48 protein-coding genes and 1 pseudogene (1 of these 49 only partly in view) are annotated in these 57,671 nt (G+C 41.6%); 27 read left to right on the forward strand and 22 right to left on the reverse strand.

Annotation, left to right across the window (positions count from 1 at the left end; translation table 11 throughout):
* Window positions 1-24: 24 nt before the first annotated feature.
* Window positions 25-1,125 carry a type IV pilus twitching motility protein PilT gene (locus NWP17_RS01235; RefSeq protein ID WP_280653097.1) on the reverse strand — a complete coding sequence of 367 codons (1,101 nt, stop codon included), beginning with the start codon at window positions 1,123-1,125 and terminating at the stop codon, window positions 25-27.
* Between the two features lie 58 nt (window positions 1,126-1,183).
* On the reverse strand, window positions 1,184-3,199 hold the full coding sequence (locus NWP17_RS01240; protein WP_280653098.1) for a GspE/PulE family protein: 2,016 nt from the start codon (window positions 3,197-3,199) through the stop codon (window positions 1,184-1,186).
* Window positions 3,200-3,592: 393 nt separating this feature from the next.
* On the opposite strand from NWP17_RS01240, the gene grpE reads away from it, so the two are divergent.
* The 6 genes from grpE to NWP17_RS01270 all read left to right on the forward strand — a co-directional run bounded on the left by grpE (window position 3,593) and on the right by NWP17_RS01270 (window position 11,569).
* The gene (gene grpE / locus NWP17_RS01245) at window positions 3,593-4,333 is read left to right on the forward strand and encodes a nucleotide exchange factor GrpE (protein ID WP_280653099.1); all 741 of its coding nucleotides are present in this window, start codon (window positions 3,593-3,595) and stop codon (window positions 4,331-4,333) included.
* Between the two features lie 225 nt (window positions 4,334-4,558).
* Window positions 4,559-6,490 carry a molecular chaperone DnaK gene (gene dnaK / locus NWP17_RS01250; protein WP_280653100.1) on the forward strand — a complete coding sequence of 644 codons (1,932 nt, stop codon included), beginning with the start codon at window positions 4,559-4,561 and terminating at the stop codon, window positions 6,488-6,490.
* Window positions 6,491-7,282: 792 nt separating this feature from the next.
* A complete protein-coding gene (gene dnaJ, locus NWP17_RS01255) occupies window positions 7,283-8,416 on the forward strand; it encodes a molecular chaperone DnaJ (protein ID WP_280653101.1) in 1,134 nt (377 codons plus the stop codon).
* A complete protein-coding gene (locus NWP17_RS01260; protein ID WP_280653102.1) occupies window positions 8,413-8,670 on the forward strand; it encodes a sulfurtransferase TusA family protein in 258 nt (85 codons plus the stop codon). The genes dnaJ and NWP17_RS01260 overlap by 4 nt, the downstream gene beginning before the upstream one ends.
* The gene (gene rsgA / locus NWP17_RS01265; RefSeq protein ID WP_280653103.1) at window positions 8,667-9,779 is read left to right on the forward strand and encodes a small ribosomal subunit biogenesis GTPase RsgA; all 1,113 of its coding nucleotides are present in this window, start codon (window positions 8,667-8,669) and stop codon (window positions 9,777-9,779) included. Before NWP17_RS01260 ends, rsgA begins: the two co-directional genes overlap by 4 nt.
* Window positions 9,780-9,979: 200 nt before the next feature.
* Window positions 9,980-11,569: a glycoside hydrolase family 57 protein gene (locus NWP17_RS01270; RefSeq protein ID WP_280653104.1), complete on the forward strand. Its 1,590-nt coding sequence runs from the start codon at window positions 9,980-9,982 to the stop codon at window positions 11,567-11,569.
* Window positions 11,570-11,674: 105 nt separating this feature from the next.
* Here NWP17_RS01270 and NWP17_RS01275 read toward each other — a convergent pair whose 3' ends face one another.
* Both NWP17_RS01275 and NWP17_RS01280 read right to left on the reverse strand, forming a co-directional pair.
* Window positions 11,675-12,109 carry a DUF3531 family protein gene (locus NWP17_RS01275; protein ID WP_280653105.1) on the reverse strand — a complete coding sequence of 145 codons (435 nt, stop codon included), beginning with the start codon at window positions 12,107-12,109 and terminating at the stop codon, window positions 11,675-11,677.
* Window positions 12,110-12,239: 130 nt separating this feature from the next.
* On the reverse strand, window positions 12,240-13,154 hold the full coding sequence (locus tag NWP17_RS01280; protein ID WP_280653106.1) for a Sll0314/Alr1548 family TPR repeat-containing protein: 915 nt from the start codon (window positions 13,152-13,154) through the stop codon (window positions 12,240-12,242).
* Window positions 13,155-13,280: 126 nt separating this feature from the next.
* On the opposite strand from NWP17_RS01280, the gene NWP17_RS01285 reads away from it, so the two are divergent.
* The 7 genes from NWP17_RS01285 to NWP17_RS01315 all read left to right on the forward strand — a co-directional run bounded on the left by NWP17_RS01285 (window position 13,281) and on the right by NWP17_RS01315 (window position 22,097).
* The gene (locus tag NWP17_RS01285) at window positions 13,281-13,955 is read left to right on the forward strand and encodes an ABC transporter ATP-binding protein (protein WP_280653107.1); all 675 of its coding nucleotides are present in this window, start codon (window positions 13,281-13,283) and stop codon (window positions 13,953-13,955) included.
* Between the two features lie 235 nt (window positions 13,956-14,190).
* Entirely contained in the window at window positions 14,191-14,907 is a 717-nt protein-coding gene (gene rsmG / locus NWP17_RS01290; RefSeq protein WP_280653108.1) for a 16S rRNA (guanine(527)-N(7))-methyltransferase RsmG, read from the forward strand.
* Window positions 14,908-15,080: 173 nt separating this feature from the next.
* Window positions 15,081-15,614: a DUF29 family protein gene (locus NWP17_RS01295; RefSeq protein ID WP_280653109.1), complete on the forward strand. Its 534-nt coding sequence runs from the start codon at window positions 15,081-15,083 to the stop codon at window positions 15,612-15,614.
* Between the two features lie 12 nt (window positions 15,615-15,626).
* Window positions 15,627-15,782, forward strand: a complete 156-nt coding sequence (locus NWP17_RS01300) for a hypothetical protein (RefSeq protein ID WP_280653185.1) — start codon at window positions 15,627-15,629, stop codon at window positions 15,780-15,782.
* Between the two features lie 181 nt (window positions 15,783-15,963).
* Complete coding sequence (locus NWP17_RS01305) at window positions 15,964-18,927, forward strand: type I restriction endonuclease subunit R (protein WP_280653110.1); 2,964 nt, start codon at window positions 15,964-15,966, stop codon at window positions 18,925-18,927.
* Between the two features lie 36 nt (window positions 18,928-18,963).
* Window positions 18,964-19,152, forward strand: coding sequence for a hypothetical protein (locus tag NWP17_RS01310; protein WP_280653111.1), 189 nt, complete (start codon window positions 18,964-18,966; stop codon window positions 19,150-19,152).
* Entirely contained in the window at window positions 19,149-22,097 is a 2,949-nt protein-coding gene (locus NWP17_RS01315; protein WP_280653112.1) for a type I restriction-modification system subunit M, read from the forward strand. The genes NWP17_RS01310 and NWP17_RS01315 overlap by 4 nt, the downstream gene beginning before the upstream one ends.
* Window positions 22,098-22,284: 187 nt before the next feature.
* On the opposite strand, the gene NWP17_RS01320 is transcribed toward NWP17_RS01315, so the two are convergent.
* The gene (locus NWP17_RS01320) at window positions 22,285-23,706 is read right to left on the reverse strand and encodes an NADP-dependent isocitrate dehydrogenase (RefSeq protein ID WP_280653113.1); all 1,422 of its coding nucleotides are present in this window, start codon (window positions 23,704-23,706) and stop codon (window positions 22,285-22,287) included.
* 234 nt (window positions 23,707-23,940) lie between these two features.
* On the opposite strand from NWP17_RS01320, the gene NWP17_RS01325 reads away from it, so the two are divergent.
* Both NWP17_RS01325 and NWP17_RS01330 read left to right on the forward strand, forming a co-directional pair.
* On the forward strand, window positions 23,941-24,669 hold the full coding sequence (locus NWP17_RS01325) for a GUN4 domain-containing protein (protein ID WP_280653114.1): 729 nt from the start codon (window positions 23,941-23,943) through the stop codon (window positions 24,667-24,669).
* Window positions 24,670-24,731: 62 nt separating this feature from the next.
* On the forward strand, window positions 24,732-25,832 hold the full coding sequence (locus NWP17_RS01330; RefSeq protein ID WP_280653115.1) for an ABC transporter ATP-binding protein: 1,101 nt from the start codon (window positions 24,732-24,734) through the stop codon (window positions 25,830-25,832).
* Between the two features lie 22 nt (window positions 25,833-25,854).
* Here the strand turns inward: NWP17_RS01330 and NWP17_RS01335 are convergent, their stop codons facing one another.
* Entirely contained in the window at window positions 25,855-26,787 is a 933-nt protein-coding gene (locus NWP17_RS01335; RefSeq protein ID WP_280653116.1) for a hypothetical protein, read from the reverse strand.
* A 76-nt stretch (window positions 26,788-26,863) separates the two neighbouring features.
* Window positions 26,864-27,898, reverse strand: a complete 1,035-nt coding sequence (mtnA, locus tag NWP17_RS01340; RefSeq protein WP_280653117.1) for an S-methyl-5-thioribose-1-phosphate isomerase — start codon at window positions 27,896-27,898, stop codon at window positions 26,864-26,866.
* 198 nt (window positions 27,899-28,096) lie between these two features.
* Between mtnA and NWP17_RS01345 the strand changes: the two genes are divergently transcribed.
* Window positions 28,097-28,489: a hypothetical protein gene (locus tag NWP17_RS01345; RefSeq protein WP_280653118.1), complete on the forward strand. Its 393-nt coding sequence runs from the start codon at window positions 28,097-28,099 to the stop codon at window positions 28,487-28,489.
* A gap of 116 nt (window positions 28,490-28,605) precedes the next feature.
* On the opposite strand, the gene dxs is transcribed toward NWP17_RS01345, so the two are convergent.
* Window positions 28,606-30,513, reverse strand: coding sequence for a 1-deoxy-D-xylulose-5-phosphate synthase (gene dxs / locus NWP17_RS01350; protein WP_280653119.1), 1,908 nt, complete (start codon window positions 30,511-30,513; stop codon window positions 28,606-28,608).
* 81 nt (window positions 30,514-30,594) lie between these two features.
* Entirely contained in the window at window positions 30,595-31,317 is a 723-nt protein-coding gene (locus tag NWP17_RS01355) for an S-layer homology domain-containing protein (RefSeq protein ID WP_425332632.1), read from the reverse strand.
* Between the two features lie 359 nt (window positions 31,318-31,676).
* Between NWP17_RS01355 and rpiA the strand changes: the two genes are divergently transcribed.
* The 8 genes and pseudogenes from rpiA (at window position 31,677) to NWP17_RS01395 (ending at window position 44,530) form a co-directional block, all read left to right on the forward strand.
* Window positions 31,677-32,387 (forward strand): ribose-5-phosphate isomerase RpiA, encoded by a 711-nt coding sequence (rpiA, locus tag NWP17_RS01360; protein ID WP_280653121.1) that lies wholly within the window; start codon window positions 31,677-31,679, stop codon window positions 32,385-32,387.
* Between the two features lie 74 nt (window positions 32,388-32,461).
* Window positions 32,462-34,870, forward strand: a complete 2,409-nt coding sequence (locus NWP17_RS01365; RefSeq protein WP_280653122.1) for a GH116 family glycosyl hydrolase — start codon at window positions 32,462-32,464, stop codon at window positions 34,868-34,870.
* Window positions 34,871-35,844: 974 nt separating this feature from the next.
* Window positions 35,845-36,114 (forward strand): annotated as a pseudogene (locus NWP17_RS01370) (HetP family heterocyst commitment protein); the annotation flags it as partial.
* A gap of 1,541 nt (window positions 36,115-37,655) precedes the next feature.
* A complete protein-coding gene (locus NWP17_RS01375; RefSeq protein WP_280653123.1) occupies window positions 37,656-37,850 on the forward strand; it encodes a hypothetical protein in 195 nt (64 codons plus the stop codon).
* A 275-nt stretch (window positions 37,851-38,125) separates the two neighbouring features.
* Window positions 38,126-38,725 carry a helix-turn-helix domain-containing protein gene (locus NWP17_RS01380; protein WP_280653124.1) on the forward strand — a complete coding sequence of 200 codons (600 nt, stop codon included), beginning with the start codon at window positions 38,126-38,128 and terminating at the stop codon, window positions 38,723-38,725.
* Between the two features lie 21 nt (window positions 38,726-38,746).
* The gene (locus NWP17_RS01385) at window positions 38,747-41,794 is read left to right on the forward strand and encodes a peptidase domain-containing ABC transporter (RefSeq protein ID WP_280653125.1); all 3,048 of its coding nucleotides are present in this window, start codon (window positions 38,747-38,749) and stop codon (window positions 41,792-41,794) included.
* Window positions 41,795-41,930: 136 nt separating this feature from the next.
* The gene (locus tag NWP17_RS01390) at window positions 41,931-43,478 is read left to right on the forward strand and encodes a beta-barrel domain-containing protein (RefSeq protein ID WP_280653126.1); all 1,548 of its coding nucleotides are present in this window, start codon (window positions 41,931-41,933) and stop codon (window positions 43,476-43,478) included.
* Between the two features lie 269 nt (window positions 43,479-43,747).
* Window positions 43,748-44,530, forward strand: coding sequence for a peptidylprolyl isomerase (locus tag NWP17_RS01395; RefSeq protein WP_280653127.1), 783 nt, complete (start codon window positions 43,748-43,750; stop codon window positions 44,528-44,530).
* Window positions 44,531-44,754: 224 nt separating this feature from the next.
* Here NWP17_RS01395 and NWP17_RS01400 read toward each other — a convergent pair whose 3' ends face one another.
* The 11 genes from NWP17_RS01400 to NWP17_RS01450 form a co-directional block, all read right to left on the reverse strand.
* Complete coding sequence (locus tag NWP17_RS01400; RefSeq protein WP_280653128.1) at window positions 44,755-45,840, reverse strand: T3SS effector HopA1 family protein; 1,086 nt, start codon at window positions 45,838-45,840, stop codon at window positions 44,755-44,757.
* A gap of 106 nt (window positions 45,841-45,946) precedes the next feature.
* A complete protein-coding gene (locus NWP17_RS01405) occupies window positions 45,947-47,140 on the reverse strand; it encodes a phosphotransferase (RefSeq protein ID WP_280653129.1) in 1,194 nt (397 codons plus the stop codon).
* Between the two features lie 111 nt (window positions 47,141-47,251).
* The gene (locus NWP17_RS01410) at window positions 47,252-47,533 is read right to left on the reverse strand and encodes a hypothetical protein (RefSeq protein WP_280653130.1); all 282 of its coding nucleotides are present in this window, start codon (window positions 47,531-47,533) and stop codon (window positions 47,252-47,254) included.
* Window positions 47,534-47,659: 126 nt separating this feature from the next.
* Window positions 47,660-47,896: a hypothetical protein gene (locus tag NWP17_RS01415; RefSeq protein WP_280653131.1), complete on the reverse strand. Its 237-nt coding sequence runs from the start codon at window positions 47,894-47,896 to the stop codon at window positions 47,660-47,662.
* Window positions 47,897-48,018: 122 nt separating this feature from the next.
* Window positions 48,019-48,258 (reverse strand): hypothetical protein, encoded by a 240-nt coding sequence (locus tag NWP17_RS01420; RefSeq protein WP_280653132.1) that lies wholly within the window; start codon window positions 48,256-48,258, stop codon window positions 48,019-48,021.
* A gap of 136 nt (window positions 48,259-48,394) precedes the next feature.
* Window positions 48,395-48,634: a hypothetical protein gene (locus NWP17_RS01425; protein WP_280653133.1), complete on the reverse strand. Its 240-nt coding sequence runs from the start codon at window positions 48,632-48,634 to the stop codon at window positions 48,395-48,397.
* A gap of 121 nt (window positions 48,635-48,755) precedes the next feature.
* Complete coding sequence (locus NWP17_RS01430; RefSeq protein WP_280653134.1) at window positions 48,756-49,010, reverse strand: hypothetical protein; 255 nt, start codon at window positions 49,008-49,010, stop codon at window positions 48,756-48,758.
* Window positions 49,011-49,156: 146 nt separating this feature from the next.
* On the reverse strand, window positions 49,157-49,390 hold the full coding sequence (locus NWP17_RS01435) for a hypothetical protein (RefSeq protein WP_280653135.1): 234 nt from the start codon (window positions 49,388-49,390) through the stop codon (window positions 49,157-49,159).
* 342 nt (window positions 49,391-49,732) lie between these two features.
* Complete coding sequence (locus NWP17_RS01440; protein ID WP_280653136.1) at window positions 49,733-49,993, reverse strand: hypothetical protein; 261 nt, start codon at window positions 49,991-49,993, stop codon at window positions 49,733-49,735.
* 282 nt (window positions 49,994-50,275) lie between these two features.
* Window positions 50,276-51,781 (reverse strand): M16 family metallopeptidase, encoded by a 1,506-nt coding sequence (locus NWP17_RS01445; RefSeq protein ID WP_280653137.1) that lies wholly within the window; start codon window positions 51,779-51,781, stop codon window positions 50,276-50,278.
* 40 nt (window positions 51,782-51,821) lie between these two features.
* The gene (locus NWP17_RS01450; protein WP_280653138.1) at window positions 51,822-53,444 is read right to left on the reverse strand and encodes a M16 family metallopeptidase; all 1,623 of its coding nucleotides are present in this window, start codon (window positions 53,442-53,444) and stop codon (window positions 51,822-51,824) included.
* Between the two features lie 152 nt (window positions 53,445-53,596).
* On the opposite strand from NWP17_RS01450, the gene NWP17_RS01455 reads away from it, so the two are divergent.
* Window positions 53,597-54,211: a TetR/AcrR family transcriptional regulator gene (locus NWP17_RS01455; protein WP_280653139.1), complete on the forward strand. Its 615-nt coding sequence runs from the start codon at window positions 53,597-53,599 to the stop codon at window positions 54,209-54,211.
* Window positions 54,212-54,215: 4 nt separating this feature from the next.
* Here the strand turns inward: NWP17_RS01455 and NWP17_RS01460 are convergent, their stop codons facing one another.
* Window positions 54,216-54,665 carry a DUF4332 domain-containing protein gene (locus NWP17_RS01460; RefSeq protein WP_280653140.1) on the reverse strand — a complete coding sequence of 150 codons (450 nt, stop codon included), beginning with the start codon at window positions 54,663-54,665 and terminating at the stop codon, window positions 54,216-54,218.
* A 98-nt stretch (window positions 54,666-54,763) separates the two neighbouring features.
* On the opposite strand from NWP17_RS01460, the gene NWP17_RS01465 reads away from it, so the two are divergent.
* A complete protein-coding gene (locus NWP17_RS01465) occupies window positions 54,764-55,222 on the forward strand; it encodes a DUF29 domain-containing protein (protein ID WP_280653141.1) in 459 nt (152 codons plus the stop codon).
* Here NWP17_RS01465 and NWP17_RS01470 read toward each other — a convergent pair.
* Window positions 55,219-56,025: a PhzF family phenazine biosynthesis protein gene (locus NWP17_RS01470; RefSeq protein WP_280653142.1), complete on the reverse strand. Its 807-nt coding sequence runs from the start codon at window positions 56,023-56,025 to the stop codon at window positions 55,219-55,221. The genes NWP17_RS01465 and NWP17_RS01470 overlap by 4 nt on opposite strands.
* A 321-nt stretch (window positions 56,026-56,346) precedes the next feature.
* On the opposite strand from NWP17_RS01470, the gene ffh reads away from it, so the two are divergent.
* Window positions 56,347-57,671, forward strand: the 5' portion of a protein-coding gene (ffh, locus tag NWP17_RS01475; protein ID WP_280653143.1) for a signal recognition particle protein. The gene runs 139 nt beyond the window's last position; 1,325 of the gene's 1,464 nt are visible here — the first part of the coding sequence; the start codon lies at window positions 56,347-56,349; its stop codon lies off the right edge, out of view.

The following is a 57,671-nucleotide window of genomic DNA, read 5'->3' on the forward strand; positions in this document are numbered from 1 at the left end:
ATTAGATTATTACCAAGGAAAAATTTAACGTGCTTTTACAGCACCAGGTGTAGTACCAGCAACAAGACGTTGAACTTCATCTGGCTTAGAAGTTTTAGACATTGCCGCTTCAAAAGAAATAGTTCCAGCCTTGTATAAATCAGCTAAAACTTTTTCCAAAGTTTGCATCCCCAACTTACCGCCAGTTTGGATAGCTGAGTAGATTTGTGATGTTTTACCTTCTCGAATTAAGTTAGAAATAGCAGGAGTAACGATGAGAATTTCTTGAGCCATTACCCGACCAAATTCACCCGGCTTAGGGTTTTTCTTGGCTACTAAAGTTTGGCTAAATACTGCTACTAAAGAGTTAGATAACTGCACCCGTACTTGAGTTTGTTTCTCATGGGGAAATACATCAATAATCCGGTCAACCGTCTGGGCTGCTGAACTAGTGTGCAAAGTTCCAAACACCAAGTGTCCTGTTTCCGCTGCCGAAATTGCCAAAGAAATAGTTTCTAAATCACGCATTTCCCCCACCAGAATAATATCTGGGTCTTCCCGTAGGGCTGCTTTTAAAGCATTAGAAAAACTCTTAGTGTCTTCATTTAGTTGTCGTTGGTGGATTAAGCTTTTAACTGGTTGATAAACAAATTCAATGGGATCTTCCACTGTAAGAATATGCTCGGCTTTCGTGCGGTTAATTAAGTCAATCATTGCCGCTAGGGTGGTTGTTTTTCCCGAACCTGTGGGACCAGTCACCAAAATTAATCCCCTGGGCTTTTCTGACATTTCCCGCACTACATCAGGTAAACCTAATTTTTCAAAGTTAGGAATTTTTGAACTCAAAGCCCGTAAACAAGCAGCATAAGCACCACGTTCTTTATAAACATTCACCCGGAAACGAGCTAAACCCTTGACACCATAAGAACAATCTAATTCCCAAGTTTGTTCTAAGGTTTTTCGCTGGGTGTTATTGAGCATACTAAAAATTAACCTTTGACATTGATCTGCTGTCAATGGTTCGTCACCTATGGGGGTAAGTTTGCCGCTAATACGAAAGTAAGGAGGCAAACCAGCAGATAAGTGCATATCTGAACCACCCATTTCAATCATTTGTTCCATCAAGTCTTCAATCATCAGTTCCATAGTTTTTTGACCTCTCTTTTTAATTCAAAATCCCTAATTAAAATACTAAATTGTCTGACTAATCCTGAAAACGAGGAGTCATACAATATGGACAATCCAGCCATTCTGGCTGTAATTGAGCGCGACAAGTACGACAAGTAAGACCGCTTTTGCGTTTGGCTTTTAATTCTGCTTCTAAGCCGGTATCAGTAAAAGTCACCCGTTCTACTTCTTCTAGGGTGCTGATACCTTGGCGCACCAAGTTCAAACTATAAGCTAACAAGGTTTTCATCCCTTCTTCAACAGCCACTTCTTTAATGCGTTCTGTTGGTGCTTCTTCGTTGATCAGTGTTTGCAGGGTTTCAGTAATTCGCATCACTTCATAAACACCACAACGTCCTTTGTAGCCAGAGCCATTACAAGTTGAACAAATTGGCTGACTTTTGGCTGTTGCTGTGTTAATTTCCTCTAATGTTAACGTGTTGGCTTTGTAAAAAGTTACGCTCACATCTTGGGAAGCTGAGAGGCCATAGCGGGCCAGTTCTTGAGTGGTGGGGGTGTAAGGAATACGACACTCAGAACATACACGCCTCATTAAACGTTGAGCTAAAACACCAATGAGGGAACTAGAAACCATGAAAGGCTCTATCCCCATTTCTCCCAGACGAGCGATCGCACCGGGGGCATCGTTAGTGTGTAAAGTAGTTAATACCAAGTGACCAGTTAAGGCAGCTTCTATGGCAGTTTTGGCTGTTTCTTTATCTCGTGTTTCACCTACTAACAATACATCCGGGTCTTGCCGCAAAAACGCCCGTAAAGCGGTGGCAAAATCTAACCCTTTTTCCCGAATTACTTGTACTTGAGTAATGCCTGGCAAGCTGTACTCAATGGGGTCTTCTACTGTACTAATATTAATGCCCGGTGAGTTTTTTTCTGCTAATGCTGAATATAGAGAGGTAGTTTTACCAGAACCAGTGGGGCCCGTCACCAGAATCAATCCAAAAGGACGACTTACCATTTCTTGGACGATTTGTAAAGTTTCGGGATCGGTAATTAACTTATTTAATCCCAACTGGGTGGCAGAATTATCCAAAATTCGTAGTACTATTTTTTCTCCGTAGCGACTAGGCAAAGTATTCACCCGGAAATCCACCTTACGCCCCTCGAATATGCGCCGGATGCGACCATCCTGGGGTAAACGTCGTTCGGCAATATCTAGATTAGAGATAATCTTAAATCGGGCTGTCACTGCGGGAATAATTTTTTTGGGGAGCGAGTCGAAAGCTTCACGTAGTACCCCATCTTTGCGGAAACGAATGCGTAGGTTTTCCTCCTGTGGTTCAACATGAATATCAGAAACCCCCTCATGCAAGGCTTTGGCCATGATGCGGTTAACCAGGTTAATCACGGGGGCATCTTCCGCATCCTTCATTGCTGCCCCTAGGTCAGTATCTTTCTCCTCCGGACTACTGTCCAGGTCGAGATTATTGAGATTTTCTAAATCTTGATTAATATCTGTAGATTTTGCTTGTTCCAGGTGCTTTTGCCGTAAAGCTAAATCATCCAGATATTTATTAATTAGCTGCTGGTAATCTTCCTCAGTAATTACCATACGCTGTAATGCCAAACCTTGGGAGCGCAAAATGCGGTTGAGTTCATCAGAAGCTTCTAAATTGCTGGGATCCACCATGGCTACCAACACAGAGGGTGGTTGTTGGTCGTTTTTTTTCAACAGTGGTAGCAGGCGATGGCGACGACACATTTCTGTGGGGATCAAGGTTTCAATCAGTTCAACCACACTGTTGTTACCCGTGTCGTTGACCTCCGGATCAACGAACTCAACACCGTAGAGTATTTTCAGTTCAAACAGCTGTTGTTTTTTGTATTGTCTGAGCAGATCAGGCGATAGTTTTTGTCCGGTAATTGACTCCAATACTTCTGTTAGGGGTCGGCGAGACTTGCGACTGTCAATGAGTGCCTGCCTCATCTGTTCCGTGTTGACATACCCAGATTGTATGAGTTTATTGCCGAAAGGCGAAAATTCCGTTCTGGTGGTGAGAGCGGTACTACGCCGTTGTGGTGACGAGTAGGTCATAGGTGAGTAAATTTGAGTAGGGAAAAACTCTAACTATATTATTCCCTGCCTGATGCCATAATTCTCATTTACACTGAGTAAATTTAGGTTAAAATTCTTGCTTATTTCTTTCCATTCCTTTTTCTCAGGCAGTTCCCTACTTTTTCTGTCGGTTTTCCGCGCTAGTGATCAGTAGCTAAGACTATTAATATGATGTGTGTGATGTAAAATGACAACCCTGCCACAAGACTTATTTTCTCCTTTACCATCCCCTGGGTGTCTAAGCTAAGATGTTCACAATTTGTCACAATAAAAAACGGTGACATCACTTCTATGAAAATGTCGGCAAAAAATCAGCCTCAGTTGTCAGCTGTGGTGAAAAGTGCCATAAAAACAATCTGCGACAAATAGACGATGATCGACGAAAATAAACAAGTAAACAATATAAGCCAATTGGGTGAACCAACAGAGGTAAATCAAGCAATGAAGAGTGACTCCCCAGCCCAAATCAACTCCAACGAATCCGGCAGCGAGGTTACTGAACAAGTAACCGACGCAACTGAAGTATCTGTTGATACTGTAATTACAAAAGATGGTGTAGCTGCAACGGAAAAAACTGAAGTAGAAACGGCTGTTTTGGCAGACTTAAATCAACAAATTGAGTCCCTCAAAGGGCAACTAGAAGAACGCAGCACTCAGTACATGAGAATTGCGGCAGATTTTGAGAATTACCGTAAACGCACCAGCAAAGAAAAAGAAGACCTGGAATTGCAAGTGAAGCGCAATACAATTTTGGAGTTGCTACCCGTAGTCGATAATTTTGAGCGTGCCAGATCCCACCTCAAACCACAAACCGACGGCGAGATGACAATTCACAAAAGTTATCAAGGGGTTTATAAACAACTGGTGGACTGCCTGAAAAGAATAGGTGTATCACCCATGCGTCCAGAAGGTCAACAATTCGATCCCAACCTTCATGAAGCAGTTATGCGGGAACCTACGGATGAACATTCGGAAGGAACAGTGTTAGAAGAGTTAGTACGTGGATATTATATAGGCGATCGCGTGCTGCGCCATTCTATGGTCAAAGTGGCTGCTCCCAAGGAAGACACACCACCAGCACAGGAAGATCAGTCGGGTGCCGCTGACAGTTAAATTGTAGTTCCTCCAAGTATAGGCATCGCAATCTCAGGATAGGGCTGCTAACAGTTGGCGAGACTTTGGCAGCCCCCCCCCTGGAGATGGCAGCTGACCCTCAACCCGAGTCACCATAGCAAAGTTTTGAGTTAGACTTCAAGCATTCAGCCTTGTCCTCACTTATGGATCACCGCTCGACACAAAATAATTCGCGTAGAATAAATCAGTAAAAATGCTGGAAGTATGGGAAAAGTTATTGGCATTGACTTAGGCACTACTAATAGTTGCGTCGCAGTGTTGGAAGGCGGTAAACCTGTTGTCATTTCCAACACTGAAGGAGGACGTACTACACCCAGTGTTGTGGGATTTGGCAAAGGAGACGTTCGCTTAGTCGGTGAGATGGCAAAACGCCAAGCCATAACTAATGCCGAAAACACAATCTATAGTATCAAGCGATTTATCGGTCGTCGCTGGGAAGAAACGGAAACAGAACGCAATGGCGTACCTTATACCTGTATCAAAGGACGAGACGACACGGTTGATGTCCAAATTCGCGGACACAACTACACACCCCAAGAAATATCCGCCATGGTTCTGCAAAAACTCAAGCAGGATGCAGAAACTTATTTGGGTGAAAAGGTAAATCAAGCAGTAATTACCGTACCAGCATATTTCACAGATGCCCAAAGACAAGCAACTAAAGATGCTGGTACTATTGCCGGGCTAGAAGTTCTCCGTATTATCAACGAGCCAACTGCTGCGGCTTTAGCTTTTGGGTTAGATAAACAAGACCAAGAGCAGTTGATTTTAGTATTTGACCTAGGAGGAGGAACCTTTGATGTTTCCATTCTCCAACTTGGGGGTGGAGTGTTTGAAGTTAAAGCAACATCTGGTAACAACCAGTTGGGGGGGGATGATTTTGATAAATCTATTATTAACTGGATGATTGAAAGTTTCCAGCAACAAGAGAACATTGACCTTGCTGCGGATAAAATGGCACTACAACGTTTACGGGAAGCAGCAGAAAAAGCCAAAATAGAACTTTCTCACATGGCTAGTACCTGTATTAACTTGCCATTTATCACGGCAGATGACACAGGTCCAAAACATCTGGAAATGGAACTGAATCGCGCTCAATTTGAGGAAATGGTAGGGTTTTTAATTGAAGCCACCATTGAGCCGATGATTCAAGCTCTTAAAGATGCAGATATCCAAGCACAGGATATAGACCGGATTATTTTGGTAGGTGGTTCTACCCGTATTCCCGGAGTGCAAAATGCCCTGGTGAAATTTTTTCATGGTAAAGTTCCTGACCGCTCCATCAACCCTGATGAAGCAGTAGCACTTGGAGCGGCAATTCAAGCCGGGATACTAGGTGGCGAAGTGGATAATCTTCTGTTATTGGATGTCACCCCCTTATCTTTGGGAATTGAAACTTTAGGAGAAGTGTTTACCAAAATTATTGAACGCAACACCACCATTCCCACCAGTAAATCCCAAATTTTTTCCACTGCAGTTGATGGACAAACCTCCGTGGAAGTTCATGTCCTCCAGGGGGAAAGGGCTATGGCCAAAGATAACAAGAGTTTGGGTAAATTTCTCCTGACAGGTATTCCACCATCCCCCCGTGGTATTCCACAAATAGAAGTATCTTTTGAAATCAACGTTAACGGTATCCTTAAAGTGGCTGCCCAAGACAAAGGTACTGGTCGAGAGCAGAGTATTCGCATTACTAATACAGGCGGTTTAAACGCCAACGAAGTAGAACGGATGCGGCAAGACGCGGAACTATTTGCCGAAGAAGATAGAAAACGCAAACAACTGGTTGATCTGAAAAACCAGGCAGATAATTTATTGTTCACATACAAAGCAACTCTCAAGGATAATGGTAACTTGATTGGTGAGGAAATCAAGTCTCTAGCTCAGGAAAAAGTGATTAAACTCCGATCTATAATGGCTAATCCCACCATTTCTAACACAGAGTTTCAACAGTGTATAGAAGATTTCCAACAAACCTTATTTGCTATTGGTGCTGATGTATACAATCGATCTGATGACCAGGAAAATAGTGGGCAAGTTGAACAAGTTACAGGTAATGAAACACCAACACCACAATTCAACTTAAATTTTGATGATGACAATACACCAGAGGGCGATTATCAACCCATAGATTAGTGGTTTCGCATCGCGATTGGCTTCGCCAGTGCCGTAGGTAATCGCAGAATCAACAACTGCTTGGTGCAATTCTAAATTCTACATTCTTTTGTTTATGTAGATAAAATTCAGTCGGTTTCTAACCGACTTTAGCTTTCAGGCGGGGAATTCATTCCCCGACAAGCAAGATGCTTGTGTTACAGGGTAGCACCGGCTTCTAGCCGGTATTGGTGACAAGCAAGATGCTTGTGTTACACGCGCGATTGGCTTCGCCAGTGCCGTAGGTAATCCCAGAACGAAACCTAAAAATTCGACAAGCTCCAATATCAAAAACCGAGCCAGTCCAGAATCTAAAATCTAAGAGCCAAAATCTCCAATCCAATGGGGGGTTTTCCGCACCTAATTGTGCGGGTAGATCCTATAGTTGAGGATTAAAGGTTTACCCCCATTAGTAGCACAATTATAAAGGGAACTGTTGATTTACTCTACTTTGGCGGCTTCTGTTCTGTGCCATGAGCACAGTAACTATTGGCTGAAATTTGCTGGTGATTTTTGTGAAAAGTAAAGAGTAAAATTAGTATATTAATAAAAATTAACCTTTTCTCTCTGCCCAGTTTCCGGCAAGCCGCCTTGAGAAAAACACTCTTACCAGTTCCAGAAGTCACGCTTAGGGCGCTTTCGCCTTGAGACGAATTACATCAGACTACTGTTATTAGTAGCCACGAGTCGAAAATATGACTTAGGGTAGGGTAGCAAGTGTTTGTGGCGTTGATTGCCTTCTGCTCTCTTCTTTCTAACTTTTACCTTTGCTATATGGCCCGCGACTATTATGAAATTCTGGGTGTCTCTCGTGACGCCGACAAGGAAGAAATTAAACAAGCTTATCGCCGTTTAGCCCGGAAGTATCACCCAGATGTGAACAAAGAACCGGGGGCGGAAGAACGATTTAAGGAAATTAACCGCGCCTATGAAGTGCTTTCTGAGCCAGAGATTCGAGAACGTTACAACCGTTTTGGCGAGGCTGGTGTGTCAGGTACTGCCGGCGCTGGCTTCCAAGACATGGGCGATATGGGCGGCTTTGCCGATATCTTTGAAAGTATTTTCAGTGGGTTCTCTGGTGGTGGTGTGGGTACTCAAGCCCAACGACGGCGCAGCGGACCGGTACGCGGGGATGATTTAAGGCTAGACCTAAAGTTAGATTTTCGCGAAGCTGTATTTGGCGGCGAAAAGGAAATTCGCATTTCCCATTTAGAGGTGTGTGATACTTGTGGTGGTTCCGGTGCTAAACCCGGTACTCGCCCCCGCACTTGTTCAACTTGTAGCGGTTCGGGTCAAGTACGTCGGGTAACTAGAACGCCTTTTGGCAGCTTTACTCAAGTTTCCACTTGTCCCACCTGTAACGGTACGGGAACGGTGATTGAAGATAAATGTGATGCTTGTAATGGTAAGGGAACAAATCAAGTACCCAAAAAATTAAAAATTACCATTCCCGCAGGGGTGGATAATGGTACAAGGTTGCGAATTTCCACTGAAGGTGATGCCGGTCAACGCGGCGGTCCGGCTGGGGATTTGTATGTCTATTTGTTTGTTGATCAAGATGAACATTTCCAACGGGATGGAATTAACGTTCTTTCGGAAATTAAAGTTAGCTATCTGCAAGCAATTCTAGGTTGTCGTTTGCAAGTGGAAACGGTGGACGGTCCTGTGGAATTGATTATTCCGGCTGGAACTCAGCCCAATACTGTCATGAAATTAGAAAATCGGGGTGTCCCTCGCTTGGGAAATCCCGTCAGTCGGGGAGATCATTTGCTGACTGTATTAATTGATATTCCTACTAAAGTCACTCCCGATGAAAGGGAATTGCTGGAAAAACTGGCTAAAATTAAGGGAGACCGTACTGGTAAAGGTGGTCTAGAAGGATTTCTGGGAAGTTTATTTAAGTCATGAACTCTTCTCACCTATCAACTCCCGATGCTCAACTTGACCTGCGGGGTACTCCTTGCCCCATTAATTTTGTACGGACAAAATTATGTTTAGAAAAAATGCCCCCCGGAAGTTTACTGGAAGTATGGCTAGATTCGGGAGAACCTATTGAGCAAGTGCCTGATAGCTTGACAATGGCAGGTTATCAGGTTGAGCAAATTACGGATCGCATGGACTATTTTTCTTTGTTGGTGCGCCGTCCCACTACTGCCTCATGACAACCGTTGAAACTATGTCTACTGATGGACAGTTACTCGGTACGGTGTTGGCCGTGCAGGCAAATTTCTATCGCGTACAACTGCATATAGAAAACAAAACTACCAAGGTGGAAACTGAAAAAACAGATTCCCACCCCCAAGCTACCGCACCCATCATGCTTTGCACCCGCAGGACGCGGTTAAAAAAAATCGGGCAACAGGTGATGGTGGGGGATAGGGTGGTGGTTTCTGAGCCTGACTGGTCCGGTGGTAGGGGGGCAATTTCTCATGTCCTCCCCCGGGAAAGTGAATTAGACCGCCCAGCGATCGCTAATGTTGACCAAATTTTACTGGCTTTTGCTGTTACAGACCCGCCTTTGGAACCTTATCAATTAAGTCGGTTTTTAGTCAAGGCTGAATCTAGTTATGTAGATGTGCTGTTATGCTTAAATAAGTGTGATTTGATTTCACCAGAGGAAGAAGAAGAAATTGCCCAGCGCTTGAGGGGTTGGGGCTATGATCCGGTATTTGTTAGCGTGTACAATGGCACTAATATTGACGGATTACTTAAGTATCTGAGTGATAAAATTACAGTGATTGCCGGACCTTCTGGTGTGGGAAAATCTAGCTTGATTAATGTGCTAATTCCCACAGTTAACCTGCGAGTGGGGGAAGTTTCCGGTAAGTTAGCCCGTGGCCGTCATACCACCCGGCACACAGAATTATTTAAATTGCCTGGGGGTGGTTTGCTGGCAGATACTCCCGGATTTAATCAACCTGATTTAGATTGTACTCCAGAAGAGTTAATATATTACTTTCCAGAGGCTAGAGAGCGGTTAGCTAAGTCCAGTTGTCGATTTAGTGACTGTCTGCATCGAGATGAGCCTGATTGTGTGGTGCGGGGAGACTGGGAAAGGTATGAACATTATTTACAATTTCTGCATGAAGCGATCGCCCGTCAACTTCAGCTGCATCAACAAGCCGACCCAGAGTCAACCCTGAAAATGAAAAGCAAAGGACAGGGTAAGCAGCAGTATGAACCAAAGTTAGAAAGTAAAAAATATCGTCGTGTCTCCCGCAAAACCCAGTTACAAGAGTTAGAACATTTATATCAAGACTCAGAAGATTAAAACCGGGATTAACATCTCCCCTACAAGGGCTATAATATCGTTTCCAGTAGCTTAACAAAACTTCATAATCAATAGAGCAGCAAACTTATTAGCTAAATTGAAACAGAAAACTACTGTCATCAACCCCATAAAGTCTTAAAATATTGTTAATTTCGCCAAACCCTCGTTCCTCAATTCACAAGTATTACCCCTAAATAACTATGGCTATAGGCTACGTCGCCCTTGTACTTCATGCACATCTGCCCTTTGTTCGTCACCCAGAAAGTGACTATGTGTTGGAAGAAGAATGGCTTTATGAAGCCATCACGGAAACATATATTCCCTTATTGAAGGTATTTGAGGGCTTAAAGCGAGATGGTATCGACTTCAAAATCACTATGAGTATGACACCCCCTCTGGTGTCTATGCTTCGTGACCCCCTGCTACAAGAACGCTATGACGCGCACTTAGCTAAATTAGAAGAACTCACAGAACTGGAAGTCGAGCATAATGCTAATCATGGGCATATTCGTTATTTAGCGGAACATTACGCCACTGAATTTAACGAAGCGCGTCAAGTATGGGAAAAGTACAACGGTGACTTGGTGACAGCATTTAAGCAGTTCCAAGACAGTAATAATTTAGAAATTATCACCTGTGGTGCTACCCACGGCTATCTACCACTAATGAAAATGTACCCCCAAGCTGTGTGGGCGCAGATTCAGGTGGCTTGCGAACATTATCAGCAAACTTTTGGACAAGCACCCAGGGGAATTTGGCTGCCGGAATGCGCTTATTATGAAGGTGTTGAGCGGATGCTGGCTGATGCTGGTTTACGCTATTTCCTCACCGATGGACATGGGATTTTATACGCCCGTCCTCGTCCCCGTTTTGGTACTTATGCGCCGATTTTTACAGAAACTGGTGTGGCTGCTTTTGGTCGAGACCATGAGTCTTCCCAACAAGTATGGTCTTCGGAAGTGGGCTATCCCGGTGCGGCAGAATATCGGGAATTTTACAAAGATTTGGGCTGGGAGGCTGAATATGAGTACATTAAGCCCTATATTATGCCCAATGGACAGCGCAAAAACACGGGCATTAAGTATCACAAAATCACTGGACGTGGTTTAGGTCTCTCGGACAAAGCCCTTTATGATCCTTATTGGGCTAAGGAAAAGGCCGCAGAACACGCTGGTAATTTTATGTATAACCGTGAACGTCAAAGCGAACACTTACACGGTATTATGGGTCGTCCGCCTATTATTGTTTCCCCTTATGATGCGGAGTTGTTTGGTCACTGGTGGTATGAAGGCCCATGGTTTATTGATTATTTGTTCCGTAAGTCATGGTATGACCAAGGAACTTATCAAATGACTCATTTGGCTGATTATTTGCGGTCAGAACCCAGTCAGCAAGTTTGTCGCCCTTCTCAGTCTAGTTGGGGTTATAAAGGTTTCCATGAGTATTGGTTGAATGAAACCAATGCTTGGATTTACCCACATTTACATAAAGCCACCGAACGGATGATTGAAATATCCCGCATGGAAGCTGAGGATGAATTGCAGGAAAAAGCACTCAACCAAGCAGCGCGGGAACTTTTACTAGCACAATCTTCCGACTGGGCCTTTATTATGCGGACAGGAACCATGGTTCCCTATGCGGTGAGAAGAACGCGATCGCACCTCATGCGGTTTAATAAGCTTTATGAAGAAGTGAAATTAGGTAAAGTTGATAGCGGTTGGCTGGAAAAAGTGGAATTAATGGATAATATCTTCCCACGCATCAATTATCGGGTTTACCGTCCTTGGTAGTGTTTCCAAAGTACCCTGGTAGAGACGCTCCATGGAACGTCTCTACTTAGTGGTTGTTTAGTGGTTGTTGACATCTCCCCTGGTTGAAACACAGGGGATTGGGGATTAATTTTCTGGATCAGCATCCTCCACAGGCCAATCTTCATTTTCCCCACCAATGTATAATTCATCAATGGTGACAAATTCCTCATTTAACTGTTGGAGAGCATTAATTAAAATATCAAGAGCGATCGCATCAGCAGTTCCCATGTCAAACCAACAACGCGCCCACTGTCCCTCATACTCAAACTCACCCATATTGTGCATCAGTGCCATGAAACTCTTATCATACCCATGGGAGTCATAATTCATATAACTAATATCCAGTCCGGTTTCTTGGACTTGGAGATTTTCGGCATTAAATGCGCCCAACTTACCCAGATAAAACCAAGAATTAAAAACCTCTTCTACATATTGCCTTTCTTGTCCAGAAGGAATTGTACTAAACTTAAGCCAAATCCACAGGTCAAAAGTGTCAACTTCACGGAACTGAATGTGCATTGCCCAGAATATCTCAATTACTCATTATAAGAATTAGCATAAGGCGGGTCATTAGTCATGAGTGAAAATAGAGGTAACAATCCAAAATCCAAAATCTAAAATCTAGAATCCAAAATCTAGAATCCAAAATCTAAAATCTAAAATTCACAGTGTTGTTGCGCTCCCGTTGTATTTGTCTCACCAAACTGGCGGGAAGTTGGGACTTTTTACTTAAGGCTTTGTCGAAATTATCCAGGGCTGCTTGCATGATGGAGGGACTTTTGGCTTCTTGTCCCTGTTCTCTCAAAATTTGAGCTTTGAGATAATATAACTCTGGGTGTTCAGATGTGATTTTTAATGCACTATTCACATATACCAAAGCCTGACTATACTGTTTTAAGTCCCGATAGGCAAGGGCTATACCTCTATCTGCTAAGTATTGGGGCGCAGCATTGGTTTTTAACCTAGCAATGGCATCATCAGGATCAGCAAACGGTAAATTAACTGCTAACATTAAATCCATGTAGCCTTTGAGCAAGTTTAACTCTGGATCTTGGGGGGCGATGGCCTCTGCTCGATCCAAATATTGATACACTTGGCGGAGACGATTTAATGCTTGAGGCGCACCTTTAAAAGTACCTTCACGGACGAGAATAGTTGCTCCCGTCAAAAAATGACCCACAGCAGTGTATATATTACCACGTAGTTCATCTGTAGCAAGTAGTTTTTGTCCGGCTTCGAGAGTTTTTTGGCTACAAGTATTAAGTGTAGCCCAGTCTTTATTGGCGTAAGCCAAAGATGCCTTCATGGCGTAAGCTAAAGGTTCATCTGGTTCGGATGACATGGCTTTTTGTAAGTAATTTTCCGCCGCTAGATAATCACCTTGTTGAAAAACCGCCTGAAAAGCTGCTTCCGTATTCTCGCCAATATTCCGAGGTTCTGTAGTGCGGAAAGGATCACCCGCAAAAGTGGGACTAACCCACAAGTTGAGTGCCATAGCAACTGTAACTGTTAAACTAATCTGAGTCAATCCTGTAAATTTTCCACCAAACAACCGTTTATCCATAGTCACCCTTTACAAATTAGTCCAAGTACTGTACACAGCTTGACTGGGTTGGGTTTGCCAAGTTCCCTCATGTGATTTTGTGGTTAATCTTATAGTAATCGGCTCAATTTTTAGTGATCCTCACCAATGCTATATCTTAGAAATCTCACATATCATCCCACAGCCTGCCCCTCAGCGATTCTCAAATCAATTAATCTAGAATTAGCGCCCCAGCAGCTGGGTATGATTATTGGGCCGAGTGGTTCTGGTAAAAGTACTCTACTAGAAATTTTATCCGGACTAGCAGAACCAACTTCTGGTTCAGTGTTTTGGCGAAACCAAGAACTTATCCCCGAACAGTTACAACAATTAGCAGGGTTAGTATTTCAGTTTCCAGAAAGGCACTTTTGCGGAGGGACGATTTTAGAAGAATTGCGTTTAGGACATCCTGAGCTAGGGTCAGAGCGTGTTAGCAAAGCATTAACAGAAGTGGGCTTAGAGCATTTACCCTTGTCCGCTGCACCCCACGCCTTGAGTGGTGGTCAGCAGCGACGTTTGGCCTTGGCGGTACAATTAATTCGTCAACCTAATGTATTGTTATTAGATGAACCCACAGCAGGGTTAGATTGGTCAATGCGTCAGCAACTGGTAAATTTATTGGCGAAACTCAAACAAGATTGGACTTTGTTGATAGTAACTCATGATGCCGGGGATATGCTGGCGATCGCAGACCAATGTTGGACACTCAACCACGGTACACTACAATCAATAGACCCAGCCACACTAAAAGCCAAAGCCGCAACAGCCATCACTAATGAGTAATGAATCTTGACACCTCCTCACGTTGCTATGCAACGTTTAGGAAGCCTAGGGGTTATCAAGCTCCCACTATGTTTTGATAGACCATTTTCTTAAGAGTAGCGAGCATCTTGCTCGCACTACAACATTATTATTGCCAATGGCTGTTACCTGTTGTTTCTTTGACGATTTTAGATTTTAGATTTTAGATTTTAGATTTTAGATTTTAGATTGTTCCCTATTCCCTCTATTTTGATCAATGACTAATTCATGGCAACAAACCCTCAATTGGCAGCCCAACCAACAACAGCAGCAACAATTCCAACATTTGTATGAATTGATTTTACAAGGTAATCAACAGTTAAATTTAACTCGTATCACCGACCCCCAAGAATTTTGGGAAAAACATCTCTGGGATTCACTGCGAGGCATATTACCACAAAAACAATTTATTTCCTCCCTCTCAGGAACTGCTTCTGTAATTGATATTGGCACCGGTGCGGGTTTTCCCGGTGTACCCGTAGCCATAGCCCTACCTAATTGTACAATTACTCTGGTGGATTCCACCAGAAAAAAAATTGCTTTTATAGAGCAACTTTTAACCAAAATTACCTTAACTAACGCCAAAACCGTAATTGCTAGAGCAGAAGAAATAGGACATCATCCCCAGCACCGCCAAACCTACGATGTAGCTTTAATTCGCGCCGTTGGTCACCCCTCTGTCTGCGCTGAATACACTTTACCATTACTCAAACAAGGTGGTTTAGCCGTCGTTTATCGTGGTAACTGGACAGCAGAAGAAACCAAATCTTTGCAAAACGCAGTTAAGCAATTAGGCGGAGTAATTGAATTAATTGATCAATTTACAACTCCTTTAACTAACAGCATTCGTCACTGTTTGTATTTGCGAAAAATCACCAACACCCCCGATAAATTTCCCCGTGCTGCGGGTGTACCCACCCAAAAGCCATTATAAATCAGTACTTGACTGCTATATAATATAATAGTTGTAGTGAGTAGGATATAAATAAAAATGTGATAAAAAACTTTTTATATTCCTGAATTATTGCATTTAGCAGCACAACAGCTTACTCATATCCTGTTATGGTTTTCACAACATCATCCTAATTTGTCGATTCAGAAAAGAAAATGACCCAAGAACTAACAGACCTCAGAAACAGTATTATACAAGGACGTTACGCAGATGCTCTGGCTATTGTTGATGAGTTAGAAGGGATGAGTAAACAAGCCATTCTGCGTAATATCCAATCTTATGTCAACATTTTACTGATTCATCTCATTAAAAATCAAATAGAACAACGATTAACCGCTTCGTGGGTCAGTTCTATCCGTAATTCAATCCGAGAAGTGAAAAAGTTGAATATTAAAGCCCATAAAAAATCCTATTACATCAACCAAGATGAATGGGAGAATTTGATCCAAGAAGAAGTTATGGAAGATGCGATCGCTGATGCTAGTTTAGAAGTGATGAATGGTAAGTACAGTCAATTTCAACTGGGTGAAATCATAGATAGAAATAAGTTAATAGACAATGCTTTACAGTTTTTAGCCCTGACTTATACTTATTCAGCCAAAGAATTACCTGCAATTGTCACCGAAAAGTTAGGTCAGTTACCCGGTGGTGAAGACTGGAAAGCAGGGACAGGAAATCAAAGAGGGTAGAGGTTAAAGAAAATGACCCAGGAACTAACAGACCTCAGAAACAGTATTATACAAGGACGTTACGCAGATGCTCTGGCTATTGTTGATGAGTTAGAAGGGATGAGTAAAAAAGTCATTGGAATAGCCAACACGGGTAATCAATGGTTTCAAGGGTTCGCACAAAATTGATCATGATGTAAATTTTTTGTAACAAATTCAACTTTATCGCCTGTGTTTACAATATATTAAAAAAGTATATTGAGTAAGTATATAGTAAGTATATAGTAAGTATATAAATAGGGTTTCAGTCTGATAAAAGATTCCCGCTTATTTATCCCATTTTGTAAAACATTGCCGAAAACGGAAGTTAATGACTGAACAAATAATCGAACAAGCTCTGATCGAAAAACTTAGCAATCTTAAATACATTTATCGCCAGGACATCCGCGATCGCACCACACTAGAAAAGAACTTCCGCCAAAAGTTTGAGACCCTCAACCGAGTGCATCTGACCGATAAGGAATTTACCCGACTATTGGATCAGATCATCACCCCTGATGTTTTTACCGCCGCCCGACACCTACGCGATCACAACAGCTTTGAGCGGGACGATGGTACACCTCTGTTTTATACCCTCGTTAATATCAAAGATTGGTGTAAAAACACTTTTGAGGTGATCAATCAACTTCGTATCAATACTGCTAATAGCTATCACCGCTATGATGTCATGCTGCTGATCAACGGTTTACCAGTGGTACAAATCGAGCTAAAAACTCTGACCATTAGTCCGCGCCGCGCCATACAGCAGATCGTTGATTACAAAAACGATCCAGGCAATGGCTACACCAAAACCTTGCTGTGCTTCCTACAACTGTTCATTGTCAGCAACCGCAGCGACACTTGGTACTTTGCCAACAATAACAGCCACCATTTCAGTTTTGATGCTGAAGAGCGCTTTTTGCCTATCTATCAGTTTGCTGGGGAAGACAATAAAAAAATTACCCATCTGGATAGCTTCGCTGAGAAGTTTCTGGCTAAATGTACACTAGGGGAGATGATTAGCCGCTATATGGTGCTGGTGGCTAGTGAGCGAAAGCTAATGATGATGCGTCCCTATCAGATTTATGCTGTTAAGTCTATTGTAGAGTGTATTCACCAGAATGGCGGCAATGGCTACATTTGGCATACTACAGGTAGTGGCAAAACCCTCACTTCCTTTAAAGCATCAACACTGCTCAAAGATAATCCAGATATTGAGAAATGCCTGTTTGTGGTTGATCGGAAGGATCTAGATCGGCAAACACGGGAAGAATTTAACAGGTTTCAACAAGGGTGCGTCGAAGAAAATACCAACACCGAAGCCCTAGTGGAGCGTCTGTTATCTGATGACTATGCTGACAAGGTGATTGTTGCTACTATTCAGAAACTTAGTTTAGCACTGGATGACAAAAGCAAAAATGGCAAAAATCGCAACTATAAGCAACGACTAGAGCCACTTCGCCAGAAACGTATTGTTTTTATTTTTGATGAATGTCATCGATCGCAATTTGGCGAAAACCACAGAGCAATAAAAGAATTTTTCCCAAAATCTCAACTATTTGGCTTTACAGGTACGCCCATCTTTCCAGAAAATGCCACCTATCAGCAGATTGAAGGTGAACAAGCCTCCTATAAAACCACCTTAGATATTTTCCAACATCAACTGCACTCCTACACGATTACCGACGCGATTGAAGACTGCAATGTGCTGCGCTTCCATATTGACTATTACAAGCCCGAAGGGAAAAATCTGCCCAAGCCAGGGGAAACCATAGCTAAAAGGGCAATTGTGGAAGCAATTTTGACAAAACACGATGCTGCAACTGCTGGGCGAAAGTTCAACGCAATTCTAGCCACAAGCTGTATTAATGATGCCATCGCCTATCACCACCTGTTTAAAGAAATTCAGGCAGAAAAACAGGCCGAAGATAGCAACTTCCAGCCTTTGAACATTGCCTGTGTGTTTTCCCCTCCTGCCGACGGTAACAAAGATGTACAACAGATCCAAGAAGACCTACCCCAGGAAAAAGCGGATAACCAAGTTGCTCCAGACGAAAAAAAAGCGGCACTAAAAAGGATTATAGCTGATTACAATGCAGGCTATGGTACAAATCACGACATCAATACTTTTGACCTGTACTATCAGGATGTGCAGAAACGCATTAAGGATCAGCAATACCCTAATCAAGATTTGCCCCATGCTCAAAAAATTGACATCACGATTGTAGTGGATATGTTGTTAACAGGCTTCGATTCTAAATACTTAAATACGCTCTATGTAGACAAAAATTTAAAATATCACGGGTTAATTCAGGCCTTTTCCCGTACTAATCGCCTCCTGAATGACACTAAACCCTATGGCAACATTCTCGATTTTCGGCAACAAAAGGACTCTGTAGATCAAGCCATCGAGCTATTCTCTGGTGAATCTAAGGAACGATCCAAAGAAATCTGGCTGGTTGACCCTGCTCCTGTAGCGATCGGCAAACTCCAAGTAGCGGTTAAAAACCTCGATGAGTTTATGCAATCCCAAGGTTTAGCCTATACCCCCGAAGAAGTGCCTAATCTTAAAGGTGATGCAGCCCGGAGTCAGTTTGTCAATCTCTTTAAGGAGATACAACGACTAAAAACCCAACTTGACCAATACACTGACCTAACCACAGAAAATACTGAGACAATAGCAGAAGTGATTCCCCAAGAGCAGTTACAAGCCTTTCGGGGGGTATATCTAGAGACCGCCCAAAGGCTAAAAGTGCAACAGGGCAAAAGTACCACCAGTCCAGAAGTAGAACAACTGGATTTTGAATTTGTCTTGTTTGCTTCCACAGTAATTGATTATGACTACATCATGGCGCTAATTGCTCGCTATACCCAGGAGGAATCGGGTAAGCAGAAGATGTCCCGTCAAGAGTTAATCGGGCTGATCCAGTCTGATGCTAAGTTTATGAATGAGGATATTACCGCCTACATTGATACATTACCCATAGGCAAGAGTTTAAATGAAAAGGCAATCCGTGAAGGTTATGAACAATTCAAAGCAGAGAAAAATGCTCAAGAATTAGTTGCAATTGCTGAAAAGCATGGGCTAGAAGCTGCGGCTCTGCAAGGGTTTGTGGATGGCATTTTGCGGCGGATGATTTTCGATGGTCAGCAACTTAGCGATTTACTGGCTCCCTTGGATTTGGGTTGGAAAGCACGTATTCGCCAGGAGTTGGCTTTGATGGAGGATTTAACGCCTTGGCTGAAGAAATTGGCGCAAGGTCGGAAAATTTCGGGGTTGGCTGCCTATGAGTGATAATTTCATGAGTAAATCCTTGCTCGCACCCAATCTATGAGCAGCGAACTGGAAATATCCCAAGAACACGTCACTAATAATCAAGCCGTGGGACAAACCCTATTGGATCGGGGAATCCCCCCGGAAAATCTGCCCCCTGCTGAAGATGTGAAAAAAGTAGAGCGCCGTCTAAGTTCGGCGGAGAAGACTGTAGACAAGAATCAAGATGGGTTGGAAAGTAAATGAGCAGCCAAAAAAATATACCTAAGTTGCGTTTTCCTGAGTTTAGAGATGCGGGAGTGTGGAGGGAAAGCAAACTTGAAAATATATTAGAGCTATTGTCAGGCTACGCATTCAAAAGCGAGTATTTTTCTGAAAACGGGAAAAAACTATTGACTCCAAAGAATTTTACTAAAGATGGGAATGCAAATTTTAGCAAGGAAAACACAAAGTTTACAACTGAAGAATGCGATTCTAGATATGTTTGTAAAGAAGGGGATTTACTGCTGTTGCTGACAGATTTAACACCTTCATGTGAGTTGTTAGGTATGCCTATATTTATCAAAAAAGAAGATGGCGAATCTTTGTTAAATCAACGAATAGTTAAAGTAATTCCAACAAAAGAGACAAGTATCAATTTCTTGCTTTTTTTCTTTCTAACTAATTCTTACAGAAAAAGAATAAAAAATACTGCAACAGGCTCTACAGTTAGGCATAGTTCAAACAAAATCATATTAGGTACTAGTTTATATTTCCCATCACTTCCCGAACAACAAAAAATCGCCGATTGCCTCAGTTCACTGGACGATCGCATCACCACCGAAAACGAAAAACTCGACACCCTCAAGACACACAAAAAAGGGCTAATGCAGCAACTTTTCCCCGCACAAGGCGAAACCCTGCCAAAATTGCGCTTTCCTGAGTTTCGGGATGCGGGAGTGTGGGAAGAGAAAAAGTTAGGTGAAATAGCAGCTTTTCACAAGGGTAAAGGGATTTCAAAAGCAGACATTGATAGTAATGGAAAAATTCCGTGCGTCCGCTATGGAGAACTTTATACACACTATAAAGAAATAATTAGTAGTATTGCTTCAAAAACAAATCTGTCTATAACTGAGCTTTTTTTAGGTTGTAAAAATGATGTAATTATTCCTTCATCGGGTGAAACAAAATTAGATATTGCAACCGCATCCTGTCTTACTTTGGACGGCGTAGCTTTAGGCGGTGATATAAATGTGATTCGCTGCGATCAAAATGGCATTTTTATGAGCTATTACCTAAATGCTTGTAAGAAATTTGAAATAGCGAAAATAGCTCAAGGTGACACTGTAGTTCATTTATATTCAAGTCAGTTAAGGAAACTTGATATAACGCTGCCAAAACTTCCCGAACAACAAAAAATCGCCGATTGCCTCAGTTCACTGGACGATCGCATCACCGCCGAAAACGAAAAACTCGACACCCTCAAAACACACAAAAAAGGGCTAATGCAGCAACTTTTCCCCGCAGAAGGCGAAACCCTGCCCAAGAAAAAGTTAGAAGATATTGCACCGCTTCAACACAGAACCATCATGACCGAACAAAATCACAAACAACTAGGCACAACCCTCTGGGGCATCGCTGACCAACTGCGCGGAGCCATGAACGCCGACGACTTCCGCGATTATATGCTATCGTTTCTATTCCTACGCTACCTATCCGACAACTACGAAGCCGCCGCCCAAAAAGAACTAGGCTCAGACTACCCTGATAACAATATATTAGGACTTACCGAGAATAGCAAGACCACGCCTCTTCAACTCTGGTATGACCAAAATCCAGATGATATAAAGGAATTTGAGAAACAGATGCGCCGTAAAGCGCATTACGTCATCAAACCTCAACACCTTTGGGGAAACATTGCGGAGATGGCACGCACCCAAAACAAAAAACTACTTGAAACCCTGCAAGAAGGCTTAAAATACATTGAAAACGAATCCTTTGACAGTAACTTTCAAGGTCTATTCTCAGAAATTAACCTAAATTCAGAAAAGCTCGGTAAAACACTTCCAGATCGAAATGCCAAACTCTGCACCATCATCACCGCCATCGCTGAAGGACTAAATAATTTTTCCACCGACAGCGACACACTAGGCGATGCCTATGAATACCTCATTGGACAGTTTGCATCAGGCTCAGGGAAAAAAGCAGGGGAATTTTATACCCCTCAACAAATTTCCAGCATTTTATCAGCGGTCGTCACTCTCGACAGCCAAGACCCCAGCACAGGCAAAAAGAAACATCTGGACAGCGTACTTGACTTTGCTTGTGGCTCTGGCTCACTACTGCTCAACGTGCGCCACCAGCTTGGACTCCAAGGCATCAGCAAAATCTACGGACAGGAAAAAAACATCACCACCTACAACCTAGCGCGGATGAATATGCTTCTCCATGGAGTCAAAGATTCCGAATTTGAGATTTTTCATGGTGATACCCTACTCAACCAATGGGAGATGCTAAAGGAAGCTAACCCCGCCAAAAAACCATCTTTTGATGCCGTAGTCGCCAACCCACCCTTTAGCTACCGATGGGAACCCACCGAGGCAATGAGCAATGATGTGCGCTTCAAGAATTACGGATTAGCGCCCAAATCAGCCGCCGACTTTGCCTTTTTGCTGCACGGGTTTCATTACCTCAAACCAGAAGGAACAATGGCGATCGTGCTGCCCCACGGCGTACTGTTCCGAGGAGGCGCAGAAGAAAAAATACGCACCAAGCTACTCAAAGATGACAACATCGACACCGTAATCGGCTTACCTGCCAACCTGTTTTATTCTACAGGTATCCCAGTCTGCATTTTGGTACTAAAGAAATGTAAAAAGCCCGATGATGTGTTATTCATCAACGCCGCCGAGTATTTCGAGAAAGGCAAACGTCAAAATCGTTTGCTACCAGAACATATCAGCAAAATTATTGACACTTACCAATTCCGCCGATCAGAAGAGCGTTATTCTCGGATTGTACCCATGACAGAAATCGAATCCAATGGCTACAACCTAAATATTTCTCGCTATATCAGCACCGCCATGTCAGAAGAAGAAATTGACCTAGACGCGGTGCATTCTACTCTGCTGGAAGTAGAAAAAAAAATTGATGCGTCAACAAAAAGGCATAACCAGTTTCTCAAAGAACTTGGTTTACCGCCCTTACCCTAGCACAGCTTGAGAGTCAGTTGCCCGTCTCTGAAAAAATAAAATTTAGTTGGGGACTTCCAAGAAATAAATTATTAGAAGTCTCTTAGTGTCACGAACCAAGAACTACCTCCAATGGTGGTGAAAACCTTAACTCAGTTACCAGGGGGAGACATTTGGTAATAGGGCGGGGATTTTCCCGCCACCAAGATTAACTAAAATGTTGAATAATTGCTTCGGCAAATTCAGAACATTTTAAGGGTTCCACTGCTGGTTCTAACAACCGGGCTAAATCGTATGTAACTTCACTGTTAGCGATCGCCCGTCCTAAACCTTGTTTAATTAGGTCTGCGGCTTCTTGCCAACCCAGGTATTCCAGCATCATCACACCAGACAAAATCACAGAACCGGGATTAATCCTATCTAAGCCAGCGTGTTTAGGTGCCGTACCGTGGGTGGCTTCAAATATAGCGCAAGCATCCCCAATATTTGCTCCTGGACCCATTCCTAAACCGCCGACAATAGCCGCAGCTGCATCAGACAAGTAATCCCCATTTAAGTTCATAGTAGCCAAAATGGAATACTCATCGGGTCTGGTTTGGATTTGTTGAAAAATACTGTCAGCAATGCGGTCATTAACCATAACTTTATCTTGCCATTGACCGTTTCCGTGGCTGTCCCCAATTGTCTGGAGAACTGTTTGCACTTCCTGGACAATTTGCGCTTTTTTCTCTGGTGTCAGGGAATCATAACCAGGGTCAACTTGACGGGCGTTATCCTCCGGGGAAAGATGGGGATTTTTTGCTTGATTACTTAAAATCCAAGATTCCCGTTCTGTAACGCATTGTTGCCTAAATTCAGTGGTGGCCAGTTCATAACCCCAATCACGGAAAGCGCCCTCAGTATATTTCATAATATTACCCTTATGCACCAACGTCACTTGTTGTTTGGGTTTAGGTAGCAGCAAAGCGTGTTTAATTGCCCGACGCACTAAACGCTGAGAACCGGTTTTGCTGATGGGTTTGATACCAATACCCGCATCAAGGGGAATTTGCTTCTTACCATGTTCTGGGGTAGCCGGGATTAATTCTTGATTAAGAATTTTAATCAAGCGATCGCCTATTTCGCTCCCCTGTTTCCACTCAATACCCAAATAAATATCCTCGGTATTTTCCCGATAGACAATCACATCCAGTTTTTCCGGGTTTTTGTGGGGTGAAGGTGTCCCTGGATAATAGCCGCAAGGACGCACACAAGCGTATAAGTCAAAAATTTGCCGTAGTGCTACATTTAAAGAACGAATCCCCCCGCCCACGGGAGTAGTCAAAGGACCTTTAATTGCTACACCATATTCTTGAATTGCCGTTAAAGTGTCATCGGGTAAATACTGGTATGTGCCGTATAAATCACAGGCTTCATCACCAGCATAAACCTTAAACCAACTAATTTGACGCTCACCCTTGTATGCTTTAGCCACCGCAGCATCTAGCACTTTTTGGGCAGCTGGCCAAATATCAATGCCCGTGCCATCGCCCCGAATAAAGGGGATAATTGGATTGTCAGGCACAATTGGCTCACCATTTTCAAAAGTGATTTTTGTTCCGGTGGTGGGGGGGATAATCTTGTCGTACATATTTCAAACACTCCTGAATGATACGCTGCTATGTCTTTTGTTCACCAAGTGACGAGGCGCAGATTTTCCCCTGGTTTTGCGTCCAGCATTTGGGACTCTAAGCTGGGATTCAGTGAAGGTATGGCAATTTTGTACGATCAAAAATAGTAAACTACTTTTCGCTATTAGTGCTTCACTAAGAAGAACAATCAATAGCCCATCGCTTTTTCACTGAACACTAACACAAGTAATGGAATGACAGACCCAATGATTCTATCAGGCACTGCTAATGACATCGACTCACTCCGGCAATCGTTAATCGCTGGGTCTATTCAAGTCCAACAACAGATTATCCCACAGTTAGCTAACTTGGGTAATGATGGATTAAATGTGTTGATGGAATTTTTACAGCAACGACGTGATCACCCAGCGACTTGGATCGATGGCAAAGTTTACCAAGTCCTGTATAATTCTGATGCACCGCAGGTAGAGGAATTTTTGCTTTCTTGCTTTCCTGAAGGAATTGTACCTCTAAAATCAGATGGAGGGATTGATTATCTTCCCTTGCAACAGCTACTTACCATTCAGGACTTCCAAGCAGCCGATCGCATGACTATCCAAAAGCTATGTGAATTAGCCGGTCCCCTGGCTGTGAAAAGAAAATGGTTATATTTTACCGAAGCAGAAAATGCCCCCATTGTTGACTTGCAAACCATTAACAACCTCTGGCTAGTCCACTCAGAAGGCAAGTTTGGCTTTTCGGTACAACGGGAAATTTGGTTAAGCGTGGGCAAGAATTGGGACAACTTATGGACTAAAATAGGCTGGAAAAGCGGTAACAACTGGACGCGGTATCCCCATCAGTTTACCTGGGATTTGACCGCCCCTAGAGGTCATTTACCTCTGTCTAATCAACTGCGGGGGGTGCGGGTCATAGCTGCTTTATTATCACATCCAGCTTGGTCTCAAACTAGCAAAAGCTGAATCATAGTCTGAATTAGCAAAATAATTTGATTGGCCTTTAAGTCTAAATTTGACATCGACTCATGGCAAAAGTTTATTTAGAAAAAATTAGGCGTAAGTTTAACAACGTCACTGCTATCGACGACATTACCTTGGAAATTCCCGATGGAGAATTTTGGGTTTTGGTGGGTCCTTCCGGTTGTGGTAAGTCCACAATTTTACGAACCATCGCCGGTTTGGAATCAGCTACATCTGGTAATTTGTTTATCGGTGATCAACTGGTGAATGGTATCCCAGCCAGACAGCGTGATATAGCTATGGTTTTCCAAAATTACGCCCTTTATCCGCACATGACAGTGGCGGAAAATATCGCCTTTGGCTTAAAAATGCGGAAAGTTGACCCGAAAATTATTCAAGAACGATTGGTGAATGTGGCGCGATCGCTTGTTCTCGAACACTTACTAGACCGCAAACCAAAACAACTTTCTGGGGGGCAACAACAAAGGGTAGCATTAGGACGAGCGATCGCCCGTGAACCCCAAGTATTTTTACTTGATGAGCCATTGTCTAATTTAGATGCTCAGTTACGAGATGACACAAGGGCAGAATTAAAACAGTTACATCAGCAATTAGGCATTACAACAATTTACGTCACCCACGATCAAGTTGAAGCCATGACCCTGGCGGATAAAATTGTGGTGCTAGACAGGGGTAGGATTCAGCAAATTGGTGATCCTCAAGGTATTTATGCCCTTCCCGCAAACCAAATGGTGGCAACTTTTTTAGGTAATCCCCCCATGAATATCTTACCTGCCATCTACAAAGATAATGTTTTTGATGTAACTGGGCAGCCATTACCAGTCCCTGCACTGGTGCGGGAAAAAGTAGACTTACGCCCAGGACAAACCTTTGATTTGGGCATTCGTCCCGAACATATTTATATTATTGATCCAGCAAATCCCCCAGACAACCAAGCATTGTTAGTAGTTGACGTGAAAATAGTAGAACCTTTGGGTCGAGAAACTTTGATTCGTGCTAATTTACCTGGTTCCAGGGGAATGCTCAATATTCAAATACCTGCTGATATTCGTCCCCGTCCCGGCGATAGCTTATCTTTACAATTAGATTTAAATCAGTTGTTTGTATTTGATACCGCAACTGGTGAGAGAATCTCGCCCCCCTAGCAGCCATCCCAGGGGGTAAAATTCATCTAGCCACAACATCCTCTAATACTACATTGAGGATTTCTTTATTTCCTTTCCGGACAATGAGGGTGGAAGCAGCATTTCCATCTTCAGTGATAGGTGTTGACAATATGTATCTATAATTTCCATTCACCCAACCTGTAACACATTCACCATCACGACATCTAACTTTACCCCCAGTTAACTTAATACAGTTCCCCTTGTCATCACATCCTTTATAAGTGAGATTTCCTGTATTGTTCACCCCTGACCAAGAATTTCTGTTACCAATGGTAATCGTCCATTTACCATTACTTAAGGTTTGTGTATCACTGGGTGAAGTTTTACTTGGTGAATTAGCCCCTAAAATTTCCATTTGCGAAATGATTAATTCTCGGCGAGTTTTACCGCAGGGTTCGTTACTTTCGCAATCATTTAATGATGCCATTTCATAACGGGCGCGGACTTTGCGATTTAAATATTTTTTTGCTTCCGCACAAATGTCAAAGTCAGCACCTATATTATGTTCTCGCCCTTGTTCATCTACCACAGTGGCGTAACAAATAATATCACCTTGGACTAATTCTTTAACTGTGACAATTTCTGGTTTATTCTTAGCTGTTTTATTAACTACCTCGGTTGTTTTGGGTTTACTGGCACTACTTGGCTGAGAAACTGTAGTTTTTTTTGTAGTTGGTGTTGAAATTTCTTCAGTAGATTTGTTCGTAGTATTTGCAACAGTGTTATTGGTTGTGTTGGGTTTACTTTCACTACTTGGCTGAGAAACTGTAGTTTCTTCTGTAGTTGGTGTTGAAATTTCTTCAGTAGATTGATTAGTAGTATTTACTACATTGTTATCCGTCGCTTGATTGACGTTACCATTTGAAGAACCACCACAACTAGTAATCAAAATTGAGGAAACAATTAAGGCAATTGTGGGAATTAACCTGTTCATGTGTTTTTAAAGCTGCAAATGTTACTAATGTTAATTGTTTTATGTTAATTATTTTACTTGCTCCCACCGCTAAAACTTAATAAAACTTAAGTTTCACCAAATCAGCAGGAGGAAATGCCCCATTTTCCGTGATTATGGCTGTAATTAACTCAGCCGGGGTAACATCAAAAGCAGGATTGTAGAAATCAACACCCGACGGTGTGATCATACTCTGTCCCACTTGGTATATTTCCACTGAGTCACGCTCCTCAATAGGAATATTACTACCATCAGCTAAGGTAAAATCAACAGTAGACAAGGGAGCAGCCACAAAAAAAGGTATATGATGGGCTTGGGCTGCGATCGCCACACTATAAGTACCAATTTTATTAGCAGTGTCACCATTAGCAGCAATGCGGTCAGCACCCACAACCACGGCATCAATTAAACCTTGTTTCATGCAATGAGCCGCCATACCGTCAGTAACTACTGTGACGGGTATACCTTCTTGAACACATTCCCAAGCTGTGAGTTTTGCCCCTTGTAAGCGGGGGCGAGTTTCGTCAGCAAATACACGCTGTAAACGTTCTTCTCTCCAAGCAGAACGGACCACACCCAAAGCTGTACCGTAACCAGCAGTAGCTAAAGCACCAGCATTGCAGTGAGTAAGAATTGTTAGCTTCTGTGGGGTGGTGGGTAATGCTGCCAAACCATGGTCACCAATGGCTTGACAGGTTTGTAAATCTTCAGCATTGATGGCTTGGGCTGTTTGCCAAAGATGGTGTTTAATTTCCTCCAGAGTTCCCAAACTTTCGTAAGCAGTTTTCATCATCCTACCAATTGCCCAAAATAAATTGACTGCTGTCGGGCGGGTAGAACGCAACAACTGGGCTACTTTTTCTAATTTTTCTAAAAACTCTTGGTGATTTTTGGCTTCAATTTCTCTCGCACCCAGATACATACCATAAGCCGCAGCCACACCAATGGCAGGCGCACCTCGGACAATCATACTTTTAATTGCCAGTGCCATATCTTCACTGCGGTGAATGGTGACAATATTATACTCGTGAGGTAAGCGGGTTTGGTCAATTAAGGAAACAGCGTTGTTTTGCCAAATAACAGGGTAAAGCATAGGGGTAAAACACAATACTATAGGCCTTGGCGATCGCATCTAACTTGATACATATTACACTTAATAATACTGATTAAATCATTAAAACTTGTAAATTTTTTATCAACTTATGAAAAGATTTTTTCTATTACATTAACTCTGAGAGTTGCAGTTTAAGAGTTGATATCATAAATATACAAACTCAATCAGTATTTTTCTATGAAGTGTTCCTCTCAAGCCTTGGCATTTTGCAGTTACTATTGGGGATTACTAACTATTATTTTTACTGTTTCCCTGCCTGCTCAAGCATCAATTGTTTGTGAACCAGGAACAACGACTAAACATTCTAACAACTCATTGGCGGGCTGCATCCTTGGTCAAGACATGACCATAAAACTCTCTACCTCCAATGCAGGGACACATAATTTTGATTGCCAAAGCCAAAGTTATATATATTTTGATGAAAATGGGCAGTTTGAAAGTTGTCAGCTTGCACAGGATATGTATTTAAAACAAGGCAACTCTATTACCAAATGTCCAGCAGATTATAGAGTATATGTTTCATCTCTGGGTAATGGTATTTTATCAGTCAACTGTAGGCCTTTGAGGTAAAGTTAACTATATGTGCCTTAGAAAACACTTACATGGACAATGAACTGTCCCCAGCGTGCGGGAATGATTTTACTCCCCTCTCCTAGGAGAGGGGCTGAGGTGAGGTCAAATCCTAACTAGACAAGAGCCGATGCTTGCTTTTGAAAGAAAGCATCCATAACACTTTCAGCCATTTGACGACTAGTTAAACCTAATTCCGCCTTTGACTCATCCGGTGTAGCATGATCCACCAACACATCTGGTACACCAATACGCTTAACGGGAACCACAACATCGCCATCTAGGAGTGCTTCTGCCACAGCAGAACCAAAACCACCCATAACACAACCTTCTTCCACAGTAACCACACGGCCAATTTCCTTGGCTAGAGGTAAAATTAATTCCATATCCAAAGGCTTGACAAAACGGGCATTGATCACAGTTGCCTCAATACCATGTTCGCTAAGAATTTCTGCTGCCTGCATACTGGGATACACCATAGTACCATAGCCGATGATTAATACATCATCTCCCTGGCGCAGAATTTCCCCCTTACCAATATCTAAAGGTTCCCAGCCCTCTTCCATCAGGGGAACACCGTAACCGTTGCCACGGGGGTAGCGCATGGCAATTGGTCCACTGGTGTAGTTAATACCAGTTACCACCATACGTTGTAATTCGGCTTCGTCCTTCGGTGCCATTAATACCATATTGGGAATACAGCGCAGATAGGCGATGTCATACATACCTTGGTGAGTGGGACCATCAGCACCAACAAGTCCTGCCCTATCTAAACAGAAAAACACAGGCAGGTTTTGAATACAAACATCGTGAATAATCTGGTCATAAGCCCGTTGGAGAAAGGTAGAGTAAATAGCAGCCACAGGGCGCATTCCCTCACAAGCCATCCCCGCAGCTAAAGTGACAGCGTGTTGTTCAGCAATACCAACATCAATATATTGTGATGGTAGTTTAGCTTGGAGTTTATCTAAACCTGTTCCTGTGGCCATGGCCGCGGTAATACCCACAATTTTGGGGTTTTGTTCAGCAAGTTTAACTAAAGTGTGGGAAAAAACCTTAGCATAAGAAGGAGGCTTGGGCTTACTTGAGGGGATTGCTTTCCCTGTGGTCAAGTTAAATGGACTTTGGGCATGGTAGCTGACTTTATCTTGTTCGGCGATTTCATAGCCCTTGCCCTTTACTGTTACCACATGGACTAAAACCGGACCCGTCATCTCATGTGCTTGCTGGAAAGTAGAAATAAGTTCCTCTAGGTTATGTCCATCCACCGGGCCAATATAAGTAAAACCTAGTTCTTCAAAAACTGCTCCCACCTTGGGAACCGCTAAACGCTTCATTCCTTCTTTGATGCGTCCCAATTCTGGAGACAAAGACTCACCCACAAAGGGAATGTGCTTAAACTGTTCCTCAAAATTATCTTTGATAAATTGCACCGGTGGACTAAGGCGCATTTTATTGAGGTAGCGAGGAATAGCCCCTACGTTGGGAGAAATAGACATTTCGTTGTCATTGAGAACAACTAGCAGTTTAGTTTTAGGTAAATGTCCAGCATGGTTGATGGCTTCTAAAGCCATACCTCCTGTTAAAGCACCATCACCAATTACGGCCACTGATTTAAATTTTTCCCCTTTCAACTCTCCCGCTAAAGCCATACCCAGCGCTGCGGAAATACTGGTGGAAGCGTGTCCCGCACCAAAGTGATCAAATTTGCTTTCACTAAGCTTCAGATAACCCGCAATTCCGTCTTTTTGTCTGAGGGTGTGAAAATTGTTGTAGCGTCCGGTTAGAAGCTTATGGGGATAAGCTTGATGTCCCACATCCCAAATGACTTTATCCCGATCCAAATCCAGTGTTTGATAAAGCGCTAGTGTTAACTCGACCACTCCCAAACCAGGGCCTAAATGTCCGCCACTGGCGGCTACGGTTTGTAAGTGCTTGTCTCTAATTTGACGGGCAATTTGTTGTAACTGCCGAATTGGCAAACCATGTAACTGATTAGGATGGGTTATTTCACTTAGATGCATACTATATAGTATTCCTCTTTCAACTCTACTTCTATGATTTTTTGATTTTCCCACGGTGGGGCTGCCTCTCCAATTATTTAGTTATTGGTCATTGGCCTGATCTGGGGGTGGGGTATGACCAGTAACTAATGGCATTTCTGGCTGTGGTTGCTGTCTTTGTAAGTACTTACTTAACACATAAGCCATATCTCCATGGGTCATGGGACGTAATGGGGATATGTTATTTTGGGGGTCTGTGTTAACAAATCCTTCTGCAAGCACTGTGGCGATGGCTTTTCTTGCCCAACCTGGTATTGATCCTGCATCGGGATGCGGATCAAGTATTTCGTTGATGGTGTCATCACTAAACTGAAATACTCCATGGGCTTGGGCAAAAATCGCTAATGCCTCTGCCCTTGTTACTTTTTGATTAGGAAAGAATAAATTGCCCCTATATCCTTTCATGATATCAGTTTTTAGCACCGCTTGAATATGATTAAATGCCCAATGGGAAAGGGGAACATCTGCAACAGTTTTAGATTTTTGTTCTTTAACAGCTTCGCGGTTCTCTAGGTTAAATGTTTTCACCAAAATCGCCGCTAATTCCGCACGATTAATCATCCTTTCTGGGGCAAATTTTCCATCACCTGAATTACTCATTAATTCGGTGATAACTACTTGTTTTATGGCTTCAGACTCTAGTTTTTCACTTGGTTCTAGACTTCTAGCCAGAGTTAATCTCATGTTTGGCAGTAATAGCACTAGAAAAAAAGTACTTAGCAACTTCCCCTTTTTGATCATGATTTTGATGTTGCTATTTTGCATCTACAAGTATTAGTGGTTATCAGGATGTTAACTTAGACTAATTGACGCATTTTAGCTTGACAAAGTTGCCACTATGATCTCAATAATTTGTCCGGTTGCTTCTAAATTTACATTTAAGTTATTTATGGTTGAATATGGTAAAAATGATTTTACTTGGATTTTACTTAGTATTAACTGTCAGGTAAACACTAGATAGACATTATAACCTAACTCTCCTAATTGTGTTGTGTAGTTCAGCAATCATCCCAGAGGCAGAAATAATGGGGAATTTTGGGTGAATTAATCGGGAAACGCCTGGGATGTAGTATAGTCGGCCGTGATAGATTAGATTATTTAGTCAATATTTCAGGAGTTTTGGGATGAGCGCAACAGTAGACCCAGTTAAGTTAATGAAGCAAGAAGTTGGCAAAGCCGCAGCAGCCTTGGTACAATCAGGCTCAATTGTGGGATTGGGTACAGGGTCAACTACAGCTTATACAATTCAGTTTTTAGGCGATCGCCTCAAGTCCGGTGAAATTAAAGATATTATCGGTATTCCTACTTCTTTTCAATCAGAAGTTCTAGCCAAAGAATACGGCGTACCCCTGACTACCTTAGATGCTGTTGACCACATTGATATTGCCATTGATGGGGCTGATGAAGTTGACCCCCACAAGAACTTGATTAAAGGCGGTGGTGCAGCACATACCCGGGAAAAAGTCGTAGATTACTTAGCAAATCAATTTATCGTCGTGGTAGATGGTGGTAAATTAGTAGACCGTTTGGGGTCTTCTTTTGCCGTACCTGTAGAGGTGATACCCATGGCCATTACTCCTGTAACTAATACCATTAAAAAACTCGGTGGTAAACCTGAACTCCGCATGGGGGTAAAAAAAGCCGGTCCGGTGATCACCGACCAAGGCAATATGGTATTAGATGTCAGATTTGACTCAATTGATGACCCCGTTAGTTTAGAAAAGACACTAAATAATATTCCCGGTGTGTTGGAAAATGGCATTTTCGTAAATTGTGTAGATGTAGTTTTAGTAGGGGAAGTTAAAGACGGTCAGCCTTTAGTACGTCAACTGTAAGCAAAACTGGGAATTGAAAAGTTACTCATCAGGTTACGCCGCCATAGCGTAACCCCAGGTTGTAAAATCAGGTCATGATAAAATTACCTTCCTCTACAATTCCTGTTTGCGCTTGGAGTCGTCCCATCGGTTTAGGCTGGGACAATTCCTATACTGTCCGCTATTCTAGTAATATTGATGATGGACCTTGGCACGGTATGCCCTTGGGTGGCTTTGGTGCTGGTTGTATCGGTCGTTCTTCAAGAGGAGACTTTAATTTATGGCACATTGATGGCGGTGAACATACCTTTCAAAATATCCCCGCTTGTCAATTTAGTGTGTTTGAATCTCATGCTACCTCTTCTCAAGCTTATGCCTTAGCCACACAACCCCCTGAAGATGGTAGTTTAGCCGCTTGGCAATGGTATCCAGCATCTACAGCCACACAATACACGGGAACTTATTACGCCTTATATCCCCGTAGCTGGTTTGTCTATGAAAATGTTTTACAAGCCCAGTTAACTTGTGAGCAATTTTCACCAATTTGGGCAGGAAATTATCAAGAATCTAGCTACCCCGTGGCAGTGTTTAACTGGAATGCTTACAACCCCACCAATACACCGATTACTTTAAGTATCATGCTCACTTGGCAAAATATGGTGGGCTGGTTTACTAACGCCCTCAAGTCTCCAGAAGTGCGGATACGGGATGATGGGAGTCCAGTTTATACATATCAGCCGCCTTTAGGAAATAGTGAAAATAATTATAATCTCATCACAGAAAATACAGAATACTTTAGTTGCTTTTTAGGCCGGGTTGATGGTGACTCGGTGGCAGAAGGCTACGGCAGTTGGTGTATTTCTACCATTAAGCATCCACAGATAGAGGTATTTTACCATACTCGCTGGAATCCTGCGGGGACAGGGGCGGATGTGTGGCAAAGCTTTATGGCTGATGGTTCTTTGCCTAATTATCAAGATGCTAATCCTGCGTTAGAAAACACACAAATAGGGGCTGCGATCGCATTACGTTTCACTCTCCAACCAGGGGAAAATTTGGCTATTCCCTTTGTACTGGCTTGGGATTTTCCAGTAACAGAATTTGCAGCCGGGATTAGTTATTATCGCAGATATACTGACTTTTTCGGACGCGGTGGTAATCATGCCTGGGCAATAGCTACCAGCGCCCTGAGCCAATATAATACATGGCGGGAAAAGATACACGAATGGCAAGAACCGATACTAAACCGGACAGATTTACCCGACTGGTTGAAAATGGCTTTATTTAATGAGCTATACCACCTGACTAGTGGGGGAACTCTCTGGAGTGCTGCATCTGAACTTGACCCCATGGGTCAATTTGCAGTGCTGGAGTGCTTAGATTATCGTTGGTATGAAAGTCTAGATGTACGCTTGTATGGTTCCTTTGCACTATTAATGTTGTTTCCGGAACTAGAAAAATCAGTAATGCGGGCATTTGCACGGGCAATTCCCCATAGTGATGATCACCAACGTGTAATTGGCTATTACTATACTATTGGGGCCCAGACTACAACCGCAGCCCGGAAAGTAGCAGGAGCAACGCCTCATGATTTGGGGGCACCTAATGAACACGTTTGGGAAAAAACTAATTACACCTGCTATCAAGACTGCAATTTGTGGAAAGATTTGGGTAGTGATTTTGTCTTACAAGTCTACCGGGACTTTCTGCTCACTGGTGGTGATGATCTGCAATTTTTGGCAGACTGTTGGGATGGAGTTGTGCAAACCCTCCATTATCTGAAAACTTTTGATTTAGATGGCGACGGTATTCCTGAAAATTCCGGAGCGCCTGACCAAACCTTTGACGATTGGCGGTTACAGGGTGTAAGTGCTTATTGTGGGGGGTTGTGGTTAGCAGCTTTAGAAGCAGCCATAGCCATCAGCCAAATTTTATCTAAGAACCACCTTGGCGACGCTGAAGATTTGGCGGTGCAAAAATCCACCTACGAAACATGGTTAGCACAGTCACTGCCCATTTATCAAGCAAAACTCTGGAATGGTCAGTATTACCGCCTCGACAGTGACAGTGGTTCAGATGTGGTTATGGCAGATCAATTGTGTGGACAATTCTATGCGCGTTTATTGGCATTGCCGGATATTGTACCAAGCGATCGCGCCTTGTCTGCCTTACAAACTGTTTATCATGCTTGCTTTCTTAAATTCTATGATGGTGAGTTTGGTGCTGCTAATGGTGTTCGTCCTGATGGTTCACCAGAAAACCCCAATGCTACCCATCCTTTGGAAGTCTGGACAGGAATTAACTTTGGACTAGCAGCATTTCTAGTCCAAATGGGGATGAGGGATGAAGCCTTGAACTTAACAGCAGTTGTAGTCAAGCAAATTTATGATCATGGCTTGCAATTCCGCACACCAGAAGCAATTACCCCATCTGGTACATTCCGGGCTAGTACTTATCTGCGGGCTATGGCTATTTGGGCAATTTATTTAGTCATGAGTGAGTAGAGAGACGCTTCAAACACATCTTTGTTGACTACGCTCTTGTCTGAGTACCGGCTAGAAGCCGGTGCTACTGATATTAGATAATAAAAGCGATCGCTTTAGCAGTTATCAGTTTAAATACAGATGACTGTATTTAGCAGCACAACAGCTTAACACGCAGTGTAAAACTGAACATAGATAATTTGTGGTTTGATTTTCCGGGTATTTGATCAACTAAAAGAACATATAACTAGGGTTAAAAAAGATTGCCAATACTTACGAATTAAAACTGTTTTTTGCCAAGACAGGAAGGTTACTAATAGTAACCTCTGCATCACACCTAACTATGAAAAGTTTGATGTTTTTGGTTGATTAGTATACTTTTACTTATCTAAATGAGAAATTATACTAATTTATTAGATAGTTTAAAGCTATAGACCATTGATAATCAACAATTGGGAAAAAATCAGATAAAAATAATTCTCAATAGTTATCAATCAACTATAAATTTCCACTTCTCTCATGTTAATTAAATTGATTTAATTAACACTTGTTTATTAATGTATTTAGTGCTAAATTTCATAATATGGTCATGAATAAGCGAGTTAAAAATGTGTTGCTAACGAGGGGTTTGACCCCTTAACACCTATTTAAAAAAATGGCATAAGATAAACCTAAAATATACAATATAGTTATCAGGATAAATCAATTAAAAGAGTTTAAAAACTGTATCTACCACTAACTAATTCAAGGTCAGCTTATGGACAGAATCATCAGGTACAGTGGAAACCTTAATTTAAGGGAGATGTTCGGCAATGAAACTTTATGATTTTTATCTTTACTACTATTGTCAATCTCACTTAGCGGTAATTAAGATAATAAAACAGTGATTGAGAAATGCAAAAATTTCTTTACGTAGCTGTGGATACAACTCTTTTTACCACCAATCAATAACTGCAAGTTAAGTTTAACAAGTCTGGGCAAAGATAACTAAAACTATGAATCACAATATTTCTGGAATTAGTAGCAACTTCAATCAATCTGTCAAAGCAGAACAATTCGATCAAATAGTAGAAGCAATTCTTGCTGGTAAGTATTCCTGGGCTTGTGTTTTAATGCTACGCATAGTTGGTTACAATCCTTTACATTACATTCCCTATCGAACTTACAACCGACTACTTAAAGAAAATACTCAATTTAGCACAGGACAGGAACAGCATAAACAAAATATAAAAGCTGTTAAACCATCCATCAACCAAAAGTCTGAAATTCAGATGATGTTTGAGAAGTAAGAAAAGTATTGTCATAGGGGCGGTAATGCGCCCCGTCATGAGTCACTAATCATGGAAATTGATAAAATCTGCCAAAATGGCAAATATTGATAGCAAAAATCCTATCAAAACATAGTGGGAGCCTGAGAACCCCTACGCTAAAGCCTAGGGGATGAAACGCGGATCAACAGGGTTTATCTTGTCCTATCCTTAACAAAAGGCGATGGGTATTTACAAAGCATTTTTGTTCAGTTAAAATCAAAAAAAGCATCTACAAATTGGTGAAAAACCCATAAGATGCCAACTCAATTAGTCACACAGCTAAGTATAATCTTAGTTAAGGTGAGTAAGGGAGCTTTGACACTCCCAAAACAATATGATTTAATAAATCATATCCTAAACGTTGCCTAGCGTCTGTGATGACCGCGTAGCAACATCAGTTTAGAATCGCCTGTGTTTCAACCAGGGGAAATGTCAAACATTAGAAATAACCACTCAACCAGAGGTGATAAAAGAACAATTCATTTACAAAGTCAAGTCAATGAATATCTGATTATCAAACAAATTTGATTGGTTGTTGTTGCTGAACCAGTCAGTATCTCTGAGAGTGAATAACCATTTAACCAATACTGATGATACTAGCGTTACTATTGGTGGTTCTTTTTCTGCACAAGCCCTTGAGTCTTTTAATAAACCGGCTTCTTTACAACTTGCTGTTATGTGTGTCTGTTGCAGAAAAAGAAAAAGTGACGTTTTTATCGTGGTTATTGGGTGATAGATTTTCAGCACTGGAAGCTCAAAATAAAGTGGCTTCCAGTTTTTCATTTGTGAGAAATTTTATGTAAAATTCGCTACATTAATAATAGATTTGATTCTTAAAGATATTTCTAACTAATTTGTTATCTAACTCTAGATAGATTTAAAAACATTTCTGATAAATTTATTATTATTTAGTTGAGCAGAAAATTTAGGATTACTGCAATAAAATAAATACATTTAAACTCAAATCAGTAAGGTTTAATGTCTGAAAATAACGGGAGATTAAGAAAAATATTTCAATTTTATCCAGACAAAATTAATTATTAATTTCAATTAAAGATATAATCAATATTGAGTGAAGATTTCATCTTTTTTGTCAAACCCCTTGACTAGATGTACGAAAATTTCTAAAAGGATAACAGTAGGTTAAGACAACAGAGTGAATAACTGTCGCTTTTTCGTTTAACTTTTTTCCAGATTTATTAAAATCTTAGGAAGTAGATTTGTATTCATACCTGACCTTAGCTGCCTCTAAGTTCCATTTTCTGATGGAACAAATTTCAACCACATTTTTGGTAATGGAAACACAACCAATGTAAATTTTTGAGGTGGACTTATAGACCTGTATTCTAGAGTATGGCTTCGCCACACAAGCTATTAGTAACATCCTCAAAATAGGAGTCACTAAAAGACTCCGAATTACTTCCCTTGACTGAACAACTAATATATCAATCATGCCAGGGTGTAAGGGAAGTTTGTCCAGTTATTAGGGTTATCCAGTGAGTAGTTTACTGGTTTTAGGTGTCTTACCAGAAATTGCTGTTTATTTAGATGAGACAACAGCTATGCTTGCTTCATATCTTGTCAGGTTTGCTTACTGCTACTTAGTGACTATATATGGCTACGCCAAACAATCTATTGCTCACACCACAAGAGCGCAGCTTTTAACTGGGAAAAATAGGAAAATTCCGTGATGTGTCCGCAGCTTAAGACACCTCTAATTTGTTCTACAGCTTCCCCTGGTGAAATATTGGGAATAAAAAGCTAAGATAACACGGGTATATATCTTCTAGTCCGTCACAATACTAGAGGAAAAACACCAAGCATGATACCGACATCAATTAAATATTTAATTAGCTGAAAAATGCTAATTAAGCTTGCAGTTATTAAACCTGATTGATAGAGGTTTTTAAAAACTGCAACAGATGAAAATGCCCATATTTTGAGTACATGACAACTGGTAATCAATATGTCACACTCTCTTAGTCAAGGCGAAACTTTTGAAAACTACGACATCCAAGAAGGTAAGTTTTTAACAGCTTTTCAAAGAAAAGCTTTGTTAAAAAGCTTACAAACTGATTTACAACCAGAATATCGGCGACGCATTGAAATTATGTTGTTAGCAGATGTGGGTAAATCTCAAAGCCAAATCTGTGAACAACTAGGATGTTCTCAAGAAATGGCCCGGTACTGGATTGGTTTAGCAGAAGCTGGTTTAGCACACAAATGGAATGAGCGACCAATTGGTAGACCCAAGATTGTTAATGATCAGTATTTACAACGTCTGAGAGAATTAGTAACCCATAGCCCTCGTGATTATGGTTACGCATTTACCTATTGGACAGCCCAATGGTTAAGCAAACATCTAGCTAATGAATTTAACATACAAATTAGCGATCGCCATATTAACCGCCTGCTTAAACAAATGGGACTATCAACCAAGCCTAAAACTTACAGCCCTCCAGCCAGTGATGAAAACAAAGATGCTGGGATTAGGATCTGCGATTTGCAATCTCACTCCGAGCCTAATTTTAATTGGTCATTAAATCTAATTCAGACCAATAAATAATTCTGTCTTGGAGGTCAGGAAATGGCATCAGCGTTTTCCCGTGAATATTTAGTTCAACAACTTGTACAAAATTTAGGTGAGTCCCTCTCAGATCAAGAAATTGAAAGATGCTTAATTGGGGTAGAAATTGTGGAACCACCAGCAGCAAAGCAATTTTGGCAAGCTGCAACTGCACCCAATGGCATATATATTGTCCTGGGAGGTAAAGTCAGAATTTTAGATAGCTCGAATAACTTAATTACTACCCTGACCACCGGAGCATCATTTGGCGAACTGACTTTATTTACAGAACAAAACTTGAGTGATTATGTTGCTAGAGCTTCTGTGAATTTAAAACTTGCCTATTTCCCCCAAGCATCTTTACAAGAAGTGATCCGCAAATATCCAAGCATTCGCCATCGCCTGCAACAACGTGCAGAACTCTGGGATTTGCTGTTGTTATGTTGCCAAAGCGGCCTAGTGCCTGACAATGGATCTACAGAAGGTGTACTCCAAGCATTATCTTTATTTGAGCGCCACAATTTAGAGGGTGACTCACTCCCGGTGGGCATATTCCAAGATACCAAGCTGTGGTTATTGCATCAAGGAGAACTACTGCACACAGACGGACGCACCATAACACCGGGAAACATCTATGTATATCCCCAGCAGGAAAACTGGCAAGCCACTAAACCCACAAAGCTTTACAGTTTGAAAAATACTGACTGGCAAATAGCATTAGAATCCTGGCCGGAATTGGCTGAGTTAGCCAACCTGCAACCAAGGCAAGATGTGACAGAAAACACATCTATAGAAGTTATTACCCCTAGGAGAATCCGACAACTACCACCAGTAGACCCAGAACCGAAACAAAAGCAAAAACGAACTTATTTTCCCAGTCCGAAAGTCAAAGCCAGACATTGGTGGGGACGTTTAACCAAGCGGTATCCTTTCTTTGAACAACAAAGCGCAGCTGACTGTGGGGCGGCTTGCTTGGTGATGATTAGCCGCTACTGGGGTAAACGCTTGAGTGTCAATCGGCTGAGAGATTTAGCTAATATCAATCGCACCGGTGCATCAATGCGGGGTTTAACAACTGCGGCAGAAAGTATTGGTTTTACTACCCGTCCAGTGAAAGCCAGCCTGGATAAATTAGCACAACAAACCCTGCCAGCCATCGCCCACTGGGAAGGCAAACACTACGTTGTTGTCTATGAAATTGGCAAAAAGCACGTGATTGTTGGTGATCCTGCCTTGAGTCAACGCACCCTCAGCCATGAGGAATTTAAGGCTGGTTGGACCGGTTACGCATTGTTATTACAACCCACAGCCCTGCTGAAAGAAACGGAGGAAACCAGTACACAATTTTGGCAGTTGTTTGATTTAGTCAAACCCCATAGCAAAATACTGCTAGAAGTTTTTGTGGCTTCGGTGTTTATTCAGATATTTGGACTGGTTACGCCTTTATTGACTCAGTTGCTATTAGACCGAGTATTGGTACAGCGTAGCACTTTGACATTAAATGCTGTGGGCTTTGGGTTGCTGATTTTTGGCTTGTTTAGTGTTTTGATCAATGGACTGCGGCAATATCTACTGGATCACACAGCTAATCGCATCAGTGTAGCATTATTGGTAGGTTTTATTAAACACACTTTCCGCCTACCTTTAGCTTTTTTTGAGTCCCGCTATGTTGGTGATATTATTTCCCGAGTCCAAGAAAACTATAAAATTCAGCGATTCCTCACCGGAGAAGCGTTGTCAATCACTTTGGATTTGCTGACGGTGTTTATCTATGTGGGATTGATGTTTTGGTATAGCGCACCAATGGCTTTACTGAGTTTAACTATTATCCCACCATTTTCTATCCTAGCACTAGTGGCTACACCTTTTTTTCGTCGCATTAATCGCGAAGCCTTTAATGCCACAGCTAACGAAAATAGTTATCTGATTCAATCCCTCACAGGTATTAGCTCAATTCGCTCAATGGCAATAGAACAAACAGTGCGCTGGCATTGGGAAGAGCTATTAAACAATGTGATTAAAAAGACCTTTGCTGGTCAACTGATTAGTAACAAAATGCAGGTTTTTAGCTCGGGAATTGAAACTTTAGTTAGTACCGGTTTGCTGTGGTATGGCGCTTGGTTAGTGATTCAAAATCAGCTAACAATTGGACAGTTAGTTGCTTTTAATATGTTGCTAGGCAACATTATTCGCCCGTTTCAAAGGTTAGTTGTTTTGTGGAATCAATTCCAGGAAGTAGTTATTTCCAGTGAACGAATTAATGATGTTTTGGAGGCTGAACCAGAAGAAGATTTACATCATCAACCCCGGCAATTTTTACCTCGGTTGGCAGGTCATATTAAGTTTGAAAATGTGACTTTCCGCTATCACCCAGAAAGTGATATTAATGTCCTAGAAAATCTTAGCTTTGAAATCCTCCCTGAGCAGACCGTAGCAGTGGTTGGGCGTAGTGGTTCAGGAAAAACAACCCTCGCCAAGATGATTTTGGGACTATACCTGCCGACAGATGGAAAAGTATTAATTGATGCCCAAGATGTGACTAGTATTTCATTGCGATCGCTGCGTTCTCAAATTGGTGTAGTGGACCAAGATACCTTCTTATTTGGCGGTACTATCCGGGAAAATATCAGTATTGCTCACCCGGAGGCCACCTTAGAAGAAATTATTGAAGCCGCAACCTTAGCAGGAGCAGATGAATTTATCAAGCTACTACCCACCGGCTACGAAACTCAAATTGGTGAAGGGGGGGGAATGTTATCTGGTGGACAACGCCAACGCCTAGCCATCGCCCGTGCTTTACTAGGAAATCCCCGCTTATTACTTTTCGACGAAGCAACTAGCCACCTTGATACCGAATCTGAGCGCATTATCCAAAATAACCTGAAAACCATTCTCAAAGGGCGCACAAGTCTGATTATTGCCCATCGCCTGTCCACAGTGCGTCATGCAGACCTGATTTTAGTATTAGATCGCGGGTTACTTGTCGAAAGCGGAACCCACGATGAATTAATTGCTAGAAGAGGTCATTACTTTTATCTCAATGAGCAACAACTAGCTCAAACAGCCTGAAAACCTGGGAAACTGCCAATTTAACAACGGACTAAGGACAGATCAATTCTAAATTCTAAATTCTCAATTCACATAACTACGAACTAGGAATTAGATTCATGTCCCTAGTCCCGTAAAATTAACTGTTGAATTACTCATGCCAAATCCATATCAACATTTATCATCGGTACTGACAACACCAAAGCCAGACCAAAATCACCAGGTGGACAACTCTAGTGCTGTTGTTGATGAGCAAACACCGCTAGAAACTGAAGCCAATGATTGGTTTTACGGTACAGAAGAACTACTAGATGCCTTACCAAAAGTCTGGACACGTTCAATGCTGTACTTTTTGGTAGTGTTTACCGCTATCATTTTGCCTTGGTCAATGCTCACCAAAATTGATGAAACAGGAAGCGCTAGGGGACGTTTAGAACCCAAAGGAGCAACCCATCAATTGGGAATTCCAGTTCCTGGTACCGTGACAGCCGTCAATGTTCAGGAAGGCGCTATGGTCAAAGCTGGACAGGTTTTGCTGGAGTTAGATTCTGATGTACTAGAAAAAGAATTACAACAAAGACAAACACAACTACAAGGACTAAGCGATCGCCAAGCCCAACTGCAGCTGCTAAAAAACCAATTGATGCTGGCGATTAACATCCAAGACCAACAAAATCAAGCCCAAAAATTAGAAAAAATCTCTCAAGTCAATCAAGCCCAGCAAAACCTGGATGCAAGACAAAGTGGTTATAAATTACAAAAGTTAGAAAGACAAGCCTTAGTTGAACAAGCCCAGCAGAATATTAATTCTGCCCAGACTGCCGAACAATTAGTTAAGAGTCGTTTTAACACAGATATAGCCGAAGTTGCACGCTATCGCCAACTATTTGACCAGGGGGCAATTCCTCAAATTCAACTTGTAGAACTAGAAAAAACAGCAGAAGATAGCCAACGCTTGTATTTACAAGCACAATCTGATCTTACTCAAGCTCAACTGCGTTTAAAAGAAGAAATGAGCCGCTATCAAGCCACCATGAGTCAAATTGTAGCCGATATCGAGCAAGCAAAACTACGTCTACAAGAACAGCAAAGCAGCTATAAAATTGTTGTGCAAGCAGGTAAATTAGCATTACTGAGAAGCCAGGAACAACTCAAAGATATGGAAACCCAAATTAGTGCTTTAAAATCAGAAATAGCTCAAACTAAGAGTCAAATTGAGTCCTTGCAGATTCAGATCAAACAACGAGTAGTGCGATCGCCCATTGATGGCATAATTTTTGAGATGCCCATCCGCAAACCAGGGCCCGTAGTCGAACCAGGACAAATTATTGCCCAAATTGCCCCCCAAGATAGTAAATTAATTCTCAAAGCCCAGATACCCAGCCAACATAGTGGTTTCTTAAAAGTAGGAATGCCGGTAAAAATCAAGTTTGATGCCTATCCCTACCAAGATTATGGAGTCATAGAAGGGCGTGTGACTTGGATTTCACCTAATTCTAGAGTTCAGTCTCACAACCAAGGCAATATAGACACTTATGATTTAGATATCACCCTCAATCAACCTTATGTGCAAGTTGGTAATCAGCGCGTCTCTTTAACCCCCGGTCAAACAGCCACCGCAGAAGTAGTTATTCGTCAGCGTCGAGTAATTGATTTTATCTTAGATCCGTTTAAAAAATTACAAGAAGGTGGTTTAGAAATATAGCATTTCTTAACCACCTGAGATACAAATGTAAATCATCGTCTTGTAGTGCAGGCATCTTCCTTAAAGATATACATCACCTGGGCAAAATTCGCTATAAACCCTTATAAACCCTTACAAAAAAATATTGGGAGTGGTAATTAAAATATTAAAACTATCATCAGATAGAGACAATCAATAATATCTCAAGTAAAGATGATGAATAACATACTGATTGGTTTACACCTCATCAAAACCAGTTAAAAATTAGTTAATAATGGGAGGTTTCAGTAATGTCAGCCAATATTTTAAAAATTTCGCATGAAGACATTATTTACTATCTCAAGATAGCGTGTCAAATACCCGGAATATTAGATGCGATCGCCACTCAGAAAATTATTGCAGAAGCAGCAGAGAAAGCAGGAATTGAAATAGCCATAGAAGAACTGCAAACAGCAGCAGATAATCTGCGTTTCACTAACAGACTATTCAAAGCAGAAGACACCTGGAACTGGTTAGAAAAACATCATCTTTCCCTAGATGATTTAGAAGAAATAGCCAAAATAAACCTCACATCTTCCAAATTAGCTAATCATTTATTTGCCGACAAAATCGAACCCTTTTTTTATGCTCATCAACTTAAATATTTTGGTGCAGTCACCTATGAAGTCATCTTAGATGATGAAGATTTAGCCTTAGAACTCTTTTATGCTCTAAAAGAAGAAGAAATTAGCTTCCAAGAAATCGCCCGTCAATACATCCAAAATCCCGAAACCCGTCGCGCTGGTGGCTATCAAGGAATCCGTCGCCGTACTGATTTTCGTCCAGAGATTGCGGCCGCAGTTTTCGCCGCTAATCCCCCACAAATTCTCAAACCCATGATTACACCTAAAGGAGTGCATATAATCGCAGTTGAGGAAATAATTAAACCAGAATTAGACGACAACTTACGTTTTCAAATTATGGGAGAGTTTTTCAACAATTGGTTACAGCAACAAATAGCAAATGTAAAAATTGTAGCCAATCTTCCAGAAAATACTCACACTGAAACAGCATACTCCCATGAAAATATCTAAAATTGGTATGTAAAATAACTTTCTGCACCGTCCGATCTGAATATCGGGCGGTTTACTTGACCCCATAAAATAACTTATTTACAGTAGCCAATAAACTAAAAATGTATTACTCATCAAAAACCCCAATCAAATAATCATTAATTATCCATAAAAAAAAACCGGTTTCTGCTCATATCAGCTAGAAACCGGGTTAATCTAGTTTTCCTACCAGATAAATGTCCAAACTACAAAGGGGTGAAAATATCTTCAGATTGGGGATTGAGGTAAGGACACTGCAATTCAATTTCTAGCATAGAGAAATGTTGCAAAATAGATGCTAACCTACCTGCTGGAGTATCATTATCTTGTTGCCAAACATCCAGCAAGGCATTAGCAATAATTTGGCAACGATTCATACCAAAACTCTCCCGCTCTGTAAATTTGCTGTTTGGTTCTTCCGCCAGAGCTAATCCAGGCGCTAATAACTTAGTAAACAAAGGTACTGATCCGCCAAAATAAGATTTGTTTTCTGTATATACCCTTGCTAATACTGGGCGAATAGTGTCATAGTTGTGTTTGTCAAAGTAAAGCACTGCTGAGTCACAACGTCCATAATCTGAGGGATTATATAGAGCTTTAAATGTGAAAGGAACCGACAAAGCATTGACTTGAGTAGTCAAACCATCCATCACAGCCACCGCACCCTCTGGCGATAAATTAAAGTAAATCCGCACTATTTCTTGCTCACCGTGAGCAGCCGCATTACCAACAGCCATATAAAACCCATTTTGTACGACATTTTTAGGCAATTTGATGGCCACTACACTACCAATATTCACAGCTTTATCTTTTGGTGCTAAATGAATATCACGCTCAATATGTACAGTTAAACCACCCTTATGCACAGCTAAAGCCCCATCTGTTTCTTCTTTTACCACCAGCCAATCCTTGCTCCAGTAGCCTTCTCCCCGGTTGTTTTCATGTAGGCGATCGTAAAAACCTATATCTACACCCAAAAAGCTATTGTTTTCTAAATCAGGATTCAATGCTACATTTGTTGACTCACTATCTGCCTTTTTCAATGACCCGTTGTAGTAGAAACCATACAGAAAACCACGTAATTGTATAGCTAAATACTTTCTTTGCAGGTCTAAGGGCAATTTTTGAAAGCGGGAAACTCCTTGCTCAGTTAATTCTGGGGTTTTATAGTTTGGATGCTGGATAGAATAGTAAGAAACAATTTCAATCTTATGAATAATGTCTTGTATTGATGTCTGCAACGGCTCTGGAATAGTTGCTAGTTGAGTTTGTACCGAATCTAATAATTGCATAAGAAATCACCTGTGAATAAGAAAGTGTGATGAAAAAATTGCTTGTATAGAAAAGAGCAAGGCAATATCGGCTGGTGTTCCAGCCAACTTTGTCATCTCATAGCCTTTAAAGTGTGGGTGAATATCTTGTGGGGGTAAGGTCAGAAGCATCCATACCAAAAACAGTTGGGATAGATACTTCTGGACGACACAATAAACTCTTAGCAACTTGCAACATACTGACACCTGAGTTACTAAAGGTTTTTTCGTGCTGGAGTGTTGCTTGAATAGATTGAATTAAAGCTAAACCGCAAAATTGCACTACTCGTAGTAAGAAATCGGGACGACGCTCTAAAACTTCGGGAAATTCAGCTAAATAAGCCTTAACTAGTGCAGATAGTGAAGGACGGAGTGACTGTAATGGTGTAGTCGCTAAACGTAAAGACTCTTCAATTTCTATCCCTTTACCAACTACTACGCTGTATAGCCATAATTGCAGATAACTAGCCAGCAATGAGCCTAAATCGTTAGCTGGATCTCCCCAAGAACAGCGCTCCCAGTCAATTAATCTAATTATGCTTTGATCTGAGGAAGACAGATTTAAATTCACATCTTCCCAATTTAAAGCAATGAGAATATTGTTCAGCTTCAGGTCATTATGAGTCAAACATAAGGGCGTGAAAGAATTACCCAAATCAGCGATCGCCTGACCCAAACTATCGTAACGTTGATAAAGAGCAAAAAATTTCAACCCGTCAGATGGAACATTACCGAAAATTTCCGGCGTAATTCTATCAATTCTCTGGTTTACCTTTGGTACATCTTGATTCCCCGATTCTTGGGAACTTTCAAAAAACCCCCGATACTCTGGACTTTGAATACTAACCCGATGAATTAATGCCAGAATAGTTCCCACTGTTGTAGCTACCTGGGTGGGAAAGATATTTTCTTTTGTGTAGAAGTCCGCCAAATCCCGGTAGTTAGTCAGATAATTGAAAATAATGATGGAATTTTCAGCATCAAAATGTACTGCTTCTGAAAGCAAAGGATGTATGTAGCTAAGTTCTGGATTTTTTTGTAAAAACTCATGAATTCGCCATTCCTGCACAAACTCCCCTGCCGTTTTTCCTTCTCGGTTGTGGCGTTCTTGCTTAACTAGAAGTTTTTTGCTTAGTTTTTTGTCTCCTAGTAAGCTGAGTAACAAGTTAAAGTTTTTCGCAGGTTTTAGTTCAATATTGCTCGATGAACGTTCTTCTTCAGTACATAGTCCCTGATTAATTAAGTAGTCAAAAACATTTTGATTGCTTAATAAAAATGGCATGGCGTTATATACTCCTCAGTAATGCAAAAATTTGTTGCTGGTTAATCAAGAAACTGTATAACCACAGAATTCCTAACCAAGCATTGATTGCCCACAACATTTTTTTAGTGATCATGTCAATTCTTGATTCAATGAAGCAGGGACAAACAGATAAAATGAATCATCAAATTCCGCACTAACGAATGACTTTGTTAATGAAACAATGCTATAGATTCCAAATGCTGATAACATCAGATCAGCCAGCTTATAAGTAAAATTCAGCACCTGATAAAAGCCATAGTGGTATGGATAGTCCTCACCGCCATATATAGATCGAGAATAAATATCATTTATCTCCAGCAGAAAACTGTCTGAGTCAGTATAGTGCAGTTCAGGAATGATAATTTTTGCCATTTGCTTTCCACACACATTATTGAGGAGTTAGTCACTAAAAATTTGTCAAATCCCTTCAATAGGTCAAAACCCCTCCTCCCAACTCAACTGGTTGTCTTACTCCTGTCCCTCATTGCTTCCATAAAACTAGTACAGAGCATATGGATAGGTTGCACTGTATGACTTAGCTATATAAGTAGCATGACCAATGCCATATACACCGACAAATGCCCCCGTTAACGCCGTAAATGTAATACCACCCACAACAGCGTATTCATCCCTAAACAGAGAATTTGTATCACTGAGTTCATTAAGAAAGCTTTCACAATCTTGGAACAATTCAGAACCAGCAGCGTGTAATTGAGAAAGTCTGATATTAGCCATGATGTACTCCTAAAAGACTTGTGAAGACTTGTTTCAATGAAAATTAAGAGAGTTGAGTCTGCTTACCAGGCTCCCAGGGATGTTTCATCCCCGAAGAGCCATTTATTATTTACCGCAAATCATTACAGAACTAGACTGAATGACTTAGCTAACAAGGTCACGTGCTCAATACCGTAGGTGTAAACAAAAGCTTCAGCCAGCTTAGTCAGTGTAATAGGATTGCTCACACCTGCGACAGCAGTACCAACAACTTGACCACCAGAGATGGAATCTACATCACTGAGTTCATTAAGAAAACTCTCGGAATCTTGGAACAACTCAGAACCAGCAGCGTGTAATTGAGAAAGTGTGATATTAGCCATGATGTACTCCTAAAAGACTTGTGAAGACTTGCTAGTTTCAGTGAAGATGAAAATTTTTCATCTATCCGCCCGGCTCTCAGGGGCGATTATGTTTCATCCCTGAAGAGCCATTAATCTCAGTAATTACCCAATGTCATTACAGAACTAGACTGAATGACTTGGCTAATAAGGTGACATGCTCAATGCCGTATACATAGACATAGGCTTCAGCCAGCTTAGTTAAGGTAATAGGATTACTGACACCTGCGACAGCAGTACCAATAACTTGACCACCAGAGATGGAATCTACATCACTGAGTTCATTAAGAAAACTCTCGGAATCTTGGAACAATTCAGAACCAGCAGCGTGTAATTGAGAAAGTCTGATATTAGCCATGATGTACTCCTAAAAGACTTGTGAACTTGTTGAGACTTGTTAGTTTCAGTGAAGATCAAGATGGTTTTTGATGGCTTTTTTTTTAAAAAAAAGCCATCAATCTCAGTACATACTGGAGTTATTAAATACCAGGCGCACTGACTGACTTGGCTAACACGGTAACGTGACCAATGCCATAGGTATAGACAAAAGCCTCAGCTAACTTAGTCAGTGTCTGAGGATCACTGACAGCAGCTTGAGCAGCAAGACCACCGCCAAAGCCTATTTGTCCACCAGAGATGGAATCTACATCGCTGAGTTCATTCAGAAAACTTTCCGCATCTTGGAATAGTTCAGAACCAGTAGCGTGTAGTTCAGACAGTGTAATATTTGCCATGATGTACTCCTAAAAGACTTGTTCTCATGAAACTGAAGATTGCCTAGATTAGCTAGACCTCAGAGATTATTGGTGATTACAAAAGTACGTGACTTTTTACCTTTAATCCCTGGCAAACCATCAAGCTCAGTAGTGACTGAGAAGGATTAAATTCCACTTAGACTGAATGATTTTGCCAACACGGTAACGTGACCAATGCCATATGTGTAAACATAGGCTTCAGCCAATTTAGTTAGTGTTATGGGGTTGCTAACACCAGTCGCGGTGGCTTGTCCACCGGAGATGGTCTCTACATCGCTGAATTCATTAAGAAAACTTTCGGAATCTTGGAACAATTCAGAACCAATAGCGTGTAGTTCAGACAGTGTAATATTAGCCATGATTTACTCCTAACAGTCTTTTCGCAATTAAGCAGTTGCACAATCAACCTGTGTTTGCTTAACTGATACTGTCATTTTTATTTATGAAAAATCAGAAAGTCAAGGCTAAAACCCTGCTTAAAAAGACATATATTCCATAGTTTTGTCTTACTAAAAACAATGATTTAAACACAGAATAAGGAATAATGAATAGGGAACAGTGATTGCCAGGACATCATATGATTACATAAAAAAAATCGCGCTGTAAGTTGATTAAACTCAAAAAGCACGATAATTATTAAAACAGCGATCGCCCGGACATGATATGATTACATAAACAATCGCGCTGTAGGTTGATTAAACTTACAAAAGGTTTAATTCTTGATTAACTAGGTTTCTAGCACCAGAAATCGCTGCATCCATTCGGCCTCTTAAGTTAAAAATCAGGTTATTTAGATTTTGATCTAAAGCATTGCTTAGAGATTGTTGGTTAACTTCGCTGATTCCTGATGTGAATGTTGTTCCTTCACTTCCCTTGACTTTTTGCATTTCCTCATCTGTTATTTCATTCATAATTTGTTGCGCATTATTGGGGTACAAGTTGTAAATTTTTGTCTTGGCCATGTAATTTACTCCCTAAATAGTTATACTGAAATTACCTAAGATTAATCTATTTATTATATTTTGCATTGGCATTCAAAAAAATCAATAAATTTTGTAATTTTTTTGGACAAAACTCAAGTATTTATGTCGGAAAAACAGATGTTTTTAATCTGTTTTTTATAAACATCTGTAGTGCGGGCATCCTGCCTGCTACGCTTCGATAAATTAAAGGCGTAACAGCTTAATAACTTCTTGATAGAGACGCGATATCTCACGTCTCTAGGTAAGTTTTAATTTTAAGTTTTAATTTTGGGCTTGTAATGGCGAAGTGGGTATTTTGACATCTATGGGCGTAATTGATGCGGCTAACTTTGTCAATGGCGGTTTAATGGCGCTCTGATTCCCCACTACTAGAATCACCAGTTGCTCCGGCTTGAGGTATTCTCGTGCTACCCGTTGTACATCGGCTTCTGTTGTACCTTCTACGCCTTTTTGATAGCGAAATAAGAAATCAGCAGGATAACCGTAATATTCGTATCGCATCAATCGTGATAAAGTTTGAGCAGGGTCTTGAAAGTTGAATATAAAAGAATTTAGGGTAGATTCCTTGGCAAAAGCTAATTCTTTTGCTGTGATGGGTTGAGTTTGGATGCGTTTAATTTCCGCTTGTAAGGCTTGGATAAACTGGACAGTGGCATCAGAGCGGGTTTGCCCACCTGCAATAAACATTCCTGGATGGTCAAAGCGGGCGCTCCAGTAACCATATACAGAGTATGCTAAACCCTGGCGCGATCGCACCTCATTTAACAACCTTCCACCAAAACCGTTTAATACTCCGTTCAATACATCCAAAGCTGCATAATCAGGACTGTCGAACCTACCGCCCAGATGCCCCATCAACACACTACTCTGAGTTAGTTGTGGTTGATCCACAAAAAACACACCACCTGTATTAGCTGGCCTAACTTCTAATAACTGGGGCTGGGTAATTTGGGGTTGCGCCGGCCAATCGCCAAATTTACCTTGAATGAGCGATCGCATTTTTTGCGGTTGAAAATCCCCCACAATCCCCAAAATCATCTTATTAGGATGAAAATATTGCCGGTAAAACTCCACCAAATCTTTCCGCTCAATATTATTTACCGTGGCATACTCCATTGTTCTGGCATAGGGGCTATCCTGCCCATAAATTAACTTTTGCAATTCCCGACTGGCAATATCATCTGGATCATCATTACGTCTGGCAATACTGCCCTTAGCCTGAGTTTTCACTAAATCTAACTGTTTTTCGTCAAATACAGGCTCTCTCAGCACCTCAGCAAACACATCAAACACCGTTTCTAAATCTTCACTGAGGGCATCAAAACTAGCAACACCGGAACTTCCACCAATAATGGTTTCCACCGCAGCAGCCCGTTGTTCTAACATCTGATTGATCTGATCAGGAGAATGCTTTTTAGTTCCCCCCGTCCGCATCACCGCACCAGTAAAACCAGCCAAGCCAATTTTATCACTTGGTTCCCAGCGATCGCCAGTCCGCACCAAAGCCAGACCACTTACCAACGGCAGATCATGATTTTCCATCAAATACACCACCAAACCGTTTTCCATGACAAATCGCTCATATTCAGGTAACCTAATTTCAGGTAACGGTGCCAGTTCCAACTCAGTATAATGCTTCGCCGCTGCTGTTGCTGCCCAAGAAAAGTTAAAACTAATCAATAAACAAGCAACAGCCAGAATCAAACCATAAAATAGCCCCTGACTTTTACCCAATCTCAATTGAACATTAAAAATTTTTAATGGCATCGGCCTTTTACTCTCCGTATTACTATGGTGTATGCGGTTCTTATTTTGACAACAACTTGCCTATTGTGCGATTTTCTGGTGTAAAAGTTGCCTTAGCCACCCTTTGAACATCAGCAGGTGTCACCGCAGCAATTTGATCTAACTGCTTAAACAGATTTCGCCAAGAACCAGTTTTTACTTCCGCTTCCAACAACTGCTGTGCCATACCCATATTAGAATTCAGACTACGTAACAAACCAGCACGGGCTTGGGTTTTTACTCGTTGCAACTCAGCCTCAGTCACAGGTTCAGTTTTCAACTTTTCAATTTCTTTTCCCAAAGCCATGGCCACCTCATCCACCGTATGACCCGGAGCAGTAAGGGCATAAAACAACATTAAGTTTGGGTACTTATTCCCAGGGAAACCACTAAAACCCTGAGCGGTTAACGCCAATCCCTGCTCCTCTACTAAATATTTATACAAACGCGATGTCCGCCCATCACTTAATAAACTGCCAATAATCCCATAAACCACATCATCGGTATGCGTAACTGATGGGCGGTGATAGCCTTCTAAATACCAAGGTTGAGAAGGTAGTTCTAAAGTAAATTCTCGCGTTTGTGTTTGGGGCGGTTCAACGGGAATATTTACCTTTGCTTTTGGTCTGGCTGGATAGCGTCCAAAATAAACCTTTGCTAGTTTTTTTACCTCAGACCCATTCACATCTCCCACAATGGCAATGGTTAAATTACTCGGTACATAATGACTATCAAAAAAGTTTTGCACATTTTTGGGGGTGAGATTACGTATATCTTCTTCATAACCAATTGTTGGTCGTTTGTAAGGATGGACTGTAAAGGCAGTATCAATCAACTTCTCCACCATCATACCAATGGGCGAATTGTCTACCCGCATCCGACGCTCTTCTAAAATTACATCTTTTTCTTTGTAAAATTCACGCTGAATTACAGGTTCTAAAAATCGTTCTGACTCCAGTGACATCCACAGTTTCAATTTATTGGCAGGAAAGCTATAAAAATATTTAGTAGCTTCCGCCGATGTAGTAGCATTTAAACCCACACCACCTGCTTGTTTGACAATTTGCCCCAATTCATTTTGTTTAATCAGTTGACTCGCCTGAGACTCTATTTGCTTAAATTCTTTTTGCAATTCAGCCACATCATCTTGTTTGCTATTCGCTTTAGCGGTTCTAATTTGGGCATCTAATTGTTCTAAGCGGTCTAATAAAAGTTTTTCCGCTTCGTAGTCTTTTGTACCAATGCGCCTTGTTCCTTTAAATGCTAAATGCTCTAAAAAGTGTGCTACACCCGTTTGTCCAACCGGCTCATCCACCCCACCTACATCTGCGTAAGTAACAAAAGAAACTACCGGGGCTTGATGCTGTTCCAAAACAATGAATTTTAAGCCATTGTCCAGGCGAAACTCAGTTAATTTCTCAATTACCCCATCTAAATAAGGTTGAATGGAATTTTGCTCTACTCTGGTTTGACGAAATTGACGGATTCTTTCTACAGGATTTGCAGTTTGAGTTACAGCAAGAGCCACGTTTGGCACTAACCCCCACCATAAAACTACAACTACCATCAAAATGGTCGAGAGCCGACCCAGTGTGATAGTGACTTGATTTAACCAATGCAAAATTAAACGACTGGGGTGATTCATAAAGGAAAACAAAACTAAACTGCCATTACTTCAGAAATATGCCAGCTAACAGACTTAGGCGTTAATGTTGTGTTAAGCTTTCTATGCTTTTTGTCTTAGACGCTAAACAATAATGATACAACTAGGGTTACTAAGATTACAAAACAATTGCTATGCGAGTTTTTAATTCATCACACCCTTCAGAAACACAAACACGTACCCGGATTTTACAGGCAGCACAGAAGTTATTTGCCTCCAAGGGATTTGATGGCACCACTACCCGCGACCTAGCCCAAGCAGCAGGTGTTGCTGAAGGCACTTTATTCCGTCATTTTGCCAATAAAAAATCAATTTTAGTGGAAGTAGCCACCAATGGCTGGGTGGATATCTTAACAGATTTGCTCACAGAATTGAGCGAAATGGGCAGTTATAAGGCTGTTGCCCAGGTAATGCGTCGCCGGATGTGGAATTTACATAAAAATGTAGATTTGATGCGAGTTTGTTTTATGGAGGTGCAGTTTCATCCAGACTTGCGCGATCGCATTCAAGTAGAAGTAATTAGCAAAATGACCGATGTGGCAGAAGCTTTCTTTCAAACAGCCATGGATAAAGGCATTTATCGCCAAACTGATGCCAAATTAGTGGCTAAGGTTTTTTTAGGAATGTTTGCCGTCGCAGGTTTTTCTAACAACACAATCATTGCTCCAGATGCTTCCCCCCAAGAAATGCAGCAAATGGCAGAAGGATTAGCTGACATCTTTCTTAATGGTGTGTTAGTTAAGGATTAAAATATCAACACTCACAACTAAGCAATATTTTTGCTTGTTCAGTCCATTGTTGGACTACATCCATGGCTGGACATAAATCTCGTCGCTGCATTGTTGACACCTGTAGGCGCATAATTTGTTGATGCAATCGCTGGGTGTGAGTTTGAGCCAATTGATCTACAGAACCAATACCAGAATGCAGCAATAAACCGCAATATTGCCATCCGATACCAGGAATACGCGCCAAATCCGCTAAAGCAACCCACTTATTCACATATTGAATATTTACCTCTAATTTATTTGCTAAAGCTACCCTGGCTTCTCCAGTTTTTCCCTGTTCGATTAGTTCTTTTGTGGTGGTAATGCCACAATTTTGCAGTCGCCCTTGATCTTCCTGAGTTAATCCTGGTAGCTGTTCAACTGGCCAGTGACAAGATTTAATGGGGTGTTTAGCATGGGGATATTTACTAAGCATTGGGAAAAGTGAAGTATGAGGATTTAGAAATATTGTGACTTAGGTTATGATTATATTGGCAAAATTTTGTTTGTTTGCTAGGAGTTAACTTTTAACTTTTGACCTCAACACCGAAAACATCCAGCCAATTGTATGAAACAGACTTTGTAGCATGGACAGAACATACTGTCCAGTTAATTCGCGCTGGTCAATTTGCACAGGTAGACTGGGACGCAGTAATTGAGGAAATCGAAAGCTTGGGCAGGTCAGAAAAACGAGAGTTGAAAAGCCGCTTGGAGGTATTATTACAACACTTGCTCAAGTGGCAATACCAGTATCAGCGACAAAGTGGGTCCTGGCGAAATACCATTGATGAGCAACGTCACCGAATCACAGATTTACTACAAGACAGCCCCAGGATAAAATATTATCCAGAAGTGGTTTTAGCAGAGTGCTATAGTCGAGGACGGAAAGCGGCTATTAATGAAACTGAACTATCACCGCATCAGTTTCCCCTGGAATGTCCTTACACCATAGCCCAAATTCTCGATCCTGAGTTTTTGCCCACAGCATCTTAAATTAATTCCCCCCGCATCACCGTTACTGCTTGTCCCGACAGAAACACGCGATCGCCCCCAGAATAGCGCAGCTTAACCACCCCACCGCGACGGGACGCTTGAAAAGCTAACAACTCATCCTTACCCAAGCGATCGCGCCAGAAAGGAGCGAGACAACAATGGGCCGCCCCAGTCACTGGGTCTTCATCTATACCCAATCCCGGAGCAAAAAAACGAGAAACAAAATCATAATCAGAATCGCCATTAGTTTGGCTAGTGACAATCACATTCGCCGTGGGTAACCTTCGTAACTGCTGAAAATCAGGGCGCATTTGTCGCACCAACTCCTCAGACTCCACTTCCACCAAATACCCCAAAGAATTTTTTAGTACAGATTGACAAGGTACACCCAGAGCTACACTTAATTCCGGAAGAGTAACAGTCACTTGAGATAAAATCACCGGAAAATCTAAGCAAATCCACTCCCCCAAGCGTTCAGCAATCAAAACACCGCTTTTAGTATAGAAACGGGCAACTTCATTAGGTAACAAATATCCCTCCGACCATAGCACATGAGCGCTCGCCAAAGTTGCGTGACCACAAAGAGGCACTTCCACCGTGGGTGTAAACCAACGTAGACTAAAACCATCATACTCTCGAATCAAAAAAGCCGTCTCAGATAAATTCATTTCCTGGGCTACATTCCGCATCCAGTTATCATCTTGAGACTCAGACAAAACACACACCGCAGCAGGATTACCCGCAAAACATATATTAGTAAAAGCATCAACTTGAGTAATAACCGTACCTTTGCCCTTAATCATTAATTTTGAGGTAATTAAACTATCCTAAATATAGGGCATTTAATCACAGCAGCCACGATAGCCGGCAAGACTTGTACTGAACCCTAGACACCTAAGCCGTGGCTATGCCGTTAGGCTGTTGCTAGAGTGTTACCCAGACAAATCATAGGACGGTTTACCACCTCCATTAATAACGGTATCTAGTTGCTCAACTCTGGATAAAAACTACTAAGCTGTAAATAGTACCGAAAAACTTTACCCAAAATTCACCAATCCCTCCAGCAACCCTTAACCTGGACGGTTCACACTGAAAAAGAGTAGCGAATTACCTGTAACTACATTATGTTTGATGCCTTATCTCAACGTTTAGAAACCGCATGGAAGAAACTGCGGGGACAAGACAAAATATCGAAATCCAATATTCAAGACGCTTTACGGGAAGTGCGCCGCGCCTTATTGGAAGCAGATGTCAATCTTCAAGTGGTCAAAGACTTTATTAGCGAAGTCGAAACCAAAGCACAAGGGGCTGATGTCCTCACCGGAGTGCGACCAGACCAACAATTTATCAAAATTGTCCACGATGAATTAGTACAAGTCATGGGAACAGAAAACGTTCCCTTAGCAGAAGTTGAAGAAAAACCAACAATTGTCCTAATGGCCGGGCTGCAAGGTACTGGTAAAACCACAGCCACCGCCAAATTAGCCTTACACCTGCGGAAATTAGAACGCAGCTGCTTATTAGTAGCCACAGACGTATATCGCCCAGCAGCTATTGATCAGCTGATAACTTTAGGTAAACAAATTAACGTCCCAGTTTTTGACCTGGGTAGCCATGCTGACCCCGTAGAAATAGCCCGTCAGGGTGTAGAACGTGCCAGGGACGAGGGTATTAATACAGTTATTATTGATACAGCAGGTCGTCTGCAAATTGACGAAGACATGATGGGCGAACTAGCCCGCATCAAAGCCACAGTACAACCACATGAAACCTTGCTGGTGGTGGATGCCATGACTGGTCAAGAGGCCGCCAATCTTACCCGGACATTCCACGAAAAAATCGGAATTACCGGAGCAATCCTCACTAAACTAGATGGTGATAGCCGTGGTGGTGCAGCCCTGTCAGTGCGCCAAATTTCCGGTGCGCCCATTAAATTTGTAGGGGTCGGGGAAAAAGTCGAAGCCCTACAACCTTTTTATCCTGACCGCATGGCATCCCGAATTTTAGGCATGGGTGATGTTCTAACCCTCGTGGAAAAAGCCCAGGAGGAATTTGACCTGGCAGATGCCGAAAAAATGCAGGATAAAATCCTGTCAGCCAAATTTGATTTTAACGACTTCCTCAAACAGTTACGGTTACTCAAAAATATGGGTTCATTGGGGGGTATCATGAAATTGATTCCCGGAATGAACAAAATTTCAGATGACCAACTCAAGCAGGGAGAAACCCAGCTGAAGCGCTGCGAGTCTATGATTAATTCTATGACCCGCCAAGAACGCCAAGACCCCGATTTACTCGCCAGTTCTCCCAGTCGCCGACGGCGAATTGCTAAAGGATCTGGTTACAGAGAACCCGATGTGAGTAAACTAGTAGCTGATTTCCAAAAAATGCGAAATCTCATGCAGCAAATGGGTCAAGGGCAAATGCCCGGAGGAATGCCAGGAATGTT

The organism is Chrysosporum bergii ANA360D (assembly GCF_029891735.1).
GTDB classification, from domain to species: Bacteria; Cyanobacteriota; Cyanobacteriia; order Cyanobacteriales; family Nostocaceae; genus Umezakia; species Umezakia bergii.

Excerpts from the sequence above, each read along its gene's own strand:
- NWP17_RS01430 (WP_280653134.1), bottom strand. The coding sequence starts at position 49,010 with ATGGCAAATATTACACTGTCTGAACTACACGCTACTGGTTCTGAACTA.
- NWP17_RS01380 (WP_280653124.1), top strand. The coding sequence starts at position 38,126 with ATGTCACACTCTCTTAGTCAAGGCGAAACTTTTGAAAACTACGACATC.
- NWP17_RS01445 (WP_280653137.1), bottom strand. The coding sequence starts at position 51,781 with ATGCCATTAAAAATTTTTAATGTTCAATTGAGATTGGGTAAAAGTCAG.
- NWP17_RS01325 (WP_280653114.1), top strand. The coding sequence starts at position 23,941 with ATGACAGACCCAATGATTCTATCAGGCACTGCTAATGACATCGACTCA.
- NWP17_RS01345 (WP_280653118.1), top strand. The coding sequence starts at position 28,097 with ATGAAGTGTTCCTCTCAAGCCTTGGCATTTTGCAGTTACTATTGGGGA.
- rsmG (WP_280653108.1), top strand. The coding sequence starts at position 14,191 with ATGACTAATTCATGGCAACAAACCCTCAATTGGCAGCCCAACCAACAA.
- NWP17_RS01305 (WP_280653110.1), top strand. The coding sequence starts at position 15,964 with ATGACTGAACAAATAATCGAACAAGCTCTGATCGAAAAACTTAGCAAT.
- NWP17_RS01285 (WP_280653107.1), top strand. The coding sequence starts at position 13,281 with ATGCTATATCTTAGAAATCTCACATATCATCCCACAGCCTGCCCCTCA.
- NWP17_RS01300 (WP_280653185.1), top strand. The coding sequence starts at position 15,627 with ATGACCCAGGAACTAACAGACCTCAGAAACAGTATTATACAAGGACGT.
- NWP17_RS01275 (WP_280653105.1), bottom strand. The coding sequence starts at position 12,109 with ATGCACATTCAGTTCCGTGAAGTTGACACTTTTGACCTGTGGATTTGG.
- NWP17_RS01420 (WP_280653132.1), bottom strand. The coding sequence starts at position 48,258 with ATGGCTAATATCACACTTTCTCAATTACACGCTGCTGGTTCTGAGTTG.
- NWP17_RS01315 (WP_280653112.1), top strand. The coding sequence starts at position 19,149 with ATGAGCAGCCAAAAAAATATACCTAAGTTGCGTTTTCCTGAGTTTAGA.
- rpiA (WP_280653121.1), top strand. The coding sequence starts at position 31,677 with ATGAGCGCAACAGTAGACCCAGTTAAGTTAATGAAGCAAGAAGTTGGC.
- grpE (WP_280653099.1), top strand. The coding sequence starts at position 3,593 with ATGATCGACGAAAATAAACAAGTAAACAATATAAGCCAATTGGGTGAA.
- NWP17_RS01400 (WP_280653128.1), bottom strand. The coding sequence starts at position 45,840 with ATGCAATTATTAGATTCGGTACAAACTCAACTAGCAACTATTCCAGAG.
- NWP17_RS01385 (WP_280653125.1), top strand. The coding sequence starts at position 38,747 with ATGGCATCAGCGTTTTCCCGTGAATATTTAGTTCAACAACTTGTACAA.
- dxs (WP_280653119.1), bottom strand. The coding sequence starts at position 30,513 with ATGCATCTAAGTGAAATAACCCATCCTAATCAGTTACATGGTTTGCCA.
- NWP17_RS01235 (WP_280653097.1), bottom strand. The coding sequence starts at position 1,125 with ATGGAACTGATGATTGAAGACTTGATGGAACAAATGATTGAAATGGGT.
- NWP17_RS01335 (WP_280653116.1), bottom strand. The coding sequence starts at position 26,787 with ATGAACAGGTTAATTCCCACAATTGCCTTAATTGTTTCCTCAATTTTG.
- NWP17_RS01415 (WP_280653131.1), bottom strand. The coding sequence starts at position 47,896 with ATGGCTAATATCAGACTTTCTCAATTACACGCTGCTGGTTCTGAATTG.
- NWP17_RS01295 (WP_280653109.1), top strand. The coding sequence starts at position 15,081 with ATGACCCAAGAACTAACAGACCTCAGAAACAGTATTATACAAGGACGT.
- dnaK (WP_280653100.1), top strand. The coding sequence starts at position 4,559 with ATGGGAAAAGTTATTGGCATTGACTTAGGCACTACTAATAGTTGCGTC.
- NWP17_RS01455 (WP_280653139.1), top strand. The coding sequence starts at position 53,597 with ATGCGAGTTTTTAATTCATCACACCCTTCAGAAACACAAACACGTACC.
- NWP17_RS01435 (WP_280653135.1), bottom strand. The coding sequence starts at position 49,390 with ATGGCTAATATTACACTGTCTGAACTACACGCTATTGGTTCTGAATTG.
- NWP17_RS01355 (WP_425332632.1), bottom strand. The coding sequence starts at position 31,317 with ATGCAAAATAGCAACATCAAAATCATGATCAAAAAGGGGAAGTTGCTA.
- NWP17_RS01405 (WP_280653129.1), bottom strand. The coding sequence starts at position 47,140 with ATGCCATTTTTATTAAGCAATCAAAATGTTTTTGACTACTTAATTAAT.
- NWP17_RS01410 (WP_280653130.1), bottom strand. The coding sequence starts at position 47,533 with ATGGCAAAAATTATCATTCCTGAACTGCACTATACTGACTCAGACAGT.
- NWP17_RS01395 (WP_280653127.1), top strand. The coding sequence starts at position 43,748 with ATGTCAGCCAATATTTTAAAAATTTCGCATGAAGACATTATTTACTAT.
- dnaJ (WP_280653101.1), top strand. The coding sequence starts at position 7,283 with ATGGCCCGCGACTATTATGAAATTCTGGGTGTCTCTCGTGACGCCGAC.
- NWP17_RS01320 (WP_280653113.1), bottom strand. The coding sequence starts at position 23,706 with ATGTACGACAAGATTATCCCCCCCACCACCGGAACAAAAATCACTTTT.
- NWP17_RS01390 (WP_280653126.1), top strand. The coding sequence starts at position 41,931 with ATGCCAAATCCATATCAACATTTATCATCGGTACTGACAACACCAAAG.
- NWP17_RS01280 (WP_280653106.1), bottom strand. The coding sequence starts at position 13,154 with ATGGATAAACGGTTGTTTGGTGGAAAATTTACAGGATTGACTCAGATT.
- NWP17_RS01425 (WP_280653133.1), bottom strand. The coding sequence starts at position 48,634 with ATGGCTAATATCAGACTTTCTCAATTACACGCTGCTGGTTCTGAATTG.
- mtnA (WP_280653117.1), bottom strand. The coding sequence starts at position 27,898 with ATGCTTTACCCTGTTATTTGGCAAAACAACGCTGTTTCCTTAATTGAC.
- NWP17_RS01260 (WP_280653102.1), top strand. The coding sequence starts at position 8,413 with ATGAACTCTTCTCACCTATCAACTCCCGATGCTCAACTTGACCTGCGG.
- NWP17_RS01365 (WP_280653122.1), top strand. The coding sequence starts at position 32,462 with ATGATAAAATTACCTTCCTCTACAATTCCTGTTTGCGCTTGGAGTCGT.
- NWP17_RS01330 (WP_280653115.1), top strand. The coding sequence starts at position 24,732 with ATGGCAAAAGTTTATTTAGAAAAAATTAGGCGTAAGTTTAACAACGTC.
- rsgA (WP_280653103.1), top strand. The coding sequence starts at position 8,667 with ATGACAACCGTTGAAACTATGTCTACTGATGGACAGTTACTCGGTACG.
- NWP17_RS01470 (WP_280653142.1), bottom strand. The coding sequence starts at position 56,025 with ATGATTAAGGGCAAAGGTACGGTTATTACTCAAGTTGATGCTTTTACT.
- NWP17_RS01440 (WP_280653136.1), bottom strand. The coding sequence starts at position 49,993 with ATGGCCAAGACAAAAATTTACAACTTGTACCCCAATAATGCGCAACAA.
- NWP17_RS01240 (WP_280653098.1), bottom strand. The coding sequence starts at position 3,199 with ATGACCTACTCGTCACCACAACGGCGTAGTACCGCTCTCACCACCAGA.
- NWP17_RS01450 (WP_280653138.1), bottom strand. The coding sequence starts at position 53,444 with ATGAATCACCCCAGTCGTTTAATTTTGCATTGGTTAAATCAAGTCACT.
- NWP17_RS01460 (WP_280653140.1), bottom strand. The coding sequence starts at position 54,665 with ATGCTTAGTAAATATCCCCATGCTAAACACCCCATTAAATCTTGTCAC.
- NWP17_RS01310 (WP_280653111.1), top strand. The coding sequence starts at position 18,964 with ATGAGCAGCGAACTGGAAATATCCCAAGAACACGTCACTAATAATCAA.
- NWP17_RS01270 (WP_280653104.1), top strand. The coding sequence starts at position 9,980 with ATGGCTATAGGCTACGTCGCCCTTGTACTTCATGCACATCTGCCCTTT.